Raw genomic sequence first — 57,671 nt, 5'->3', positions numbered from 1 at the left:
CGCACCGCCTTCCAGGCCCAGCAGAACGGCACCGGCCACGCCGTGCGCATGGCGCTCGAGGAGCTCGGTCAGGCCCCCGAGGGCACCGTCGTCGTCGTGTGCGGCGACACCCCCCTCCTCTCCGGCGAGACCCTCACCGCCCTCGCCGCCGCCCACGCGGCCGACGGCAACGCCGTGACCGTGCTGACCGCCGAGGTCCCGGACTCCACCGGGTACGGCCGGATCGTGCGGGACGAGACCGGCGCGGTCACCGCGATCGTCGAGCACAAGGACGCCACCGACGAGCAGCGCGCCATCCGCGAGATCAACTCCGGCGTCTTCGCCTTCGACGGGCAGCTGCTCGCCGACGCCCTCGGCAAGGTCCGCACGGACAACAGCCAGGGCGAGGAGTACCTCACCGACGTGCTGGGCATCCTGCGCGAGGCCGGGCACCGGGTCGGCGCGTCCGTCGCCGCCGACCACCGCGAGATCCTCGGCATCAACAACCGCGTACAGCTGGCCGAGGCGCGCAGGCTGCTCAACGAGCGGCTGCTGGAGCGCGCGATGCTGGCCGGCGTCTCGATCGTCGACCCCGCCTCGGTGCTCGTCGACGTGACGGTGACGTTCGAGCAGGACGCGATCGTGCACCCCGGCACCCAGCTGCTGGGCGCCTCGCACATCGCCGAGGGCGCCGAGGTCGGCCCCAACTCCCGGCTGCGCGACACCACCGTCCACGCGGGCGCCCGCGTCGACAACACCGTCGCCGAGGACGCCGAGATCGGCGCGGGGGCGAAGGTCGGCCCGTACACCTACCTCCGCCCCGGCACTCGGCTGGGCGCGAAGTCCAAGGCCGGTGCGTACGTGGAGATGAAGAACGCCTCGATCGGCGAGGGCACCAAGGTCCCGCACCTGTCCTACGTCGGCGACGCGACCATCGGCGACCACACGAACATCGGCGCCGCGAGCGTCTTCGTGAACTACGACGGCGAGGCCAAGCACCACACCACGATCGGGTCGCACTGCCGGACGGGCGCGGACAACATGCTTGTGGCTCCTGTCACGGTCGGAGACGGCGCCTACACCGCCGCCGGCTCCGTCATCACCAAGGACGTGCCGGCCGGCGCACTGGCCGTCGCCCGTGGCCAGCAGCGGAATATCGAGGGCTGGGTGGCCCGCAAGCGCCCCGGGAGCGCGGCCGCCCAGGCCGCCACCGCGGCAGCCGAGGTCGTCGCCGACGAGAACTGACCGGAAACAGGTGCGTCGAACTCGGCGTACCGTGATACGTGCACACAAATTCGGCTGGCTCGCGCCCCGTAGGCGCCTGTGCCAGAGAACACACGTCTGAGGAGACAGTGCTGTGACCGGGATCAAGACGACCGGCGAGAAGAAGCTGATGCTCTTCTCCGGCCGCGCCCACCCCGAGCTGGCCGAGGAGGTGGCACACCAGCTGGGAGTCGGCCTGGTGCCGACCAAGGCGTTCGACTTCGCCAACGGCGAGATCTACGTCCGCTTCCAGGAGTCCGCTCGCGGCGCCGACTGCTTCCTGATGCAGAGCCACACGGCTCCCATCAACAAGTGGATCATGGAACAGCTGATCATGATCGATGCGCTGAAGCGGGCCTCGGCCCGGAGCATCACCGTGATCATCCCGTCGTACGGCTACGCCCGTCAGGACAAGAAGCACCGCGGCCGCGAGCCGATCTCGGCGCGTCTGATCGCCGACCTGCTGAAGACCGCGGGCGCGCACCGCATCCTCACGGTCGATCTGCACACCGACCAGATCCAGGGCTTCTTCGACGGCCCGGTCGACCATCTGTCCGCGCTGCCGGTGCTCGCCGACTACGTGGGCGCGAAGGTGGACCGCAACAAGCTCACCGTCGTCTCCCCCGACGCCGGCCGTGTGCGCGTCGCCGACCGCTGGTGCGACCGCCTGGACGCCCCGCTGGCCATCGTGCACAAGCGCCGTGACAAGGACGTCGCCAACCAGGTGACCGTCCACGAGGTCGTCGGCGAGGTCGAGGGCCGGGTCTGCGTGCTGGTCGACGACATGATCGACACCGGCGGCACGATCTGCGCCGCCGCCGAGGCGCTCTTCGCGCACGGCGCCGAGGACGTCATCGTCACGGCGACGCACGGCATCCTGTCCGGCCCCGCGGCCGACCGTCTGAAGAACTCGAAGGTCAGCGAGTTCGTCTTCACGAACACGCTGCCCGACCCGGGCGACCTCGAGCTCGACAAGATCACCGTGCTCTCGATCGCTCCGACGATCGCCCGCGCGGTACGCGAGGTCTTCGAGGACGGCTCGGTGACGAGCCTCTTCGAGGAGCAGGGCTGATCAGCCCACCCTGACGCTGAGCGACAGCTGACCGACGGCTGTCCATCGGCTGGCCAAGGGCCGCACCCCCAGGGGTGCGGCCCTTGTCCGTGCCCGCCCACGCCCGCAACGCGTCCACCGCCATCGGCGCCCGGCCGGTCGCCACCCCCGCCCCCCACCCCCCTCACACCCTCAGCGCGTCCACCGCGATCCTCGCCGCGCGGCCGATCGCCGCGTCCGCCGGCGGGAGGGTTACCGCCGTCGACGCGGCCCGGGTGAAGACCGCGACCGCGTACCGTCCGCCGTCCGGGTACTCGACCACCCCCGCCTCGTGCCGCAGCGTCGGCAGGCTGCCCGTCTTGCCGCTGACCCGCACATCGTCGAAGGGGAAGCCCGACGCGAGCCGGTGGCTCCAGGCCTGGAGTCCGAGCAGCGCGCGCAGTTCCGCGCCGTACTCCGCCGCCCGCTCCCCCTCGCATACCTCGTCCCGCCAGATCGCGGCCAGCAGCGAGGCCGTCTCGCGGGGCGTTGAGCGGTTCGTACGGGAGGGGTCGAGGACCCTGAGCCGGGCGACGGCCCCCGGGTCGGCGAGCGCGGCGGCGCCCCCGCCCGCGTCCTCGGCCATCGTGGCGTACAGCTCGCGCATGTTCTGGACGGCGACCGTGCGGGTCAGGCCCAGCTCGGCCATCGTGCGGTTGACCGTGTCCAGGCCGAGGGCGTCCCACAGCACGTCGGCGGCGGTGTTGTCGCTGACGGCGACGGCGAGGGAGGCCAGGTCGCGCAGCGAGAGCGCGGCCGCGTCCCGCATGACGGCGAGACCGGTGGGGCCGGGGCTGCGGCCGCTCGTGGGGATCTCCACGCGGCGCGTCACGTCGACGCGGCCGAGCGAGGCCTCCCGGTAGAGCGCGGCGATCAGCGCGATCTTGTGGACGCTGGCGGTGGACTGCTCCGTGTCCGCGCCGACGCCGACCGAAGCGCCGGAGTCGACGTCGACGGCGTACAGCTGCCCGACCGTGCCCGCGTCGGTGAAGGCCGCGGTGATACGGGCGCGGACCGCGGGCGTCGCGGAGGCGGCGGAGGCGGTCACAGGGGGAACTCCGATGCGGGACGGGGAAACAGGACGCGGCCGGGCAGCGCGGTCAGCATCCCGGCGTGTTCGAGCAGCGCGGCGTAGGCGGCCTCGGCGAACAGCCGCACGGCCGGGCCGTCGCGGCCCTGCGGCCAGGCGACGGAGGTGCGCCAGGTGACGGGGGTGCCGCGCAGCGGACGCCAGACCGTGCCGGGCTCGGGCGCGGGCCGGGGCAGCAGCGCGACGGCCCCGCCGGACAGGACCAGCGCGCGGGTGAAGTCGGGACCGGCCGCCTCGTGCACGGCGGCGGGGGTGCAGCCGTGCCGGGCGCACGCGGTGAGCGTCTCGTCGTGCAGGGCGGGCGCGGCGGCGCGGGGGAAGAGGACGAGGTCGCGGCCGGTGAGGGAGGAGACGGCGATCTCGGCGTGGGCGGCGAGCGGGTCGCCGTCGGCCAGGAGCGCGCCGAGCGGCTGGTGGAGCATCGGCCCGAAGTCGAGGCCGAGGGCAGGGCAGGGGTGCCGGACGAGGCCCACGTCGAGGGTTCCGGCGGCGAGTTCGGCTCGCTGCTCGGCGGTGGAGAGCTCGCGCAGGTCCAGCTCTCCGCCGGGCGAGCGCTCGCGGAACGCGGTCAGCAGGGCGGCGACGGCGGCCCCGCCGAGCTGCGGGGGCGCGGCCGCGCGCAGCGTGCCGGCCTCGCCGCTCTGCACGCGGGCGACGGCGGCCCCCAGCCGGTCGGCCGCTTCGAGGAGCCCGTTCGCCTCGGCGAGGACGAGCCGGCCGGCGGGCGTGAGGGCGGCGCCCCTGCTGGAGCGGTCGAAGAGCCGTACGCCCAGTTCGCGCTCCAGGCGCTGGATCCGCTGCGAGAGGGAGGGCTGGGCGATGCGCAGCCGCTCGGCGGCGCGGCCGAAGTGGGCTTCGTCGGCGACCGTCCGGAAGTACCGCAGATGCAGCAGCAGGTCCATGAGCAGCAATGATAGTGAATCGGCTATGCCTGAGATCTCGATATGGGTCTTGGACTGGCCGGTGCCGGGTCTGTTCTGCTGGCGGGCATGACGACGACATACGGGGGCAGGCGGCGCGGGCGGCGCAGATGGCCGGCGGCAGTCGCGGCGGTGGCGCTGGCGGCCGGGGCGACGGGGTGGGCGGTGGTGTACGGGCCGCTGAAGAGCGAGTCCGCCGCGTCGAGGACGGCGGCGGACCCGGCGGCGGTGCGCACCGCGCAGTCGTTCCTGGCCAACTGGGCGAAGGGGGACCTGGCGGCCGCGGCGCGGCTGACGGACGCCCCGCAGGCCGCCGAGCAGACGCTGCGGAACTTCACGGCGGGCCTGGAGATCGCCCGGCCGGTGCTGGCGGCGGGCGAGGCGACGGCGGACGGCGAGGACGGGGCGACCGTCGCGTACCGGGCGAAGCTGCCGGTGGCGGAGCTCGGCGCGTGGTCGTACGACTCCAGGATCGGCCTGGACCGCGAGGACGGGCGCTGGAGGGTGCACTGGGAACTTCCGCTGGTCCACCCGGAGCTGACGGACCGGCAGAAGTTCAAGCTGGTCAAGGAGGAGTCGAAGGAGCTGTCGGCCCAGGACCGGGACGGCGATCCCCTCTCGGCCGCGGACCATCCCTCGCTCGCGGGGGTGCTGGGCCTGGGCGGCGGGAAGCCGCGCGGCGAGGTGCAGGTCGTGGACCGGGCGACGGGCGAGGTCCGCAAGACGGCGGTCCGGTTCGGGCCGGCGGCGAAGGACGGCGGGCCGCTGCGCACGACGATCGACGCCGAGGCGCAGTCGGCGGCGGAGCGGGCGCTGGCCCGGCACGCCAAGGGCCGCAACGCGGGCCTGGTGGCGCTGCGGATCGACGACGGCGAGGTGCTGGCGGTCGCCAACTCGCCCGGCGGGGGCTTCAACCGGGCCTTCCAGGGGACGTACGCGCCCGGCTCGACGTGGAAGGTGGTGACCAGCGCGGCACTGCTGGCGAAGGGGGCGGTCACTCCGCGCACGGTGGTCGACTGCCCGAAGTACCTCACGGTCGGCAAGCAGTTCCACAACGTCGAGACGTCCGAGATCAAGGGCGCCACCTTCCGCGAGGACTTCATCCACTCCTGCAACACGGCGTATGTGTCGCTGCGCGACAAGCTCGGCGACGACGAGATGACCATGTTCGCGTCGAGGTACTTCGGGGTCGGCCAGGAGTGGAAGACGGGCGTGTACTCGGTGGACGCGAAGGTCCCGGCGCCGGGCGACGAGACGGAGAAGGCGGCGGCGCTGTTCGGGCAGGGCAAGCTCCAGACGAACCCGCTGACCATGGCGTCGGTGACGGCGACGGCGGTCTCCGGGTCGTTCCGCCAGCCGCTGCTGGTGCGCGGCACGGAGCAGCCGCGGGTGCGGACCGAGGCGCTGCCGCCGGGCGTGGTCGAGCAGCTGCGCTCGCTGATGCGGGACACGGTCACGGACGGCACGGCGAAGGTGCTGGCGGGCGTGCCGGGCCCGACGGGGGCGAAGACGGGCACCGCCGAGGTGACCGAGGAGGGGCCGAACAACGGCTGGCTGGTCGCCCACAGCGGCAATGTCGCGGTGGCGTGCGTGGTCGAGGGGGCGGCGCACGGATCGGACTCGGCGGGGCCGGTGATCCGCGACCTGTTGATCGAATTGGGCGGCTCGGGGGGCTCCGAGTAGACTGTCGAAGTTGCTCGGCGAGGGAGGCCGCACCCACGGTGCGGCGGTCCGTTATCGACGCGCTCTTCGTAGCAGGCCAGTCGTGGCCGGGTGACCGACTTTCTTTTCCGTCACTGCATACGAGGAGTGCTTATGTCCGAGGTGAAGCTCGCCGCTCAGACCCGTTCCGAGTTCGGCAAGGGTGCGGCCCGCCGCATCCGCCGCGACAACCAGGTTCCCGGCGTTCTGTACGGCCACGGCGTCGACCCGATCCACGTGACCCTCCCGGGCCACGAGCTGCTGCTCGCCCTGCGCACCCCGAACGTCCTGCTCGCGCTGGACATCGAGGGCCGCAACGAGCTCGCGATCCCGAAGTCGGTCCAGCGCCACCCGCTGAAGAACCACATCGAGCACGTCGACCTGCTTCTGGTCAAGAAGGGCGAGAAGGTCACGGTCGAGATCCCCGTCCACGCCGAGGGCGAGCTGGCCCCGGGCGGCTACCTGCTCGAGCACGTGCTGAACGCGCTGCCGGTCGAGGCCGAGGCCACCCACATCCCCGAGTCCGTCTCGGTCTCCATCGAGGGCCTGGAGGCCGGCGCCTCCATCCTCGCGAAGGACATCACGCTGCCCAAGGGCACCACGCTGGCCGTCGAGGACGACACCGTCGTCCTGCAGGTCCTGTCCGCGCAGGCGGAGGAGCCGGCGGCCGAGGGCGCCGAGGGCGAGGGCGAGGAGTCCGCGGAGGCCTGAGCCGTAGGCTCTGCTTGACGTTGACGGGGCGGTGGGCCGTGCGGCCCGCCGCCCCGTCCGTCTGCTCCGTGTACGAGACGTGCGGATACGAGGAGAGGCACTTCCGATGACGACCGACGCCACCGCGACGACCGACGCCACCGCCCCCTGGCTCGTGGTGGGCCTCGGAAACCCCGGGCCCGACTACGCGGCGAACCGGCACAACGTCGGATTCATGGTCGCGGACCTGCTCGCGGAGCGGATGCGCGGCACGTTCAAGCGCGCGCAGAAGGCGCAGGCCCAGGTCGTCGAGGGGCGCATCGGCCCGCCGGGGCCGTACAGCCGGCGGGTGATCCTGGCGAAGCCGATGTCCTATATGAACCTGTCCGGCGGCCCGGTGACGGCGCTGCGGGACTTCTACAAGGTGCCGACCGGGAACATCGTGGCGATCCACGACGAGCTGGACATCGACTACGGCACGCTGCGGCTGAAGCTGGGCGGCGGGGACAACGGCCACAACGGCCTGAAGTCCATGACGAAGGCGATGGGCGCGGACTACCACCGGGTGCGGTTCGGGATCGGCCGTCCGCCGGGCCGGATGCAGGTGGCGGACTTCGTGCTGAAGGACTTCTCGTCGACGGAGCGCAAGGAGCTCGGGTACTTCGTGGACCGCGCGGCGGACGCGGCGGAGGCTCTGGTGATCGAGGGCCTCGAGCGGGCCCAAAGTACGTACAACTCCTGATATGCCAGGCGCTTAGTTGACCCGACGTGCACCCATGGCCAAGGATCGCGCGTCATGAAGCGGACTCACGTACTCCTGTACGGCCGCCGGGCAGCGGTGGCCGCCGTCGCCGCGCTGTTGCTGGTGGCCGGATTCTGGGCGTCCTGGGGCACCGCGCAGCACGTCATCCTCTCCAAGGGCCGCGAGCACGGCACGTTGAAGATCACCTCGTGCGGCGAGGACACCTGCACCGGCCCCTACGACCCCGAGGGCCCGGCGGCGCCCCGCACGGGCATGACGATCGAGAAGTCGGTGGCCGCGCCGAAGGGCAGCACGGTCGCGGTGGTGGTGAAGCCCAGCACGACCGAGGTCGTCCGCACGGGCATGGCCGGCGCGCTGCACGCCTGGCTCCCCCTGGGCGGCGCGCTCCTGCTCGCGTCCCTGCTGATCGCGGGCGGCCTGCGCCAGCCCAAGGCCGCCTGGGCGACGGCGGCGGCGGGCGGGGTACTGCTGCTGGGGGCGTTCATCGCGCTGTGAGCCCGGCGCGGACCTGAGCCTCTCGCGCCGGGCCTGGGCCGGACACGACGGCGCCCCCTGTGCCCGCGGGCACAGGGGGCGCCGTCGTATGACGGTCTCGCCGGTCAGCCCGTGTTCCGCAGGCCCGCCGCGACGCCGTTCACCGTCAGCAGCAGCGCCCTCGCCAGCAGCGGGTCCGGCTCCTCTCCCCGCTCCGCCGCCGCGCGCTGGCGCGCCAGCAGCGAGACCTGGAGGTAGGAGATCGGGTCCAGATACGCGTCACGGATGCCGAACGTCTGCTGAAGCCCCGGGTCGGAGTCGAGCAGGTGCTCCCCGCCCGTGATCCGCAGGACCTCCTGCACGGTCAGCGCGTGCTCCGCCTCGATCACGTCGAAGACGTGCTTCAGCTCGTCGGGCACCAGCGTGTCCACATAGTGGCGCGCGATCCTCAGGTCCGTCTTCGCCAGCGTCATCTCGACGTTGGACATGAAGTTCCGGAAGAAGTGCCACTGCCCGTACATCTCGTCCAGGACCGTGTCCAGCCCCGCCTCGCGCAGCGCCTTCAGGCCCGAGCCCACGCCGAACCAGCCCGGCACGATCTGGCGCGACTGGGTCCAGCCGAAGACCCACGGGATGGCCCGCAGCCCGTCGAGGGAGACGCCCGAGCCGGGGCGGCGGGAGGGCCGCGAGCCGAGGTGCAGGTCGGCGAGCTGGTCGACGGGGGTCGAGGCGAGGAAGTACGCCGGCAGGTCCGGGTCCTCCACCAGCCGCCGGTACGCCTCGTGCGCCGCGTCCGAGACCGTGTCCATCGCCGCGTCCCAGCGGGACAGCGCCTCGTCCGACTGGCGCGGCGCGGTGTGCAGGGCGGACGCCGAGAGCGTCGCCGCGACCGTCAGCTCGAGGTTCTCCCTGGCCAGGGACGGGATCAGATACTTGTCGGAGATGACCTCGCCCTGCTCGGTCACCTTGATCTCGCCCTCCAGCGTGCCCCACGGCTGCGCGAGGATCGCGTCGTGCGAGGGGCCGCCGCCGCGGCCGACCGTGCCGCCCCGGCCGTGGAAGAGCCGCAGCCGCACGCCGTGCCGGTGCGCCACGTCGCGCAGCCGGCGCTGCGCCCGGTGGATCTCCCACTGCGAGGTGGTGATGCCGCCGAACTTCGACGAGTCCGAGTAGCCCAGCATGACCTCCTGGACGTCGCCCCGCAGGGAGACCAGCCGCCGGTAGGAGGGGTCGGCCAGCATGTCGTCCAGGATGACGTCGGCGGCCTTCAGCTCCTCCGTCGTCTCCAGCAGCGGCACGATGCCGATCTTCGCCCAGCCGGCGTGCAGGTCGATCAGCCCGGCCTCCCGGGCCAGCACCGCCGCCGCGAACACGTCGTCCGCGCCCTGGCACATCGAGATGATGTACGACTCGATGACCTCGGGCCCGAACCGCTCGAAGGCCTCCTTGACGGTGTGGAAGACCCCGAGGGTCTTCTCGCCCGCCGCGTCCAGCGGCGCCGGCGTCGGCGCGAGCGGGCGCCGGGACCTGAGCTCCTTGGCCAGCAGCTTCTGGCGGTACTCCCGCGGCATGTCCGCGTACCGCCACGACTCCTCGCCCAGCCGGTCGAAGAGCTGCCCCAGCGCGTTGTGATGCGCGTCCGCGTGCTCGCGCACGTCCATCGTGGCCAGCTGGAGCCCGAAGGCCGACAGCGTGCGGATGACCCGGGCCATCCGGCCGTCCGCGAACAGCCCGCCGCGGTGCTCGCGCAGCGACGTCTGGATCAGGGTGAGGTCGTTCAGCAGCTCGGCCGTGCCCAGGTAGTCGCGGCCCTCCTCGTGCGGCGTGCCCTTGGCCAGGCGCTCACGGGTGTTGACGAGCTTCTGGCGGATGCAGGTGGCCTTGAGGCGGTACGGCTCCTCGGCGTTGAGCCGCTTGTAGCGGGGGCTGATCTCGGGCAGCCGCTCCAGGTCGCTCTGGAGGGAGGCGAGCAGCTCGTCCGTCGCGCCCGTGTAGCGGCTCGAGTTGGAGAGCAGTCCGCGCAGATAGTCGACGACCTCGATGGTGTCCGTGATGCCGTGCTCGTGCTGGAGGATCAGCACCTCCCACGTCACCGCGGGCGTCACGTTCGGGTTGCCGTCCCGGTCGCCGCCGATCCAGGTGCCGAAGGTCAGCGGACGCGTCTGCGCGGGCAGCTCGACGCCGACCCGCTCCAGCTCGGCGGCCAGGTCCTCCAGGACGTCGCCGACGGCGTTCGCGTGCAGCTCGTCGAGGTAGTAGATCGCGTTGCGCGCCTCGTCGGCCGGCTCGGGCCGCACCACGCGCAGCTCGTCGGTCTGCCAGATGAGGTCGATGTGCTCGGCGAGGCGCAGATCGTGCCGGCGGCGGTCCGCGTCGAGCGGCGGGGTCTCCAGCAGCTCGGCGATGCGGCGCAGCTTGTTCAGCACCGAGCGCCGCGCCGCCTCCGTCGGGTGCGCGGTGAACACGGGGCGTACGTTCAGATTCTTGACGGTCTCCCGCAGATGCTCCGGGTCCGCGTCCTTGAGGCGGTCGGCCGTGCGGGCCAGGAGCCCGCCCTCGGCCGCGCGGCGGCGGCGCATCTCGTGGCCGCGGTGCACCTGCTCGGTGACGTTGGCGAGGTGGAAGTAGACGGAGAAGGCGCGGACCAGCTTGGCCGCGGTCTCCAGATCGGTGTCGCCGAGCAGCTCGGCTGCGGCCTCGCCGTCGGTGCGCGTCAGCGCGCGGACCCGCTCGACGAGGTCGAGCAGCTCGGGGCCCTCCTGGCGTACGAGGGTCTCGCCCAGCAGTTCGCCCAGTCGGCGGATGTCGGCGCGCAGCTCTGCGCTGTCGGTGGAGGTCTGGTCGGCACTGCTCACAGGTGCGGCTCCTTGCAGTGTTTGTGCACGTCTGGAGGGGTACTGGAGGCTTGCGGACCGCGCTGTCCGACGACACCCAGGATAGGTGTCCATTTCCCCGACGTTATCCACAGGTCTCTTGCCGCACCGCCGCGCACTGCCATACTTACGATGCCGTAGGTTACGCATCCGTAGCCACGCCTCAGCCGTACCTCACACACCCCACAGGGGACCCCATGACCACAAGCCCGGATCTGCTCGACGACGCCCCGAAGTCAGACGACGCCCCGACGCCAGCGGGGGGCCCGCTGCCCTCCGGGACGCTGGGCGGAGACAGCAAGCGTTCGATCGAGCAGATCACCCTGCTGCTGTTCATCACGGTTCCCTTCCTCGCACTGGTCGCGGCGGTGCCGCTGGCCTGGGGCTGGGGGGTGAGCTGGCTCGATCTCGGCCTGATGACGGCGATGTACTACATCGGCTGCCACGGGATCACGATCGGCTTCCACCGCTACTTCACGCACGGCGCCTTCAAGGCGAAACGTCCGCTGCGGATCGCGCTCGCGGTCATGGGCTCGCTCGCGGTCGAGGGGCCGCTGGTGCGCTGGGTCGCGGACCACCGCAAGCACCACAAGTTCTCGGACGCCGAGGGCGACCCGCACTCGCCGTGGCGCTTCGGCGAGAGCGTGCCCGCGCTGATGAAGGGCCTGTGGTGGGCGCACATCGCCTGGATGTTCGACGAGGAGCAGACGCCGCAGGAGAAGTACGCCCCGGATCTGATCAAGGACCCGGCGATCCGCCGCATCTCCCGTGACTTCATCTGGTGGACGATCCTCTCCCTCGCCATCCCGCCGCTGGTCGGCGGCCTGGTCACGATGTCGTGGCAGGGCGCCGCGACCGCGTTCTTCTGGGGCTCGCTCGTTCGGGTGGCGCTGCTGCACCACGTCACCTGGTCGATCAACTCCATCTGCCACGCGGTCGGCAAGCGCCCCTTCAAGTCGCGCGACCGCTCGGGCAACGTGTGGTGGCTGGCGGTGCTGTCGTGCGGCGAGTCCTGGCACAACCTCCACCACGCCGACCCGACGTGTGCACGTCACGGCGTGCTGAAGGGCCAGCTCGACTCCAGCGCCCGGCTGATCCGCTGGTTCGAGAAGCTGGGCTGGGCGTACGACGTCCGCTGGCCCGATGCGTCTCGAATTCAGGCCCGACGCAAAAGCGAGTCCGTAAACCCGGCATGATTGGCGACGTGGCGATCGACGGCAGCACCAGCAGCGGGGACAAGAACCGGCCCTCCGGAAGCCGGCGTGCTCGCCGCACCCGGATGACCGGCAAGGAACGCCGAGAACAGCTGCTGGACATCGGCCGCACGCTCTTCGCCGAGAAGGGCTTCGAAGGCACGTCCGTCGAGGAGATCGCCGCGAAGGCGGGCGTCTCCAAGCCGGTGGTGTACGAGCACTTCGGCGGCAAGGAGGGGCTGTACGCGGTGGTCGTGGACCGCGAGATGCGGCGGCTGCTCGACATGGTCACCGGCGCGCTGACCGCGGGGCATCCGCGGGAGCTGCTGGAGCAGGCGGCTTTCGCGCTGCTCGACTACATCGAGTCGTACACCGACGGCTTCCGCATCCTGGTCCGCGACTCCCCCGTCGCCCAGTCCACCGGCACCTTCGCCTCGCTGATCAGCGATATCGCCACGCAGGTCGAGGACATCCTGGGCCTGGAGTTCAAGGCCCGCGGCTTCGACCCGAAGCTCGCCCCGCTGTACGCGCAGGCGCTGGTCGGCATGGTGGCGCTGACGGGCCAGTGGTGGGTGGACGCCCGCCGTCCCAAGAAGGCGGAGGTGGCCGCGCATCTGGTGAACCTCGCCTGGCACGGTCTGGGGAGCCTGGAGGCGAAGCCCCGGTTGATAGGGCATCGCAAGAACTGACGCGCTGTGGGCGCCGGGCCGGCAACCGCCCGGCGCCCCTGCCGAGTCCCCGCGATCCGCCGTCGTACCGCTCCTCCATACCTGCTCTGATCCCGGCTGAGTCTCTGCTCAATCCCTGCTGAGTCTCTACTGAATCCCTGCTGCGTCTCTGCCGATTCCCCGCCGTATCCCGGCCATATCCACGGCCGTGTCTCCAGCAACCCCCCAGTGTCAGATCCTGGTTGTACTATCCGTTTCCATTCCGGGGCGGGTTCGGCACAGCCAGGCAAATGAGCAGCGAGCACCGCCGCCCGGTCTCACTACTTTTCCCCTGGGGGGGCCTTGACTTCAGTGGTATCCGGCAGCGCTGCCGGAACGCGTTCCAGACCCGCGCGCCGCATCGCCGCGTGCACCGCGCTCGCGCTCTCGGCGGGCATGCTGCTCGCCGTCCCGGCGCAGGCGGACGACGCCCCGTCCCCGCGCGGTGCGATCGGGCAGACCGCGCCCGGCGCCGAGGAGCAGCCCACGCTGCGGCTGCCCAAGGCGGGCGCGAAGTCCTCCGGCGAGCGCCGCGCGGCGGCGCGGGCCGAGGCGGCGGACGCCCCGGTCGCCAAGCCGCGCAGCGACGTGGACGGGGACGGCTTCAGCGACCTGTTCTACCGCGCGCAGAACGGCAAGATCTTCGTCGCCCCGTCGGCGGGCACGGCCTCGCACGAGTACGACTTCGACGCCGGCGTCCACCAGTCGCCAGACGAGAGCTACAAGGACGTCTTCTCGATCGGCGGCTTCGAGGCCGCCCCCGTCCACTTCACGCTCGGGGCGAGCGGACGGCTCACGGCGTACGGCTCGAGCACCGCCCAGGGCGCCTCGGTCCTGTGGTCCGGGACCGGCTGGCAGCAGTACAACAAGGTGTTCGCGCCGGGCGACCTCACCGGCGACGGCGTCGGCGACGTGCTGGCGCGCACCCACGCGGGCGATCTGTATCTGTACCGCGCGACGCCGGGCGCGGCGACGCCGCTGGCGCCCAAGCTCCGCATCGGCGGCGGCTGGCAGCAGTACGACCAGCTCGTCGGCGTCAACGACGTCAACAGCGACGGCATCGCGGACCTGTACGCCCGCAACCCGTCCGGCACGCTGTACTTCTACTCCGGCACCGGCGAGGCGACCCGCCCGTTCAAGGACCGGGTCGCCATCGGGACGGGCTGGCAGCAGTACAACCAGTTGTTCAGCGTCGACGACCAGAACGGCGACGGCCTGTCCGAGCTGGTGGCCCGCAGCTTCTCGGGCGTGCTGTACGACTACGCCTCGCTCGGCACCGGTCGGTTCCACCCCCGCGAGCAGGGCGGCGCCGGCTGGAACGCGGTGGCGCAGTTCGCCGGCGCGGGCAACAACCCCTCCTGGGGCAAGCAGGAGCTGGTGGGCCTGGACACCAAGGGCACGCTCTACTCGTACTACGCCCTGAACAACGGCCTGCTGAGCGCCCGTGAGCGGATCAGCGACGTCGGCGGCTGGAAGGGCGCGAAGGGCGTCGCCCTGCTCTCCTCGCTCGACGACAACGGCTTCTCCGACCTGTTCGAGATCTACGACAACACGCTGTACAACTACAGCCACCCGTCGGGGAACATCCAGACGATCGGCCGCGGCTGGGGCGTCTACAACACCCTGGTCGGCCCCGGCGACCTGAGCGGCGACGGCAGGGGCGACCTCCTGGCGCGCGACGGCTCGGGCGTGCTCTATCTGTACCGGGGCGCCGGCACGGGGACCTCCTTCGCGGCCAAGCAGAGGATCGGCGGCGGCTGGCAGCAGTTCAACAAGCTGCTCGGCGCGGGCGACGTCACCGGCGACGGCCGCGCGGACCTGCTCGCCCGCGGCAAGGACGGCAAGCTCTGGCTGTACGCGGGCACGGGCGTCGCCGCCACGCCGTTCAAGGCCAAGTCGCTGATCGGCTCCGGCTGGAACGTCTACGGCAAGCTCGCCGCGGCCGGCGATCTGAACGGCGACGGCAAGGCCGACCTGCTCGGCGCGAACGCGGCCGGCGAGCTGTTCCGCTACGACGCCACCGGCGTGGGCACGGGCCCGGGCGCGTTCAAGGCCAAGTCCAAGGTCGGCAACGGCTGGAACACCTACGGCACCCTGCACTGACCCAGCACTGACCCAGCAGCACAGCGCCCCGCCGCCGGTCGCCCGGCGGCGGGGCGCCCGCGTCGATCAGCTCTTCCGCGCGACGACGAAGATCCGGCGGAAGGGGAACACCGTGCCGTGCGGACCCGCCGGATACACCTTGCGGAGCAGATCGCGGTACTGGGCGAGGAAGTCGTCCACGGCCGCGGCGTCGTCGCCGAGCTCGGTGAGCACGGGGCGCAGGGCGGTGCCCTTCACCCAGTCGAGCACCGGGTCCTCTCCGCCGAGGAGTTGGAGGTAGGTGGTCTCCCACACGTCGACTTCGCAGCCGAGGTCCGCGAGACGGGACAGATAGGCATCGGTATTCAGGATGTGCACATAGCGCCGGCCGTGGTCGCCGAGGCGGCCGCGCCACCGAGGCGTCTCGCAGAGCTCGGCGAGCAGAGCATGGCTGGGCGAGTTGAAATTCCCGGGAACCTGGAAGGCGAAGGCGCCGCCGGGGACGAGTCCCTCCACCCATACGGGGAAGGACTCGGGGTGGTTGGGCACCCATTGGAGCGCGGCGTTGGAGACGATCAAGTCGTACGGCTCGTCGGGCGTCCAGTGCGCGGCGTCGGCGGCCTGGAACTCGAGCCAGCCGCCGTCGCCGGTGGCGCCGGCGTAGTCCTTCTCCGCCAGGGCGAGCATCTCGGGCGACAGATCGAAGCCCGTGATGTGGGCGGAGGGCCATCGGTCGGCGAGGAGAGCGGTGACGTTTCCGGGCCCGCAGCCGAGGTCGGCTATGCGGGCGGGGCGCTCGCCGTTCGCCAGGTTCGGTATCCGAGCGAGCAGATCAAGGAAAGGACGTGTGCGGAGTCCGGCATGGTGGAGGTACTGATGTGGATCCCACGTTGGTTCGGAATGCATGTTCGAGCCCCCTTGCAGCAACGGTGTGCCGAAACGGAACGGTGTTCCAGCCCGACCATGCCCAAGGGTGCGCCTGAATATATCTTGATGTCAAGAGACTTCACATCGACAGACCATCTACACTGATCGACATGGAGGACGAGGTCGATCGACTGGTCGCAGCATGGCGCCGAGAGCGCCCCGACCTCGACGTGGAACCGCTCGAGGTGCTCAGCCGCGTCTCCAGACTCGCCCGCCATCTCGACCGGGCCCGGCGGCTCGCCTTCGCCGAGCACAACCTCGAGCCGTGGGAGTTCGACGTGCTCACGTCACTGCGGCGCGCCGGGGCGCCGTATCAGCTCTCGCCCGGCCAGCTGCTCACCCAGACGCTGGTCACCTCCGGCACGATGACCAATCGGATCGACCGGCTCGCCAAGAAGGACCTGGTGGAGCGGCTCCCCGACCCCAGCGACCGGCGCGGGGTCCTGGTGCGCCTCACCCCCGAGGGGCGCGACCGGGCCGATCAGGCGCTGGCCGGACTGCTCGCCCAGGAGCGGGCGATCCTCGCGCAGCTGTCGCGTTCGCAGCGAGGCGAACTGGCCGGTCTGCTACGCCAGTTGACCGCCCCGTTCGACAACATCCCCGGCTAGGTCCACCGGTCCGACGCCGGCGCGACGGGCGAGCGCGACCGCGGCGAGGGTGGAGTGGACGCCCAGCTTCCCCAAGACGTTCTGCATATGCGTCCGAACGGTGTGCGGAGACAGGAACAGGCGCTCGGCGACGGCTTTGCGCCCCAGGCCCGCGACCATGCATCGCAACACCTCGCGCTCGCGAGGCGTGAGGGACTCCACGAGCCGCTCGCTCTCGGTGCGGTGCTTGCGCGCGGCCGTCAACTCCCGCAGTACGCCGGTGAGCAGCGCGGGAGGCAGATGGGTCTCCTCGCGCAGCACCCCCCGGATCACCGCGAGCAGTCGCTGCAGCGAGCAGTCCTTGGCGACCCAGCCGGAGGCGCCCGCCTGGAGGGCGAGGGCGGCGCGGCGGGGGTCGTCCTTCTCCGCGAGCACGACGGAGCGGACGGCGGGCTGGCCGCTGCGGACCCCTGAGACCAGGGAGATGCCGTCGACGAGGCCCTCCTCGCCGTTGTCCGGCACGGCGCGGGCGACCGCGCGGGCACCGGGCAGCACCTGCGCGCCGAGGTCGGCGTCGACGAGCATCACATCGAATCTCCGCCCCTCGGCGGCGGCCCGCTCGAGGCACCGCAGCGCCGCCGGACCGCTGCCGGCCGCGGCGACGTCCACGTCCGGCTCGGCGGCGAGGGCCGCGGCGAGCGACTCGGCGAAGATGCGGTGGTCGTCCACCACCAGGACCCGGATACGAACCACAGACACCCCCAGTGTCGGAGGACGGCCGGCGCGGGTACGGCGCCCGGAAAATGGGTCGTACAGCGGTCGCTCGGCCGCCGCCGTGCTGTGACTGTCACCCCGCCCCGGGCGACGTACCCGACTGTCTCGCCCCCTGATCAACGCCGGCCCCCACCGGCGCTGAGCATCAGAGTACGGGCGGGGGCCGGAAGCGGAAGGCTATTTGCAGAACTGATTGGCCTGGGTGTTTAGGGTGTGCCAGTTGTTTCGTCTTGAGACAGAAGTCGACAAAGATCGGCTGGGTTCATGGCGTGAAAATGCCGTATTGAGCCGACGAGAACCGACGGGAGCCGTTGAAGGGCAGGCGAATACGCCGTGAAAAGGCGGCGGGGGAACGGCGAGAGGGCCCTGCCGGGCGGTCGAGTCCGCCGACGGGCCCTCTCCAGGCCGACCGCGCGCGGCACCCTGTGCCGGACGCGCCGGGGCGACCCGGCCGGGTCGCCCCGGTCGACCCGGCCGCCCCACGCGCCCCGCTACGGCACCTCCGCTACGACGCCCTCGCTACGCCACCCGCCTCGCTCCCGGCGACGGGACCGCGCTGAAGACGCGCGGCTCCTCGTACCCCTTCGCCGCGAAGGACTTGGCCACCGAACTCGTCACCGTCGCCGACAGCGACGCCTCCGTCAGCACGATCGCCGAGCCGCCGAAGCCGCCGCCGGTCATCCTCGCGCCCAGCGCGCCCGCCGCGAGGGCGGACTCGACCACCAGGTCCAGTTCGGGACAGGAGATGGCGAAGTCGTCCCGGAGCGAGGCGTGGCCCTCCGTCAGAAGCGGGCCCAGGGCGCGGACGTCGTCGGCCCGCAGCGCGGAGACCACCCGCTCCACGCGGTGGCCCTCCGTCACGATATGGCGGACCAGCGGCCGCAGCGACGGGTCCTCCAGAGCGGACAGCGCCGCCTCCAGGTCCGCGTACGCCACGTCCCGCAGCGCGCTCACGCCCAGCGCCGCGGCCGCGGACTCGCAGCCCGCCCTGCGCCGGCCGTACTCCCCCTCGCTGTGGGCGTGGTGGACGCGCGTGTCCACGACCAGCAGCTCCAGGCCGACCGCGGCCAGGTCGAAGGGGATCTGCCACTGGGAGAGGTCGCGCGTGTCCAGGAGCAGCGCATGGCCCGCGACGCAGCACGCCGAGGCCGTCTGGTCCATGATCCCGGTGGGCGCGCCGACGTAGACGTTCTCCGCCCGCTGGCAGAGCCGGGCCAGGGGCTGCCGCTCCAGGCCCAGTTCGTACAGATCGTTCAGCGCCAGGGCGGTGACCACCTCCAGAGCCGCCGACGAGGACAGGCCCGCGCCCACGGGGACGTCGGACTCGTAGACGATGTCCGCCCCGCCGACCTTCAGGCCCGCGTCCCGCAGCGCCCAGACCACGCCGGCCGGGTAGTCCGTCCAGCCGCCCGGCCCGCGGCCCGGCGCGAGGTCCGCCGTCCGCAGCTCCACCGGCGCCCCGCGCGCGCCCGCCGAGCGCAGGCGCAGCACTCCGTCGTCGCGCCGCGAGACCGTCGCACGCGTGGAGTGCGGCAGCGCGAAGGGCATCACGAAGCCGTCGTTGTAGTCGGTGTGCTCGCCGATGAGGTTCACCCGGCCGGGCGCCGCCCAGACTCCCTCGCTCACGAGGCGCTCGCCCTCAGCCGGGCGAAGTCCCAGGCGTCCGACACGATCCCCGCCAGGTCGCAGCGGCTCGGCCGCCAGCCCAGCCGCTCCTGGGCGGCGGCCGCCGACGCGACCAGCACCGCCGGGTCGCCGCCGCGGCGCCCCGCGACGACCTCGGGCACCGGGTGCCCGGTGACCTTGCGCACCGTCTCGACGACCTCGCGCACCGAGAAGCCGTTGCCGTTGCCGAGGTTGCAGATCAGATGCTCGCCGGCCGTCGCCGCGCCCAGGGCCAGCAGATGCGCCTCGGCCAGGTCGGCGACATGGATGTAGTCGCGTACGCAGGTGCCGTCGGGCGTCGGGTAGTCCTCCCCGTACACCGAGATCGACTCCCGGCGGCCGAGCGCGACCTGGAGGACGAGCGGGATGAGGTGCGACTCGGGGTCGTGGCGCTCGCCGTACTGTCCGTACGCGCCCGCGACGTTGAAGTACCGCAGCGAGACCGCGGCCAGGCCGTGCGCCGCCGCCTCTCCGGTGATCATGTGGTCCACGGCGAGCTTGGTGGCGCCGTAGGGGCTGGTCGGGGCGGTCGGGGCGGACTCGGTGATCGGGGTGGACTCCGGCTCTCCGTACGTCGCCGCCGTGGAGGAGAAGACCAGCTTCCGCACGCCCGCCGAGCGCATCGCGCCGAGCAGCGCCATCGTCCCGCCGACGTTGTTGGCCCAGTACTTCTCCGGCTTCGCGACGGACTCCCCGACCTGCGAGGACGCGGCGAAGTGCAGCACCCCGTCGTAGGAGGGGTCGAGGTGGTCTGCGGCGTCCTTGACGTCGGCCTCGACGAAGGTCGCGCCCGCCGGGACGCCGTCGCGGAATCCGGTCGAGAGGTCGTCGAGAACGGTCGCCTCGTGGCCGGCCTCCAGCAGATGAGCCGTCACGACGCTGCCCACGTATCCAGCCCCGCCGGTCACCAGGTACTTGCTCACTCGCTCGCTACCTCTCTCAGTCGCTCGGCCGCGGTCTCCGGCGGCACGTCATTGATGAACACGCTCATACCGGACTCGGAACCCGCGAGGAACTTCAGCTTGCCGGAAGTGCGGCGAATGGTGAAAAGCTCGAGATGCAGCCCGAAGTCGTCCCGGTCGGGCTCGCCGAAGGGCGCCTGGTGCCAGGCCGCGATGTACGGCGTCGGGGGCTCGGCCGCCCCGAAGACCCGGTCGAAGCGTCTCAACAGTTCCAGATAGATCTGTGGGAACTCTGTGCGCGCCGCGTCGTCGAGCGCCCGTAGATCCGGCACGCGCCGGCGCGGGTGGAGATGCACCTCGTACGGCCAGTGCGCGGCGTACGGCACGAACGCCACCCAGTGCTCGCCGGTCAGGACGGTCCGCGCCCCGTCGGCGAGCTCCCGCTCGACGAGGTCGTCGAAGAGGTTGCGACCGGTGGCGGCGCGGTGCTCGGCGGCGGAGCGCCGCATCAGGGCGGTGCGGGGGGTGACGAAGGGGTACGCGTAGATCTGGCCGTGCGGATGGCCGAGCGTCACGCCGATCTCGGCGCCTCGGTTCTCGAAGCAGAAGACCTGCTTGACCTGGGGAAGCTCGGCGAGCTCGGCGGTGCGGTCGGTCCACGCCTCCAGCACCAGGGCGACCTGCTCCTCGGTGAGGTCGGCGAAGGACGCGTCGTGGTCGGAGGTGAAGCAGACGACCTCGCACCGGCCGGCGGGGCCGGCCAGCGAGGGGAAGCGGTTCTCGAAGACGACGACGTCGTAGTCGGCGGCCGGGATCTCGCTGAGCCGCCCGTCCCGGGAGGGGCAGAGGGGGCACTCGTCGGCGGGCGGGTGGTACGTACGGCCCTGGCGGTGCGAGGCGATGGCGACGAAGTCGCCCAGCAGCGGATCACGGCGGACCTCGGACGCGGTGGCCACGGGGTCGAGCGGCCGCTGGTCGACGGCGTCGCGCACGGCGTCGTCGCGGGCGTCGTAGTAGAGCAGCTCGCGACCATCGGCCAGCCGGGTCGACGTCTTCTTCACTCTGGTAGCTCCCTCGCCCACCCACCTACCCAACAGAACCGAACACAACAAACCACAACTCAACAGTATCGTCAATGACTGAGCAGCAGAAAGGAGCTGCTGTGGGGGCGCCCGCACACGATCGACCACCTGACACGGGCGCGCGCGCGAGAGCTGGGCGATCCGAGGGGTGGGCCCATGAGCCCGGTCGATCGGCCCGCCGGCGCGGGACCGGGCGCGTGAGCGCCAGACCGTCGACGCGCAGGCCCGGGGCCAGGCGGCATGCGCCCGGGACGGCCAGCGCAGAGGCCCGGGACCGGGCCCGGCCGACGGCCAGCGCGGGACGGGGCGCATACGCTCGGGACCACCAGCACGCAGGCGCGAGACTGGCCGCATGAGCCCGGGTCGGTCGGCCCGCGAGCGCGGGACCGGCGCGTAAGCCCGGGCCCCGCGCCTGCGGGCTGGCCGTCCCGATCCCGGACCTGCGTGCCGACCGTTTCACGTTCATGCGCCCGGTCCTGCGCTTGCGGGCCGACGGTCCCGCGCTCAAGGACCGGGTTCCCCGGCCTGCGGGCCGCCCGACCGGGCTCTTGCGGCTGGTCACGTGCGTGCGCCCGGTCCTGCGCCTGCGCGCCGACGGTCCTGCGCTCACACGCCGGTCCCGGTCCTGCGTGCCGACCGGGACCGGCCGCGCAGGTACGGGACGGTCGGCGCGCCGAGGCGCGAGACTGGGCACGTGAGCCCGGGACCGCTCAGCCCGCACGCGCGCGACCAAGCGCATAAGCACCGGACCCTCCGCGTCATGCCGCGCCGAGCCGCCCACTCCAGCCGTACGAGATCCCCCGCAGGCCAGCTCCGCGTCCCGCCGGCTACTCCGCCGCCGCCTGGGGTGGCGAGACGATCGACGCTCTGTCCAGCAGGCCCGTGCGTGCGGCCAGTGCCGCCGCCTCCAGGCGGGAGCCCACTCCCAGCTTCATCAGCACCCGCTGCACATGCGTGCGCGCCGTGCTCGGTGCGATTCCCATGCCCGCCGCGATCAGGCGCGTGTCCTCGCCCTCGGCGACCCGCACCAGCACCTCGACCTCGCGCGGGGTGAGCAGCTGGAGCAGTCGCTGGCCCTCGTCGTCCGGCTGGGCGGCCGGGTTGAGCAGTTCGGCGAACGCCCCCTGGAGCAGCTGCGGCGCGACCACCGCCTCGCCCGCCCGCGCCTTGACCATGGCCCGCTCGACGCCCTCGATGCGCTCGTCATGGCGTACGTAGCCGGACGCGCCGGCCGCGAAGGCCGCGGCGATCCCCCGCGGGCTGGGCACCGGGCCGAGGACGACCACCGCCACCTGCGGGCGCTCGCGCTTGATCTTGACGATGGGGTCGAAGGCGCCTGGCTCGGCGGGCGTCGCCGTGCCCATGAGGCACACCTCGGGCGCTCTGGCCACCACCAGCTCGGCCGCCCCGGCCGCGGGCGCGGCCGCCGCGAGCACCCGGTGCCCGCGCAGCTTCAAGGCCGAGGCGAGCGCCTCGGCGAGCAGTCTGTGGTCATCGACGACCATGAGCCGCACGCCCATCGAGCAACCCCCATCCCCGCTGGTGCTGGCCCCCCGGCCCTCTGCCCCCGGCAAGCTACACGCTTGTTCGACATCGCGCGCCCCTAACTCGGCAGAAGCCCCCCAGAATGCCGAATTCTTCGCCAAACAGGGCTACTTACGACCGTGGCCCGGTACATCGGAACTCCGATGCACCGGGCCAGGGGCCGTGCGGGCGCCGCCTCGCGGCGGCGGGGCGGATCAGTCAGCCGTGGTGAAGGAGAGGGCCAGCAGCCGCACTCCGAACGCCGGCTCCAGCTCGTCCTTCGGATCGCTCAGCAGGTCGTCCGAGACGAACAGCCGGCCTGAGGCGTAGTCCCACTCGGACCCCTCGACGGTGAAGCTGTTCTCCGCGTTCTTGACGGACTTGTCGCCGGGGGTCTCCAACAGCACCGTCTGCTTGAAGTCCGCGCCGTTGATGCTCACGACCTGCGTGGGCTCGCTGTACGTCTGCTTCTTCAGCGTGATGATGTTGCCGCCGTCCATGCGCAGCGGGAGCAGCTTGAACTTGTTCCCGGAGTCCGCGCGGTCGCTGGTGCCCTTTCCGGTGGCGAGGTCGAAGGAGATGATCTCGTTGACCCGGTTGAAGCCGTCGTCCCCAGGGCCCTGGTGCTCGGCCGTCGGCAGGTAGAGCCGGTCGTTTCCGACGACGACGAACTGGCAGCCCTCGACGCCGTCGCTGGCCGGGCACCTCGCCTCGTACTTGTCGGCCGGCGCCGAGATCTTGGCCCGGAGCTTGCCCGTCTTCCCGTCGATCGAGAAGAAGTCCGAGATGCCGAAGGTGCCCGTGTCGCCGATGTCGGCCGCGACGACGAGCGGCTGGCTGGAGACGACCCGCGCGTCCTCGAGCGGGGTCGGCATGTTGAACGAGGCGAGCGGGGTGCCGTTGTCCGGGTTCAGCGTCTGGACGACGACCGACGAGTCGGAGAACGGCCCGCAGCGCCGGACCGCGACGAGCGCGGCGCCGCCGCCGTACCCGATGTCACGGCACTGGTTGCCGTCGATGGTGGGCTTCCAGCGCACGGCCCCGGTGTTGAGGTCGAAGGCCGCGCCGCCGTCGCCGTCCGCCGCGGCGACCGTGTTGCCGCTGAGGGTGATCTCGGTGTAGTCGGCCTTCTCGTCGCCGCTGTTCTCGCTGGTGATGGACTTGCTCCACAGCAGCTTGCCGGTGTTGAGGTCGATGACGCCGACCTCGGTGCACTTCTCGTAGGCCTTGGCGTCCTTGCGCTTGGCCGCCTCGAAGGCGATGGCCGTCTTGTTGTCCTTGCTGACGTGGCGGGACGCGGCGCAGACCTGGCCGGGCAGCGGGGTGGTCCACAGCGGCGTGCCCTTGGCCACGTCGTAGGCGACGACCGAGTCGACGCCGGGCTTGACGTACGCCTTGTCGGTGACCCACGAGCCGGGGACGGCGGTGAGGCCGGTGCGCTTGGGCGGCGGGGGCAGCTGGAAGCCGACCTTGGCGCCGGTGTTCGCGCCCGCCTTCTCCTTGCCGGGGCCGTCGGCGGCGGCCTTGCCGCTGTCGCCGTCGCCGCCTCCGGTGCCCTTGGAGCCGCCGTTCGCGCTGTTCTCGCTCTCGGACTTGCCGCCGCCGTCGTCCTTCGTCGAGGCGTAGAAGACGCCGGCGCCGACGATCAGCACCACGGCGACGGCCGCCGCGATGATGATCTGCATCTGCGTGCTGATCTTCTTGCGGCCGCCGCTGGAGCCGCCGTCGGGCTGGGGCGGCGGCATGTACTGCGGTTGCGCGGGCTGGGTCGGGTAGCCGTAGCCGGGCTGGCCGGGCGGCGGGCCCTGCGGCGCCGCGCCGGGCGGCGGCGTCTGGGGGTAGCCGTAGCCGGGCTCGGCGGGCGGCGGGGTCTGCGGGTAGCCGTAGCCCGGCTGGGGCTGGGCGCCGGGCTGCTGCGGGTAGCCGTACGACGGGTTCTGCGCGGGCTGCGGGGGCGGCGTGGGGCTCCCGAAGCCGCCGGGCGGCGGGTCCTGCGGCGCGCCGAACCCTCCCGGGGGCGGGCCTGGCGGCTGGTTGGGCGGCGGCGGTGGCTGCGTCATGGCGTTGATTACCTCTGAAGTACGGGAGAGTCGACGGGAGAAGGGCGAGGCCCCGGCCCTGACGGGCCGGGGAGCGCGGTCACTTGCCGAAGGCCATCATGGTCTTCGTCTTCTTCTCCTCCGCGTCGTTGCCGGCGCTCACGCGCCCGCTGAGGAGGAAGAAACGGCCGTCCGCGTACGCCGTCTTCGAAGTGAAGAAGGAGCTCTCGATCTCCGCGGTGGAGGCGGGGTGCTTGAGGATCGACTTGGGCTCGCCGCCGGTCGGCGCGATCGAGGCGACCTCGCCGCCCTTGTCGTACGAGGCGTCCTTGTAGACGAGGACCTCCTCGCCCTCCATGCCCAGCACGGTCATGCCGCGCTCGCCGCCGGAGGCCGAACGCCACTTCTCCTTGCCGGTCTTCAGGTCGAAGGCGACGACGTGGTTGGGGCTGCGGACGGTGTCGGGCTCAGTGGACATGTAGAACGTGTCCCCGCCGGCGGCGACGCCGCTGCAGCCCTCGAGGTTCTGGCCGAAGACCACGAACGCGCCGCCGCAGCGGGGGGCGAACTTGTCCTTGCCGCCGTCGATCGTCGAGCGCAGCTTGCCGCTGTCGTCGAGCGCGATGATCGTCCACTTCTTCTCGGGCTTGCGCTGCGTGAGCGAGACGACCACGGGGCTCGCCGAGAAGACCTTGTCGATCTCCCAGCCCTCGGGGGCCTTGTACGTCCACTTGGGCTTGCCGGTGGCCGGGTCGACCTCGGACAGCTGGTGCTTGGGCTTGTCGAAGTCCGAGGTGGGGCAGCTGGCCGCGGCGAGCAGCCTGGGGCCGCCGGCGAAGGCGAACGGCTTGCAGCCGCTCGTGGGGCCCTTGAAGATCTGCTTGCCGTCGGCCATCGAGAAGCCGTACGAGTTCCCGGTGCCGCCCGCCGCCAGCGTGTTGCCGCTGATCGACAGGGTGAAGTCGGACATCGAGGCGAACCCGGTGCCCTTGGGGATCGCGGACTTCCAGCCCGCCTTGCCGGACGCGAGGTCGACCATCTGGAGGTTCTGGCAGTCGGCCCGGTCGGTGAGTCCGTCCTTGAGGCCGAAGACGATCTTGCCGTCCTGAGTGGGGTTCGTCGCCGCGGAGCAGACGTCAGTGGGGAACGGCACGCTCCACTTCTTCTTGCCGTCGGTCACCGAGTACCCGGTGACCTCGCGGTACATGGCCTTGACGACAGTGTCGCCGACGACCCACGGGCCGAACTGGCTGGCGCCGCCGCGCGGCAGGTCGACGTCGTTCTGGATCAGGAAGAGCGCCTTCGACTCGCCGGGCTTGCGACCGGCGTTGAGGTCGTCGTTGCCCTCGCGGCCGGTGCCCTCGCCGTCGCCCTGGTCGATCGACTCCGAGCCGGTCGGCTTGGGGTCCTCGCTCTTGGAGACGTTCTTGTCGTCCTTCTTGTCGTCCTCGCCGCCGCTGAGCACGAAGTAGGTCCCGCCGCCGATGACGAGCAGCGCCGCGACGGCCGCGCCGATGACGACCGCGGTCTTGCCCTTGAAGAAGCCTCCGCTGCCGCCGGACGGCGGCGGGGTGGGCGCGCCGGGGTACTGCGGCTGGGTCGGGTAGCCGCTGTAGGGGCCGGGCTGCTGGGCGTACGGGCCCGGCTGCTGCGCGTACGGCCCCGGCTGGCCGGGGGCCTGCTGCGGATAGCCGTAGCCCGGCTGGGGCTGGGCGCCGGGCTGCTGCGGGTAGCCGTAGCCCGCCGGAGCGCCCTGGGCCGGCGCGGCGGGCGGCGGCGTGGGCGGCATCTGCGGCGGGGGCCCCTGCGGGGCCGGCGGCGCCTGGGGCGGCTGTGCGGGCGGCTGGGGGACTCCGTGGGGCGAGTCCTGCGGGGCGCCGAAGCCTCCCGGCGGTTGCTGGCTGGGCGGCTGAGTCATCAGCGCATCCCCCTTCGTGCGGTCCCCACGGCCCGACCGGTCTCCCCCGCTTTTCCGTGGACGGTTGCCCCCGGAAAGGAGCGAATCAGGCGTGGATTTCGCAGCGTTACGTCAGTGGAGCGGGGCTTCTTTCTATCACTCGGGCCCCAATGCAAGGGGGGCCGGTCCGCCCCTGTTCCCAAGGGAGGACCGGCCCGTGATGCCCTCGTTACCCGCTCTCCACGGCTTCTCTACCGTTGTTGGGAAGGCCGCAGAATTACGCGTCCTCGGCGAGCTCCAGCCACCGCATCTCCAACTCCTCGCGTTCCCCGCCGAGTTCGCGGAGCTGCGCGTCCAGTTTCGCCACCTTCTCGAAATCCGTGGCGTTATCGGCGATTTGGCCGTGCAGTTTGCTCTCCTTCTCGGAGAGCTTGTCGAGCTGCCGCTCGATCTTCTGGAGCTCCTTCTTCGCCGCGCGTGCGTCGGCGGAGGACTTCTCGCCCGTCGCCGCGGGAGCGGCGGCGGCCGGCGCCGGCGCCGCGGCCTCGACGACCCGCCGCCTGCGCTCCAGGTACTCGTCGATGCCGCGCGGCAGCATCCGCAGCGCCGCGTCGCCGAGCAGCGCGTACGTACGGTCCGTCGTCCGCTCGATGAAGAACCGGTCGTGGGAGATGACGACCATCGAGCCGGGCCAGCCGTCGAGGAGGTCCTCCAGCTGGGTCAGCGTCTCGATGTCGAGGTCGTTGGTGGGCTCGTCGAGGAAGAGGACGTTCGGCTCGTCCATCAGCAGCCGCAGGATCTGCAGTCGCCGGCGCTCGCCGCCGGAGAGGTCGCCGACCGGCGTCCACTGCTTGTCCTTGGAGAAGCCGAACTGCTCGCAGAGCTGACCCGCCGTCATCTCCCGGCCCTTGCCGAGGTCGACCCGGTCACGGACCCGCTGCACGGCCTCCAGCACCCGCAGGGCGGGGTCGAGTTCGCCGACCTCCTGGGAGAGGTAGGCCAGCTTCACGGTCCTGCCGACGACGATCTTCCCCGCGGCGGGCTGGGTCTCGCCCTGGGTGCGGGCCGCCTCGGCGAGCGCGCGCAGCAGCGAGGTCTTGCCCGCGCCGTTGACGCCGACCAGGCCGATCCGGTCGCCGGGGCCGAGCTGCCAGGTGAGGTGCTTGAGCAGCGTCTTGGGGCCGGCCTGGACGGTGACGTCCTCCAGGTCGAAGACGGTCTTGCCCAGGCGGGCGTTGGCGAACTTCATCAGCTCGGAGGTGTCGCGCGGCGGCGGCACGTCGGCGATCAGCTCGTTGGCGGCCTCGATGCGGTAGCGGGGCTTGGAGGTGCGGGCGGGCGCGCCGCGGCGCAGCCACGCGAGCTCCTTGCGGACCAGGTTCTGCCGCTTGGTCTCCTCCGTCGCCGCGATGCGCTCGCGCTCGGCGCGCGCGAAGACGTAGTCGCTGTAGCCGCCCTCGTACTCGTACACCGCACCGCGCTGGACGTCCCACATCCGGGTGCAGACCTGGTCCAGGAACCACCGGTCGTGGGTGACGCAGACGAGCGCGGAGCGGCGCTCCTGGAGGTGGCGGGCCAGCCAGGCGATGCCCTCGACGTCGAGGTGGTTGGTGGGCTCGTCCAGGACGATCAGGTCCTGCTCGGCGATGAGCAGCTTGGCGAGCGCGATACGGCGGCGCTCGCCGCCGGAGAGCGGGCCGATGACGGTGTCGAGGCCCTCCGGGAAGCCCGGCAGGTGCAGATCGCCGAAGAGGCCGGTGAGGATGTCGCGGATGCGGGCGTTCCCCGCCCACTCGTGGTCGGCGAGGTCGCCGATGATCTCGTGCCGGACGGTCGCGGCCGGGTCGAGGGAGTCGTGCTGGGTCAGCACGCCGAGCCGCAGCCCGCCGCTCTGGGTGACCCGGCCGGTGTCGGGGTCCTCCAGCTTGGCGAGCAGCCGGATGAGGGTGGTCTTGCCGTCGCCGTTGCGGCCGACGACGCCGATGCGGTCGCCTTCGGAGACGCCGAGGGAGACTCCGTCGAGCAGCGCACGGGTGCCGTACACCTTGCTGACTGCCTCGACATTGACCAGATTGACGGCCATTTCACTCCTGTACGGCGGGAAGGATCGACGTCCCAGCCTAGTCGCCGCGAGCGGGTCGCCCGACGGGCAGCCGTCCTGCGGGCACGGGGGCGGCTGCGGGGTCCGGTCGCGACCGGCTGGGGGAGGCCGGGGGCCGCCGCGTCGCGGGGTCGGTGGGGCCGGGCAAACCAAGCCCCGCCGGCGTTTGAGGCGCGGGGTCCGGGGCAGCGCCCCGCGGGTCGCCCGCACAGGCCGCGCGACCGGCGGCCGGGTCGTCTGCTCCGCGACCTAGAGGACCGTCGCGCCCCGCGCCGGGGAGGACGTCGGGCGGGCCGCCCGGCAGGTGCCGGAAGCCGTCAGGGACTCCGCGATCGAGGCAGCGCCGTCCGCGTCCTTCGCCAGGAACGCGGTCGTCGGGCCGGAGCCCGAGACGATGCCCGCCAGCGCCCCGGCCGACATGCCCGCCGCGAGCGTGGCGGACAGCGACGGGCGCAGGGAGAGCGCGGCCGGCTGGAGGTCGTTGGCGAGCGCGCCCGCGAGCGCCGTGGCCTCGCCCGTGCGCAGGGCCTCCAGCAGCGCCGGGGAGGCGGTCGGCGCGGGGACCGCGACGGATGCGTTGAGCCGGTCGAACTCGCCGTACACCGCGGGCGTCGACAGGCCGCCGTCCGCGACCGCGAAGACCCAGTGGAAGTCGCCGCCGACGGCCAGCTCGGTCAGCCGCTCGCCCCGGCCGGTGCCCAGAGCCGCGCCGCCGACCAGGCTGAACGGCACGTCGCTGCCCAGCTCCGCGCAGATCGACAGCAGCTCGGCGCGGGAGGAACCCAGGCCCCACAGCGCGTCGCAGGCCAGCAGGGCGCCCGCGCCGTCCGCGCTGCCGCCCGCCATGCCGCCGGCCACCGGGATGTCCTTGTCGATGTGGATATGGACGTCCGGCGACAGGCCGTGGCGGGCCGCCAGCAGCTCGGCCGCCCGCGCCGCCAGGTTCGTGCGGTCCAGCGGGACCTGCGCGGCGTCCGGCCCCGAGCAGGTGACCGTCAACGAGGGCGCCGCGCTGACCGTCACCTCGTCGTAGAGCCCGACGGCGAGGAAGACGTTCGCCAGGTCGTGGAAGCCGTCGGGCCTGGCGCCTCCCACCGCGAGCTGGACGTTGACCTTCGCCGGAACCCGTACCGTCACGCTCACGCCTTGGCCTCCGCGATCCGCGCGAACTCCTCCACCGTCAGCGCCTCTCCCCGTGCCTGCGGCGAGACGCCCGCCGCCACCAGCGCCTTCTCCGCCTCGGCCGGCGAGCCCGCCCAGCCGGCGAGCGCGGCCCGCAGCGTCTTGCGGCGCTGTGCGAACGCCGCGTCGACGACCGCGAAGACCTCCGCCTTCGTCGCCGTCGTCCGGGGAGGCTCGCGGCGCACCAGCGACACCAGGCCGGAGTCGACGTTCGGCGCGGGCCAGAAGACGTTGCGCCCGATCGAGCCGGCCCGCTTCACCTCCGCGTACCAGTTCGCCTTCACCGAGGGCACGCCGTAGACCTTGTTCCCCGGGCTCGCGGCCAGCCGGTCGGCGACCTCCGCCTGGACCATCACCAGGGTGCGCTCGATCGTCGGGAAGCGGTCCAGCATGTGCAGCAGGACCGGTACGGCGACGTTGTACGGAAGGTTGGCGACCAGCGCCGTCGGCTCCGGGCCGGGCAGCTCCCGCACATGCATGGCGTCGGAGTGCACCAGCGAGAAGCGCTCGGCGCGGCCCGGCATCCGCTGCGAGATCGTCGACGGCAGCGCGCCCGCGAGCACGTCGTCGATCTCCACCGCGACGACCCGGTCGGCGGCCTCCAGCAGGGCGAGGGTCAGCGACCCGAGCCCGGGGCCGATCTCGACGACGACGTCGTCCTCCCGCACCTGGGCCGTCCGCACGATCCTGCGGACCGTGTTGGCGTCGATGACGAAGTTCTGGCCGCGCTGCTTGGTGGGGCGTACGCCCAGCGCTGCGGCCAGTTCACGGATGTCGGCGGGGCCGAGGAGTGCGTCGGGCTCAGTGGTGCTCACCGATACAGCCTACGGCCGCAGTGCGGCCACGGACTCGCCCCCCGCTGCACGAAGAGCTTCTTCGCCCGGTACGTCTGCTCCGCCGCGGGCGCGTCCTGCGGCCGGCCCGTGCCGCCGAGCGCCCGCCAGGTCCCGGTGTCGAACTGGTACAGCCCGCCGTAGTTCCCCGACGGATCGACCGCGCGGGGCCGGCCGCCGGACTCGCAGTGCGCCAGTCCGCTCCAGTTCAGCCCGTCGGCGCCGGCGACGGAGCCCGGCAGCGGCATGGTGCCCACCCGCACCTGCTGGGTGACCGGCTCGCGCACGACCTCCTCGTCGATCTTCCGCGGCTTCTCCTGCACGCCGTTGACGGATCGCAGCGCGTAGGTGACCCGGCGCACGCCCGGCGCCCCCTGGCGCACGACGACCTCGGTGCCGGCGAACAGGGACGAGTCGCTGCTCTTCACCACGTCGTACGCGATGAGCTGCTCGCGGACCTCCCTGCTGCCGGTGATCCGCATGACCGTGATCGTCTGGCCGTCGCGCGGGAAGCTGTCGGGCGGCACGGAGGTGGTGTCCTGTCCGTGCAGGGCGATGCCCGCCTCCCCCAGTGCCTCGCCGACCGTCGCCGCGTTCGTGCGGATGGTCCGCTCGCGCCCGTCGGCCATGAACGTCACCGTCCGCTCGGTCCGCACGTCCAGGACGAGGCCCTTGCGGGAGATGGGCGCGGTGCGGGGGACGGACAGATACGCGCCCTCGGCCCGCACCCCGAGCAGGCGCAGCGCGCCGTCGACGGTGCGCGCGGTGGTCCACAGCCGGCGGGGCTGCCCGTCCAGGGTGAGGGCGAGCGGCCTGCCGTACCGCAGGACGATCTCGTCTCCGCTGGCCAGGGGCACGCCGGGAGCCGGGGCGACGACGTCGTGCGCGGTGAGGGTGAGGCCCTCGTCCTCCAGGAGCTCGTCCACGCTGTCGGCGAAGGTGTGCATGGAGCGGGGCACGCCGTCGACGGTGAGCCGGACGGCCTTGTCGCTGGCGACGAACGCCGAGGTGCCGCCGGCCAGGAAGACGACGACGAGCGCCTGCGGGAGAAGGCGGCGCAGGACGTCGGGCCGCCCGGCGGCCTTGCGGCGGCGTCCGGCCCGCCGGACCTCGGCCCGCCCGGCGGAGAGCGGCGGGGCAGCGGGCATCGCGACGGTGGTCGGTGCCACGGCAGGCATCGCGACGGTGGGCGGCGCGGCGGCGGGCATCGCGACGGTGGGCGGCTGGACGGGCGCGCTCTGGCGGGGCAACAGCGGCTCGCCGATGCCGTGGACGTCATGGAGGGTCGGCGTGTAGCCGCCGCGGGGGTCGTAGGCGTCGTGGAGGGTCAGGGTGTAGCCCTCCCGGGGGTCGTAGCCGTCGCCGCCGTAGTACTCGTGGGCGCCATAGCCCTCGCCGTCGTGCCAGCCTCCGTAGCCGTCCCAGCCCGCGGTGCTCTCGGGGGGCTCGGCGCTCTCGCGGCTGTCGTACAGGGTCGGCGTCTCGTACAGGGTCGGCGTCTCGTACGGATCCGGCTCGGCCGTGTACGCGGCGGCGGGCGTGGGCCCGCCGCGCACGGCACGGTGACTGCCCTGCGAATTGCTCACGACGCTCCGTAAGGTCCGGTCCGGTCCGCCCGATGGCGTTGCGGGCCGGGACACTAGCGGAGCTGTGGTCACTCTCCAAAGCGACTCGACTACCGAGTGTCGCGACGCTACCCTGCGCCCAGCCGGGCCGTTGAGCCGTCTGCGTGCGTCGGCGTGCGGCTGCGTGCGTCTGCGTCTGTCGGCGGGTATTGCTCAGTAACCGAATGCGGCGGCCGTATTGGCGGAGATCGCCGCGGCCAGGGTGTCCTCGTGGAGGCCCTTCACCGCCGCCATGGCGCGCAGCGTGACCGGAATGAGATACGGCGCATTAGGCCGTCCGCGGTAAGGCGCGGGCGTGAGAAAAGGCGCGTCCGTCTCGACCAGGACGAGTTCGGCCGGGGCGACGGCGAGGGCGTCGCGCAGCGGCTGCGCGTTCTTGAAGGTCACATTGCCCGCGAAGGACATGTAGTAGCCGGCGTCCGCGCAGACCCGCGCCATCTCCGCGTCGCCGGAGTAGCAGTGGAACACGGTGCGCTCGGGCGCCCCTTCCTCGGCGAGGACGCGCAGCACGTCGGCGTGGGCCTCGCGGTCGTGGATGACCAAGGCCTTGCCGTGCCGTTTGGCGATCTCGATATGGGCGCGGAAGGAGCGCTCCTGGGCGGCCATGCCCTCGGGTCCGGTGCGGAAGTAGTCCAGCCCGGTCTCGCCGACCGCCCGCACCTGCGGCAGGGCGGCCAGCCGGTCGATCTCGGCGAGGGCGTCGTCGAGCGCCGCGTCGCCGCCTCCCTCGCGCGCGCCCTGCCGGGACCACCCGTCGGGGTCGCCCAGGACGATGCGCGGCGCCTCGTTGGGGTGCAGGGCGACCGCCGCGTGCACGCTCTCGTGCGCGGCGGCCGTCTCGGCGGCCCAGCGTGAGCCCTTGATGTCGCAGCCCACCTGGACGACGGCGGTCACTCCCACCGCGGCGGCCCTGGCCAGCGCCTCCTCGACGGTGCCCTCCTGCATGTCCAGGTGGGTGTGCGAGTCGGCGACCGGCACTCCGAGCGGTTCGGGCAGCGGCGGCGGGGCGGACTTCGAACTCATGGGCGCGATCCTACGAGGCTCCTGCGGCTACGAGTCCCGCGCCCATGCCCTCACTTGCGGTGGAAGGGATGCAGCAGATCGGAGAGGTGCCAGTGGCGGGAGGGCTCCCCTTCGCTCTCGGCCTCCTCGGCGCCGACGGATGGCGCGCCCGGCGCCGCCGTGGCCTCAGCCGCCACGGCCTTCGCGGGCTTCTTCGCCGCCTTCGCCGGGAACGTGTCGGGGCCCAGCATCAGGTCGCGCACGGAGGAGACCTGACCGGACCGCATGATCCGGACGACGTGCCCGCCGCAGTTGATGCAGGTCGGACTCGACAGCGGGGAGGGCACCCGCTCACCGTCCGCCTTGTACACGACGAATTCCTGGCCCGAGGCGTCGTGGTGGTGCTCGATCTCGTAAGACTGCTCCCAGCCGTGCCCGCAGCGCATGCAGGCGAAGGCGTATGCCTCGTGGGCCTTGGCGGGGCCTGTGATCTCACTCATGCCTGCTCCTCTCCACTGACCCAGTGGACGCCTCTTCGGGCGGGAGCGCATCAGCGCCTGTCGAATATTGGATTGGTCTTTGGTCTTCCCATGCAGAAAGGCCCAGGACACGGTCTGCGCTTTGCCTTTTACGATAGTCCTTTACCGTCGGCGGGGACCGGCCGAGCCGCATTCTTTGCCGCCACGACGGCATCGAACACCTCTCTTTTGGGCACCCCCGCCTCGGCCGCGACCGCGGCGATCGCCTCCTTGCGCCGCTCCCCCGCCTCCTCGCGCACCCGCACCCTGCGCACCAGCTCGGCGGGGTCGAGATCGCCGGGCCCCGGCTCGGGCGCGCCCTCGACGACGACGGTGATCTCGCCGCGCACGCCCTCCGCGGCCCACTCGGCCAGCTGGGCCAGCGGCCCGCGCTTGACCTCCTCGTACGTCTTCGTCAGCTCGCGGCACACGGCGGCGCGGCGCTCGGGCCCGAAGACCTCGGCCATCGCGGCGAGCGTGTCGTCGAGCCGGTGCGGGGCCTCGAAGTAGACGAGGGTCCTGCGCTCCTCGGCGACCTCGCGGAGCCGGCCGAGCCGCTCGCCGGCCTTGCGGGGCAGGAAGCCCTCGAAGCAGAAGCGGTCCACGGGCAGCCCGGACAGGGCGAGCGCGGTCAGCACCGCGGAGGGGCCGGGGACGGCGGTGACCTTGATGTCCTTCTCGACGGCGGCGGCGACCAGACGGTAGCCGGGGTCGGAGACGGAGGGCATGCCGGCGTCGGTGACCAGCAGCACGCGCGCGCCGCCGGCGAGGGCCTCGACGAGCTCGGGCGTCCGGGCGGACTCGTTGCCCTCGAAGTACGACACGACACGCCCCTGGGTGTGCACCCCCAGCGCCTGGGTGAGCCGGCGCAGCCGCCGGGTGTCCTCCGCGGCCACGACGTCGGCCCGCTCCAGCTCGGCGGCGAGCCGGGGCGGCGCGTCCGCCACATCGCCGATTGGGGTCCCTGCGAGTACCAGCGTTCCAGTCACGTACGCCATCCTCGCAGCACCGGCGGCACGACTCGCACAGTCGCGTTCCCTACGATGGCGCGGTGACCAGTACCGCGCCAGAGACCGTGCAGGGCAAGGCCCCCGAGGATCAGCCGCCCGGCTGGCAGCAGCGGCTGCGCAGATTCGGGTATGCGCCCCGGCCCGTGATCGGGCTGCGGGAGCGTCTGACGCCGCCCTTCACCCGTCCCTCCGACCGGCTGTGGCCGGTGCTCGGCATCCTGCCGGTGCTGGCCGGCCGGCTGCTGAAGCTGTCCACGTGGGGCGGTCCGCTGCTGGTGGCGCTGGTCGCGGGCGTGCTGCGGTTCTGGAACCTGGACAAGCCGCATGCCGTGATATTCGACGAGACGTACTACGCCAAGGACGCCTGGGCTCTGATCAACCAGGGCTACGAGGGCAGTTGGCCCAAGGACGTCGACCAGGACATCCTCAGGGACCCGTCGTCCGTGCCGATCCCCACGGACCCGGGCTATGTGGTGCATCCGCCGGTCGGCAAGTGGGTCATCGGCCTCGGCGAGCAGCTGGCGGGCTTCACGCCCTTCGGCTGGCGGCTGATGGTCGCGGTGCTCGGCACGCTGTCGGTGCTGATGCTGTGCCGGATCGGCCGGAGGCTGTTCCGCTCGACGTTCCTGGGCTGTGTGGCGGGCGTGCTGCTCGCCTTCGACGGGCTGCACTTCGTGATGAGCCGCACGGCGCTGCTCGACCAGGTGCTGATGTTCTTCGTGCTGGCGGCGTTCGGGTGTCTGGTCGTCGACCGGGACTGGGCGCGGCGCCGGCTGGCGGCGGCGCTCCCGGTGGACGAGGGCGGGGTTCTGCGGCCGGACGCGGCGGTCGCCGAGACGCTGCGACTGGGCTGGCGGCCCTGGCGGCTGGCGGCGGGTCTGATGCTGGGCCTGGCGGCGGGCACGAAGTGGAACGGCCTGTATGTGATGGCCGCCTTCGGTCTGATGACGGTGCTGTGGGACGTCGGCGCGCGGCGCACGGCGGGCGCGGTGCGGCCGTATATGGCGGTGCTGAAGCGGGACCTCGTGCCGGCCTTCGTCTCGACGGTGCCGGTGGCCATCGGCACGTACATCGCCTCGTGGACCGGCTGGATCGTCACGAGCAAGGGGTACTTCCGCGACTGGGCGACGACGGGCCCGGGCAAGGAGAGCAGCTGGAGCTGGCTGTTCCCGGACTGGTGGCGCAGCCTGTGGCACTACGAGACCGAGGTCTACGAGTTCCACGTCAATCTGACGTCCGGGCACACCTACCAGTCCAACCCGTGGAGCTGGATCATCCTGGGCCGCCCGGTCTCGTACTTCTACGAGGACCCCAAGGCCGGCGAGAAGGGCTGCCCGGCGGACGCGGCGGGCAAGTGCGCCAAGGAGGTCCTGGCCCTGGGCACGCCGCTGCTGTGGTGGGCCGCGTGCTTCGCGATCTGCTACGTCCTGTGGCGCTGGTTCTTCCGCCGCGACTGGCGGGCGGGGGCCATCGCCTGCGCGATCGCGGCGGGCTGGGCGCCCTGGTTCCTGTACCAGGAACGGACGATCTTCCTGTTCTACGCGGTGGTGTTCGTCCCGTTCCTGTGTCTGGCGGTCGCGATGATGCTCGGGGCGATCCTGGGCCCGCCGGGCTCGGACGAGAGACGCCGGGCGATCGGCGCGATCGGCGCGGGCGTGCTGGTGTTGCTGATCATCTGGAACTTCATCTACTTCTATCCGCTGTACACGGGGACCCCGATTCCGGTGGAGGACTGGCGCAACCGGATGTGGCTCGACACCTGGGTGTAGGGCGCGGGGGCGCACGGATGCAGAGCGCGTGCGCGGAGGCGGCCGTTCCGTTGATTCCGGTCGGATAACGGCCGTCTCCGCTGTCACGCCTGTCCCGTAGAGTTCTCGAGGTCTGTTACTTGAACGTGTTCAAGTAACGCTCCTGGGGAGGGGAACTGCGCATGCGCAGCGGAGCGAGAGTCGCCGTCGTCGGCGGCGTTTTTCTGGTGGTCGCCGGCGGGGTGGGGTACGGCGGATACAACCTGTACAACGGCCTGACCGGCGGCGACGGCAAGGGCGGGGCCGACGCCAGGACCGCGTCCGCGCCCGGCAGGACCGGGCCGCCGAGCGCCGAGGAGATAACGGGCGCCGCCAAGGAGTTCCTGGCGGCCTGGGCCGAGGGCAACGGCCCGCGGGCGGCCCAGCTGACGAACAACGCCGTCGACGCCGAGCCCCTGCTGACCGGCTTCCGCGAGAAGGCCCACATCACGAAGGCCGTCATCACGCCGGGCACGCCGGTCGGCGCCAAGGTGCCGTTCACGGTGAAGGCGACCGTCTCGTACGAGGGCGCGAGCAAGCCCCTGTCGTACGCCTCCGAGCTGACCGTGGTGCGCGGGGTGACCACCGGCAAGGCGCTCGTCGACTGGAAGCGCTCCGTCGTCCACCCGAAGCTGGCCAAGAACGCGAGCCTGACGACGGCGAAGGCCTCGGCGCCGCCGATCAAGGCGGTCGACAAGGACGGCGTCGAGCTGACGGCCCAGAAGTACCCCTCGCTCGAGCCGGTGCTCAACGCCCTGCGCAAGAAGTACGGCGAGAAGGCCGGCGGCACGCCGGGCGTCGAGCTGGCGATCACCTCGACCGACAAGAACGTGCCCGACCAGACCCTGCTCACGCTCGCCAAGGGCAAGGAGGGCACGCTCCAGACCTATCTGGACGCGGGCGCGCAGGACGCCGCCGAGAAGGCGGTCAAGCAGTTCGCCAAGGCGTCGGTGGTCGCGGTCGAGCCCAGCAGCGGCCGGATCAGGGCGGTGGCCAACAACCCGGTGACCGAGTTCAACACCGCGCTCCAGGGCGCCCAGGCGCCGGGCTCCACAATGAAGATCGTGACGTCGGCGATGATGCTGGACAAGGGGCTGGCCACGGGGGCGAACGCGCCCGTCGAGTGTCCGGCGACGGTCGACTGGGAGCGCACCTTCCACAACCTCAAGGACTTCTCGCTCGGCCAGACCACGCTCCAGCGGGCGTTCGCGCGCTCCTGCAACACGACCTTCATCAAGCCGGTCAAGCCGCTGGGCGCGGACTCGGGCACGGCCCTGGGCGAGACCGCGCGGAAGTACTTCGGGATCGGTCTGGAGTGGCAGGCCGGGGTCGTGACCCGGGACGGGTCCGTGCCGGACTCGGCGGGCTCGGAGACCGCGGCCTCGTACATCGGCCAGGGCAGGATCCAGATGAACGCCCTCAACATGGCGTCCATCGCCGCGACCGTGAAGGGCGGGGCGTTCCGCCAGCCGGTGATCGTGCCCCAGGACCTGGACGGCCGCGAGCTGGCCACCGCCACCCCGCTCCCGGGGGGCATGGCAGGAGCGCTCCAGCAGTTGATGCGCGCCGGGGCGACGGGCGAGGGCACGGGTGCCCGCGCCATGGCCTCGGTCGGCGGGAGCAAGGGCGCGAAGACCGGCTCCGCCGAGGTCGACGGACAGGGCGACTCCAACAGCTGGTTCACCGGGTACGCCGACGACCTGGCAGCGGCCGCGGTGGTGCAGTCGGGCGGGCACGGCGGCGACTCGGCGGGCACGGCCGTCGCGCGGGTGCTGAACGGGCGCTGAGACCGTGCTGAGGGGCGTGGCGCGCTGAGGGGCGTGCTGAGAGCGTGGCGCGCTGAGGGGCGTCTGAGGGGCGTGGCGCGCTGAGACGCGCGCATGTCCAGGTGCCGAAATGGTTCGCATGGCCCGTACACACACCACTAGCGTGCGGGCCATGAGCACTCCACAGTCCGACGCCCACCCCCGATTCGCCGAGGCGCTGCGCGAGCTGGGCCTCGACGTCCCGGTCCGCCGTTTCCCCGACGCCACCCGCACCGCCGCCGAGGCCGCCGCCGCGATCGGCTGCGACGTCAGCGAGATCGTCAAGTCGCTGGTCTTCGAGGCCGACGGGGCGCCGGTGCTGGTACTCATGGACGGCTCCTCGCGGGTCGACGTCGAGCGGGTACGGCAGGAGCTGGGCGCCCAGTCCGTGGGGCGCGCGAACGCCGCCCTGGTGCGCGAGACGACCGGCTACGCGATCGGCGGCGTGCCGCCCTTCGGCCACCTCACCCGCACGCGGGTGCTGGCCGACCGCGGTCTGCTCGACCACGAGGTGGTGTGGGCGGCGGCCGGAACCCCGCACACCGTCTTCCCGCTCGACCCGACCTCGCTGATCGCGCACGCCGGCGGCACGGTGGCCGACGTCCGCGAGCGCACGGCGTGACCCTCCTCGTCGTCGCGGCGGTCCTGGCCGCCGCCGTCACCCACGCCGTCTGGAACGCCCTCGCCCACACCATCGAGGACCAGAAGGTCGCCTTCACCCTCATCGGCGGCGGAGGGGCGGTCATCGGCGGCGTCATAGCCTGCTTCGCCCCGCTGCCCGCGGGCGGCGCCTGGCCCGCCCTGATCGTCTCCGCGCTGGTGCACGTCGGCTACCAGGCGCTGCTGATGCGGTCGTTCACGCTGGGCGACTTCGGCCAGATGTACCCGATCGCCCGCGGCACCGCCCCGCTCGCGGTGACCGTGCTCGCGACGGTGTTCGTCGGCGAGCGGCTGAGCGGCTGGCAGCTGACCGGGGTGGTCTTCGCCTCGGCCGGTCTGGTCGGCGTCGCGCTGTGGGGCATCAGGGGCTCGGGGGCGCGCCCGCACTGGCCGGCGCTGCTGGCCGCGGTCGCGACGGGTCTGTCGATCGCCGCGTACACGGTGATCGACGGGGTCGGCGTGCGCGCCTCGGGCACGGCGCTCGGGTACATCGCGTGGCTGATGATCCTGGAGGGGCTCGCGATCCCCGCGTACGCGCTCTACGTCCACCGCGGCGACCTCCTGGCCCAGCTCCGGCCGCACGCGGCCCGCGGGCTGCTGGGCGCGCTGCTGTCGGTCTCGGCGTACGGTCTCGTGCTCTGGGCCCAGACCCGCGCGCCGCTCGCGCCGGTGGCCGCGCTGCGCGAGTCGTCGATCATCGTGGGCGCGGCGATAGGGGCGCTGTTCTTCAAGGAGCGCTTCGGGGCGCCGAGGATCGCCGCGGCGGGGCTGATGGTGGTGGGCATCGGGCTGATGCTGCGGGCGAGCTGAAGCAGAGCGGTGACCCGCGCGCCCGCAGGCCCGCCCTCGAAGCCTGCTCCAATGCCTGGCCGAAGCCCTGAACGAACCCCTGCGCGAACCGCCGGGGGCCTCTCGCGCGTCCTGACCGCCATGGGGACGATCACGTTCTGGACCAAGCAGCTGCTCCGCTTCGGCTGGCTGGAGGCCCGCTGCTGCGCCTTCGCCTTCGCGCTGGTCGGCGGGATCGCCGTGTCGGACCGGCTGCCGGAGCTGCCCATCGCCCGCTACGACCTGGTCCTGCTGTACGGGATCGCGCTCGCCGTGCTCGCCAGGAAGCTCGGCTGGGACAGCGCCCGCGACACCGCCGTGATCGCCGGCTGCCATCTGATCGGGCTGGTCTTCGAGCTGGTCAAGGTGCGGATGGGGTCGTGGAGCTACCCCGAGGAGGCCCTGACGAAGATCGGGGGCGTGCCGCTGTACGGAGGCTTTCTGTACGCCGCCGTGGGCAGCTACGTCTGCCGCGCCTGGCACCTGTTCGACCTGCGCGTGGACGGCTACCGCCCCCGCGTCATGGCCGTGCTCGCCGGCGCCGTCTATCTGAACTTCTTCACCCACCACTGGCTGCCCGACCTGCGCTGGGCGCTCGCCGCGCTGCTGCTGTGCGCGACCGCCGGGACCTGGGTGCACTACCGGGTCGGGCCGAGCCGGTACCGGATGCCGCTGGCCCTGTCCTTCGTGCTCATCGGCTTCTTCCTCTGGGTCGCCGAGAACATCGCCACCTATGTCGGGGCCTGGAGCTACCCGGACCAGCTCGACGGCTGGCAGCCGGTGTCGGCGGCGAAGTTCGGGGCGTGGGCGCTGCTGATCTCCGTCACCTTCGTGCTGGCGGCCGGAGAGCGCAGGACGGCCGCGCCGCCGCCCGCGCCGGGCTAGCCCACTCGCCGGCCCACTCGCTCGCTCACTCGCGCGCCGGAGCCGGGGCCGGAGTCGAGGCCTGCGCCCGTACCTCCCTCTCCGCCTGGCTGAACGCCGTGTTCACCGCCGTCAGCCCGCCGTCCACGCGCAGCGTCGTGCCCGTGATCCAGGCCGCGTCCGCGGAGGCGAGGAACGCCACCGCCGACGCGATGTCCTCCGGCTCGCCGACCCGGCCCAGCGGGTAGACGCGGCTGACGGCGTCGAGGCTCGCCTCCCGCCCCGACCAGGCCGAGGTGCGGACGGTGCCCGGGTTGATCTGGTTGACGCGCACGCCGCGCGCGGCCGCGTGGCCCGCCAGCGTGCGGGTCAGGGACGCCAGGCCCGCCTTGGCCGCGCTGTAGGCGTGGTTGCCGAAGGACTGCTCGGCGTTGACGGAGCCGATGTTGACGATCGCGCCGCGCCCGGAGGCGGCCAGATGCGGCAGCGCGGCGCGGGCGCAGCGGAACGCCCCGGTCAAGGTGGTGTCCAGGTTCTCCGCCCAGACCTCGTCCGACTCGTCCTCGAAGAGCGAGGCGTCCGGGTCGCAGGCGTAGGCGTTGTTGACCAGCACGTCCAGCGAGCCGAAGCGCTCGACGGCGTACGCGACGGCCGCCTCGGCCTCCGCGCGCTCGCGCACATCGCAGCGGAAGGACTCGGCGCCCTCGAGCGTCCCGGCCGTCTTCGCCGCGCTCTCGGCGTCCACGTCCGCGACCAGGACGCGCGCGCCCTCGGCCGTGAGCCGGCGGGCTGTCGCCTCGCCGATGCCGCGGGCCGCCCCGGTGATCAGTACGCCGTAGCCCTCGAAACGTCTCATAGGGCCGAACGTACCGCCCTGATCAGGGCCTGCGCCCTCGGATCGGCGGTAACGCCCTTGCGCATGCCGTTGGTCGCGTAGCCGAGCGCGATGCCCGACTCGGGGTCGGCGAAGCCGAGCGAGCCGCCGCGGCCGGGATGGCCGAAGGAGCCCGGGCCCAGCAGCGGGCAGGCGGGTCCGTGCAGCATGAAGCCCAGGCCGAAGCGGGTGTTGACCACCAGGACGCGGTCGGGTCCCGAGGACTCCTCGGTGCGGGCGAGGGTGAGGGTGGCCGGGGCGAACAGCCGGGGACCGTCGTCCACCGGGCCGATCGTCGCGGCGTAGAAGCGGGCGAGCGCGCGGGCGGTGGAGATGCCGTTGGAGGCGGGCAGCTCGGCGGCCCGGTAGGCGGGGTCGTTCTCGTCGGGCAGCGGGTCGATAGCGCCGAACGCGCGGCGGGTGAGGGAGTCGGGGTCGCTGTACGCCTCGGCGACCGAGCGCTTGGGCCGCAGCCTCAGCCCGCCGCCCGCCGCCGTCGGGGGCTCCTCGACCGGGCCGATCCGGCCGACCCGGTGGGCCTCGTCCTCGGGCAGCCCGATCCAGAAGTCCAGGCCGAGCGGGCGGGCGAGCTGGTCCGCCGTCCAGCGGCCGATGGTCCGGCCGGTGACCCGGCGGACCAGCTCGCTCAGCAGCCAGCTGTAGGTCTGGGCGTGGTAGCCGTGGTCCGTGCCCGGCTCCCAGGCGGGCGCCTGCGCGGCGAGCGCGGCCGGGCCGCTGACGCCGTCCTGCGCCTTCGCCGGGGTGAGCGGGCGGTCCAGGACCGGCAGCCCGGCGCGGTGCGAGAGCAGGTGGCGTACGAGCACGCGCTCCTTGCCGGCCGCCTTGAACTCCGGCCAGTACGTGCCGACCGGGGCGTCCAGGTCGATCTGGCCGCGCTGGTGGAGCAGGAGTACCACGGCCGCCGCGACGCCCTTGGTCGCCGAGCGGACCACCTGCGCGGTGTCCACGGCCCACGGCTCCGGGCCGTCCACGCTGCGGGCGCCGGCCCACAGGTCGACGACCTTGCGCCCGTCCCGGTAGACGGCGACGGCCGCCCCGCGCTCGCCGCGCTGCTCGAAGTTGCGTATGAAGGCGTCCATGACCGGCTCGAAGCCGTCGGCCACCGTGCCCCGGACGTCTGCCGTGCCTGTTGTTCCGCTCCCGCTCATGTCCCCATGGTGCAACGGGATCACAGCGAGACGGTCCTCGGGTCGAAGCCGAAGGGCAGCTCCAGGCGGTGGGCCCCCATCAGCTCCGGGTCGCTGAGCAGGTCCTGGGTGCGTCCGTCGGCGACGATCACGCCCTCGCTGAGGATCACCGAGCGCGGGCACAGCTCCAGCGCGTACGGCAGGTCGTGGGTGACCATCAGGACGGTGACGTCCAACGAGCGCAGGATGTCGGCGAGTTCGCGGCGGGAGGCCGGGTCGAGGTTGGAGGACGGCTCGTCCAGCACGAGGATCTCCGGCTCCATCGCCAGCACGGTGGCGACCGCGACGCGGCGGCGCTGGCCGAAGGAGAGGTGGTGCGGCGGCCGGTCCGCGTACTGGTCCATGCCGACCTGCCGCAGCGCCGCGAGCACCCGGGCGTCCAGCTCCGTGCCCCGCAGCCCGGACGCGGCCGGGCCGAAGGCCACGTCCTCCCGGACGGTGGGCATGAACAGCTGGTCGTCGGGGTCCTGGAAGACGATGCCGACGCGGCGGCGGATCTCGGCGAGGTTGGCCTTGGCGACGGGCAGGCCCGCCACCGCCACCGTGCCCACGCCGCCGCCCAGGATGCCGTTGAGGTGCAGGACGAGGGTGGTCTTGCCGGCGCCGTTGGGGCCGAGCAGGGCGACCCGCTCGCCGCGCGCGACGCTCAGGTCGACGCCGAACAGGGCCTGGTGGCCGTCGGGGTAGGCGTAGGCGAGGCCGCTGACTTCGAGGGAGAGGGGCGCGGTCATAGGGTCCAGCCAAGCAGACAGACCGCGAGCGCGGTCAGTGGGAGCGCGGCGGCCTGGGACCACTGCGCACGGTTCGCGGTCGTCTCGTCGAGGACGGGCATCGTGCCCGTGTACCCCCGGCTGACCATCGCCAGATGCACGCGCTCGCCGCGCTCGTAGGAGCGGATGAAGAGCGCGCCGGCGGACTTGGCGAGGACGCCCCAGTGGCGCACGCCGCGCGCCTCGAACCCGCGCGAGCGGCGGGCGATCGACATCCGGCGCATCTCGTCGGCGATGACGTCTCCGTAGCGGATCATGAAGGACGCGATCTGGACCAGCATCGGGGGCATCCTCAGCCGCTGGAGGCCGAGCAGCAGGGAGCGCAGCTCGGTCGTCGAGGCGAGGAGGACGGAGGCGGCCACGCCCAGGGTGCCCTTGGCGACGATGTTCCACGCGCCCCAGAGCCCGGGGACGCTCAGCGAGATCCCCAGCACGGTCGTCTGCTCGCCCGGGACGACGAAGGGCATCAGGAAGGCGAAGGCCACGAACGGGATCTCGATGAGCAGCCTGCGCAGCAGGAAGCCCGCGGGGATGCGGGCCGCCGCGGCGACGGCGGCGAGCAGCACCGCGTACAGCGCGAAGGCCCACACCGCCTGGTGCGGCGTGGAGACCACGACCAGCACGAAGCACAGGACGGCCACGATCTTGCAGTGCGCGGGCATGTCGTGGACCGGCGAGTGCCCGTGCCGGTAGAGCTTGTGGGAGTGGCCCGCGCCCATGTCAGGCGGAGTCCGTCACGCGCGCGGGCGCCGGGTCCTCGCTCGTGCGGCGGCGGCGCACCGCCCAGAAGACGCCGCTGCCGACGACGACCGTCGCGCTGACGCCGATGACGCCGGCGAGGCCGCCGGAGACGCGCGCGTCGGAGACGTCGGCGACGCCGTAGTCGGCGAGCGGGGAGTCGGCGGCGGCGTGGTCCTCGACGGTCTTGTCGATGCCGTGGTCGGCGGCGACCTTCTCCAGGCCGTCGGGGCTGGCGGAGGCGTAGAAGGAGACGAAGCCGGCGAGCAGGAGCGCGGTGGCAAGGCCGGTCAGCCAGACCTTGCGGGGCGAGCGGGCGGCGGCGGGCTGGGCCGGCTCGGCGGGCTCGGCGTCGACCAGCTCGCCGCCGACGCGCAGCTTGAGCGGCGTGGACAGGCCGCGCGCGCCGTAGACCAGGTCCGGGCGTACGGCGAGGACCGCGCCGACGGTCAGCATGGTGATCGCCGCCTCGCCGACGCCGATCAGCACATGGACGCCGACCATCGCGGAGAGCACGGTGCCGATCGGGACGTCGGTGAGGCCGCCGACCGCGTAGAGGAGCGTGAAGGCGGCGGCCGCGGCGGGCACGGAGACCAGCGCGGCGACGAAGGACGCGCCGGTGATCGAACGGCGGGTGCGGGGCAGGACCTTGACCAGGCCGCGGAAGAGTCCGTAGGCGACGAGGACGGTGACGACGCCCATGACCGTGATGTTCACGCCGAGCGCGGTGAGCCCGCCGTCCGCGAAGAGGAGGCCCTGCATCAGCAGCACGACGGCTATGCAGAGCACTCCGGTGTAGGGGCCGACCAGGATCGCGGCGAGCGCGCCGCCCAGCAGGTGTCCGCTGGTGCCCGCGGCGACGGGGAAGTTCAGCATCTGCACGGCGAAGACGAAGGCGGCGACGAGTCCGGCGAGCGGCGCGGTGCGCTCGGCGCCGGCCAGGGCGGTGGGGGATCCGCCCAGCTCACGGCGGGCGCCGCGGAGGCTGACGGCGACGGCGCCTGCTGCCGCTACTCCCGCCGCCACGGATACGGGTGCGTTGATGAAACCGTCGGGGACATGCATGGCGGACTCCGGTTTCGGACAGACGAGGCTTGAAGTAGATGATGTGGCCTGTTGCAAAGAGGTCGCAAGAGCAAGCAGGTCACAAAAAAGCCGGGTCGTCTGGTCCGAAATATGGGACATTAGATGACGAAGAGGACAAGCGTGAGGAGCCCGAGGATGTCCCTCGCCGTCGAAGAAGAAGCCCTGGCCCGGATAGTCACCGATGCTCCCCAGCCTCGATCCGTCCGCGTGGTGCTGGGCTACGACCCCACGGCGGATCCTCTCGCCGTCCGGTTCGCCTTCCCCAGCGGCATCGAGTGGGCCTTCCCGCGCGAACTCCTCGAGACGGGCCTGCGCGCCCCCACCCGCCGAGGCGACATCGGAGTCTGGCCGTGCGGACGGGTGCAGGCCGTGGTCGAGTTCCACACCCCCGACGGCGTCGCGCTGGTCCAGTTCGACGCCAAGGCGCTGATCCGCTTCCTGCGGCACACATACGAAGCGGCCGCACCCGCACCCAGTAGGTGACGGGCACGGCCGCCCGGTTCCGCGCCGGCTCCCGTCCCCACGGCGCCGCCGCGCTCCCGGGGGCGCGCGCCGCGCGGTCTGTCTGGTCGCGCTGAGCTGCGCCACCGCTTCCGGCAGGTCCCGCCCTCGTGCCTCGGGCGACCCCTACCGTCCGCTACGGCTTAGCCCAGCCGCTCGGCCGGTCCGCTACGGCTCAGCTCAGCCGCTCGGTCTGTAGCCGCTCGCACCACCCCCGGAGTCTCAGCTCCGTACGCGACCAGGGCGCACGAACCCGCGCCGGTCACACGCGCACGAGCGCGCGCTCCTCGTCCGGGTCCTCGTCCGAGGCGCCCAGCTGCTTGTGCAGCTTCTCGCCCTCGACGTCCACGTTGGGCAGCGCCCGGTCCAGCCAGCGCGGCAGCCACCAGGCCTTGTCGCCCAGCAGCGCGAGCACGGCCGGCACGACCGCCATGCGGACCACGAACGCGTCGAAGAAGACGGCGATCGCGAGACCGAAGCCGATCATCTTGACCATCTGCTCGCTGGAGCCGATGAAGCCCGAGAAGACCGCCATCATGATCACCGCGGCCGCGGTGACGACCCGGGCGCCGTGGCGGAAGCCGGTGACGATCGCCTCGCCGGGCCGCTCCCCGTGGACGAACGCCTCCCGCATCCGCGTGACCAGGAAGACCTCGTAGTCCATCGCCAGACCGAAGACGACGCCCACCATGAAGATCGGCATCATCGACATGATCGGACCGGTCTGCTCCACGCCGAACAGCGAGCCGAGCCAGCCCCACTGGAAGACGGCGACGACCGCGCCGAGGGCCGCGACCACCGAGAGCAGGAAGCCGAGGGCGGCCTTCAGCGGCACGAGCACCGAGCGGAAGACGACCATCAGCAGCAGGAAGGCGAGGCCGACGACGAGCGCCAGGTAGGGCAGCAGCGCGTCGTTCATCTTCTGCGAGAAGTCGATGTTCATCGCCGTCGCGCCGGTGACCAGCACATGGTCGTCGTTGGCGTCCCGGATCGCGTGGACGAGGTCCTCGGTCTCGACGGACGAGGGACGGTCCTTGGGGATGACCGTGACCATCGCGGTGTCGCCGGCCTTGTTGAAGGTGGCCGGGGTGACCGCGGCGACGCCGTCGAGGCCCTGGATGTCCTTGACCGTGCTGTCCGCCTTCTTCTGGTCGCCGTCGACGACGATCAGCAGCGGACCGTTGAAGCCGGGGCCGAAGCCGTCGGAGAGCAGGTCGTACGCCTTGCGCTGCGTCGTGCTCGTCGGCTGCGCGCCGTCGTCGGGCAGGCCCATCTCCAGCGAGGCGGCGGGCACGGCGATGACGCCGAGGCCGACCACGCCGGCGAGCAGCACGGTGATCGGGCGGCGGATGACGAAACGCGCCCAGCGGGTGCCCGCGTTGGGCTTGTCGCTGACCGGCTTGCCCTTGCGGACCTTGCGGCCGAGGACCTTCTTGCCGGCGAAGCCGAGCAGCGCCGGGATCAGGGTGAGCGCGATGAGGACCGCGATCACGACCGTGCCGGCCGCGGCGAAGCCCATCTTGCTGAGCATCGGGATGTTGACGACGGCGAGGCCGACGAGCGCGATGACGACGGTCAGACCGGCGAAGACGACCGCGGAGCCCGCGGTGCCGACGGCCCGGCCGGCCGCGTCCTCGTGGTCGCGTCCCTCGGCGAGCTCGGCGCGGTAGCGGGAGACGATGAAGAGGGCGTAGTCGATGCCGACGGCGAGGCCGATCATCGTGGCGAGCGTCGCGGTGGTGGACCCGAGGTCGAGCACGTTCGCGAGCGCGGTGATCGTGGAGATGCCGATGCCGACGCCGATGATGGCGGTGAGCAGCGGCAGTCCGGCGGCCACCAGCGAGCCGAAGGTGATGACCAGGACGATCGCGGCGACCACGACGCCGATGATCTCGCCGGCCCCGGACTCGGGGACGGTCTGGAGCGCGTCGCCGCCGATCTCGACGGTCAGCCCGTCGGACTTCGCCTGGCCGCCGGTCTTCTCGAGGGCCTTGCGGGTGTCGTCGGTCAGCTCCATCGAGTTGACCTTGTAGGTCACCGAGATGAAGGCCGTACGGCCGTCCTTGGAGATCGCCTTGGCGGTGTACGGGTCGGCGACGGAGGCGATCTGGTCGGAGCCGGACTTCAGCTCGTCGACGGCCTTCTCCACGGCGGCCTTGCGGGCGGGCTCGGTCATCTTCTGGCCCTCGGGGGCCTTGAAGACGACGCGGGCGGTGGCGCCGTCGGCGCTGACTCCCGGGAATCTCTCTTCCAGCAGGTCGAAGGCCTTCTGGGCCTCCGTCCCCGGTATCGAGAAGGAGGATGACGTGGCGGTGGACGCGGTGGCCGCGCCGACGCCGGCGAGCACCAGCAGCGCCACCCAGAGCAGGGCGACGATACGACGGCGCCGGAAGGCGGTGCGCCCGAGTTTGTAGAGGAACGTGGCCACGAGGGCTTACTCCCGTTGGTGAGGTGAACAGGGCATGGGGAGCCGGCCCGACGACGAGAGCGGCACGCGTCAGGAAGTGCGGGTGGAGCTGGTCGTACGAGGGTGGGGCTCGCCGTACGAGGTGGAGCTGGCCGTACGAGGTGGAACTGGCCGTACGAGAGTTCAGACGCCGAGGGCGGGGAGGACCACGGCGTCGAGGTAGTCGGTCAGAAAGGTCCGGTCGGGTGTCCGGTCCTCGATCAGCTGCCGGGCGACGAAGGCGCCGACCAGCATGTGCGGGACGAAGGCCAGCGCCGGGTTGTCCAGCCCGACCTCGCCCCTTTCCACGGCCCGCCGCAGCAGCGTGTCCAGGCCGGTGATCTCGGGCTCTATCAACAGCTCCCGCAGTGCCTGGTGGAGATCGGGGTTGCCATGGATGGCCTGGGCCAGACCCCGCATCAACGCGGAGTCCTTCTCCAGCTGGCAGTCGTCGGTGCGCTCCAGCATGGCGTGGAAGTCGCCGCGCAGACTGCCGGTGTCGATGTCGCCGACGCTGACCGGCTTGCTGTGCCGCAGCGCCTTGGCGACCAGCTCGGGCTTGCTCCTCCACTGGCGGTAGAGGGTGGCCTTGCTGGATCGCGTCCTGATGCTGACGGCGTCCATGGTCAGCGCGTCGTAGCCCACTTCGCGGAGCAGGTCGAGCACGGCTTCGTACAGTTCGCTCTCGCGTTCCGGAGTGATCCGGCTGCGTGCCATGGTCGACCTCCCAACTGAACGAAACGGTTTCGTACCGCACCAGAATAACGCAGCCAGCCAGCGAAACGAAATCGTTTCGATCGTGTTCTGCGTCACAAGTTGCCGCACCCCCCTGACGCGGAAAGCATTGGGGGGTGAGTGACGACGTCGCGTATCTCCGTTTTCCGCATCTCCACGACGACTTGCTGTGCTTCGCAGCCGAGGACGACATCTGGGTCGCGCCCCTGACCGAGCAGGACCGGCCCCCAGAACGCGCCTGGCGGCTGACCGTCGACCGGACCCGGGTCGGCCACCCGCGCTTCTCCCCCGACGGCGCCCACATCGCGTACACGACCTGGCGCAGCCTCGACCCCGAGATCCATCTCGCGCCGGTCGGCGGCGGGCCCGCGCGCCGGCTGAGCTACTGGGGCTCCACCGACACCCGGGTCTGCGGCTGGTCGCCGCCCGACCACGAGGGGCACAGCCATATCCTCGCCGTCTCCTCGCACGGCCAGCCCTTCTCGTACTTCTCCTGGGCCTACAGCGTGCCGACGGACGGCGCGCCCGGCGGGAAGCTGCCCTGGGGGCCGGTCTCCGACATCGCCGTGGCGGACGTCGACGGCGAGCGGCGCACACTGCTGCTGACCGGGAAGCCGCCGCACGAGCCGGCGGCGTGGAAGCGGTACCGGGGCGGGGCCACGGGCCGGCTCTGGCTGCACGGCGAGCGGCTGCTGCCGGATCTGGACGGCCATCTGGACTGCCCGATGTTCGTCTCGGGACGGATCGCGTTCCTCTCCGACCACGAGGGCGTCGGCAATCTCTACTCCTGCCTCCCCGACGGAAGCGATCTGCGGCGCCACACCGACCATGACGCCTTCTATGCCCGGCACGCCTCGAGCGACGGTCGCAGGATCGTCTACCAGTGCGCGGGCGAGCTGTGGATCGTCGACGAGCTGGCGTCGCGGGACGCGGCGCCGCGCAAGCTGGCGGTACGGCTCGGCGGGCCGCGGGCGGGACGGCGCGCGTACCAGGTCCCGGCCTCCAGCCACGTCGACGGGCTCTCGGTCGACACGACGGGACGGGCCAGCGCCGTCAACGTGCGCGGCAGCCTGTACTGGCTCACCCACCGCGACGGCCCCGCCCGCACGATCTCGGACACCCCGGGGGTACGGGTCCGGCTGCCGGAGATGCTCGGCAGCGGCGGCCAGGTCGCCTATGTCACCGACGCGGAGGGCGAGGACGCCATCGAGATCGCCTATCTGCCGCGGGCCAGCGGCCCCCGCGAACCGCGGCGGCTGGCGTCCGGGCAGCTGGGCCGCGTCCAGGAGATGGTCTCCGACCCGGACGGGGAGCGGATCGCGGTCGCGGCGCACGACGGGCGGCTGCTGCTCATCGACGCCTCCGAGGAGTCCGCGGCCGGCGGCGCCGGGGAGGCGGAGTCCGCGTCCGACGCGGAGGCGGTCGCCGAGCTGATCCGCTCCATCAACGGCCCGGTCCGCGACCTCGCCTTCTCCCCCGACGGGGACTGGCTGACCTGGTCGCAGCCGGGCGTCGGACGCTCGTTGCGGCAGATCAAGATGGCCCGGATCAGCGACCGCACGATCGTGGACGTCACCAACGGCCGCTTCGAGGACGAGAATCCGGTCTTCACCTCGGACGGCCGCTATCTCGCCTTCCTGTCCTGGCGCGGCTTCGACCCGGTGTACGACGTGCACACCGGCGATCTGTCCTTCCCGCTGGGCTGCCGCCCCTATCTGGTGCCGCTCTCCTCCGCCACCCTCTCGCCGTTCGCGCTGACGCCGGACGGGCGGCCCGCGGCGGGCGGGCTCGACCCGCTGGACGACGCCGCCGAGGGGACGGCGGTGTCGGTGGAGATCGAGGGGCTGGAGAGCCGGGTGACGCCGTTCCCGGTGTCGGCCTCCAAGTACTCCGCGCTCTACCCGGTCAGCGGCGGCGGCCTGGTCTGGCTGCGCTGGCCGATCTCCGGCGCGCTCGGCGAGACCTTCGCCAACCCGGCGGACACCTCGGGCCGCCCCACGCTGGAGCACTTCGACATCTCCAAGGCGCGCAAGACCGAACTGGTCGACCACCTCGACTGGTTCGCGGTCAGCCGCGACGGCAGCCGGCTGGTCGTGGTGGACGACGGCGATCTGCGGGCGGTCCCGGCGACGGAGTCCGGCGACAGCGACTCGACGGTCTATCTGGACCTGCGGCGGATCATGCACCAGGTCGACCCGGCGTCGGAGTGGCGCCAGGCGTACGCGGAGGCGGGCCGGCTCATCCGGGACTACTTCTGGGACCCGGGGATGTGCGGCATCGACTGGGACGGGATCCTGGACCAGTACCGTCCGCTGGTCGAACGGGTCGCCTCGCCGGACGAGTTCGCGGATCTGCTGCGGGAGGTGCTGGGCGAGCTGGGCACGTCCCATGCCTACGTCACCCCCGCCAGGCGCAACGAGGGGCCGCCGCACTACCAGCGGCCGATGGGGCTGCTGGGCGCGAACCTGACCTGCCGGGACGGGCTGTGGCACGTCTCGCGGATCCTGCCGGGCGAGTCGTCGGACTCCAAGGCGCGCTCGCCGCTGGCCGGCACGGGCATCCGCGAGGGCGCGGCGCTCACGCACGTCGACGGGCGGCCGGTGGACCCGGTGGCGGGCCCGTATCCGATGCTGGCGGGCGCGGGCGGCACGACGGTCGAGCTGACGTTCCAGCCGACGGAGGGCGAGGGCCCGGCGCGACGGGTGGCGGTGGTGCCGCTGGTGGACGAGCGACCGCTGCGGTACCAGGACTGGGTGGCCAAACGCCGGGAGGTCGTACGGGAGTTGAGCGGCGACAAGTGCGGCTATCTGCACATCCCCGACATGGGCGGCTCGGGGTGGGCGCAGTTCAACCGCGATCTGCGGCTGGAGGTGTCGCGCCCGGCGCTGATCGTGGACGTACGAGGAAACGCGGGCGGGCACATCAGCGAGCTGGTGGTGGAGAAGCTGACCCGCACGATCCTGGGCTGGGACCTGACGCGGAACGCGCAGCCCGTCTCGTACGCCTCGAACGCGCCGCGCGGCCCGCTGGTCGCGCTGGCGGACGAGGCGACGTCGTCGGACGGCGACATGATCACGGCGGCGATCAAACTGCTCGACCTGGGCCCGGTGGTCGGCACCCGCACCTGGGGCGGGGTGGTGGGGATGACGGGCCGTCACCGGCTGGGGGACGGCACGGTGATCACAGTCCCGATGAACGCGGCGTGGTTCGACGCGTACGGCTGGTCGATCGAGAACCGCGGAGTGGAACCGGACCTGGAGGCGCTGCGCACGCCGCTGGACTGGGCGGAGGGCAGGCACACGGGGATGGACGACGCGATCCGCGTCTGCCTGGACCTCCTGAAGACCCACCCCGCGGCCCAGCCCCCAGCCCTCGACACCATCCCCGACCGCCGCCGCCCGAGACTCCCGGGGAGGGAGTAGGGGAGGGGGGCTCGCGGGGCTCGGGGAGGGCTTGGGCTCAGGTCTGGGGCGGGGGCGCCAACCCACGAAGGCTCCCGGGACGGAGGCCGTTCACGCCCACCGCCCGATCACTCGGGGCGCAACGCCCACGGACGCGGGCTCAGGGTCTGGGGCGGGGCGCCGACCCACGAAGGCTCCCGGGGCGGAGGCGGTTCACGCCCACCCGCTCGCCCGATCACTCGAGGCGCAACGCCCACGGACGCCTCGGTCATGGGCCGCCCGCTGCTTCGCCGCGCGAGGCGGCGATGCCCGTCGGCGCCCCACAGCGGCGCGAAGCCGCCGCTCGCCCCCGCAGGGGCACGAGGCGCCCCGGGGTGCGGGGCGGAGCCCCGGTTTCGGGAAGGGGCGGGCTCGGGGAGACGTCCCCGCACACAGAAGAGGCGCAGCCGCAGCCGCGCCTCTTCCCGCCCCCCGGCCCCGGCGCCCGGCCCCGGCCCTGAGCCCTGAGCCCTGAGTTCAGACGTCGTAGTCCTGGTTGAAGCGGTCCTCCGCCTCCCGCATCGCTTCCTCGGTGGTCTTCTCGTGCTGAAGCTCGCGCTTGGCCTGCTCGCGTGCCGCCTTCGCCGACCGCTCCGCGACCTCGCTCGGCGTCCCGCCCGACGGCTTCCGCGTCCGCTGCCCGAGCTCCCCGCCCTTGTCCTCGGACTGGTCCTTGATGCCCATGAGGGTTCACTCCTAGGTGCGAGGGAGTCAGGGGGCCACGCCCCCTGGGCCCGACCAGCGTGTCACGCAGGAACAGAGCGCGCATTTCGATCTACCGGACGCCGGACGGACGCCGGACAGACGCCGGTCGCAGCACCTCGGGGCAGGCGCTACGCCGACCCCGCCCGCCCCGAGCCCGCCGTCCGCTGCGCCTCGTCCGCCGCTCCTCCCGCCCCCACGAGCCCCTGCCCGACTCCCCGCAGCCTCGGCTCGAAGCGTCGCATCTCCCGTGCGCCCGCCGTCGCGATCAGGCTCGGCAGATAGCCCCGTACCGACTGCATCCCCCGAAGCCACCACTGCGCGTACACATGCGCCGAGCGCCGTTCGATGCCGGCCACGATCCGGTCCACGGCCGGGCCCAGCGGATACGTGCGGTTCGACGGCCACGGCAGCCGCTGCCGCAGCTCCCGCATCACCTCGTCCTGGTCCGCCCCGCGCACCATGTCCGTGTCCGTCCAGGACAGATAGCCGACGCCCACCCGCACGCCCTTGTACCCGACCTCCGCCCGCAGGCTGTGCGCGAAGGCCTCGACGCCCGACTTCGACGCGCAGTACGCCGTCATCATCGGGCCCGGCGTGATCGCCGCCAGCGAGGCGATCTGGAGGAAGTACCCGCGGCTCTCCATCAGCACCGGCAGGAACGCCCGTCCCGTCACCGCGCTCCCGATCAGGTTGACCTCGATCACCCGCCGCCAGGCGACCGGGTCGGAGTCGACGAAGGGGCCGCCCGAGGCCACGCCCGCGTTCGCGACGACGATGTCGACCTTGCCGAAGCGCGCCTTGACCTCCTGCGCGACCTGCGCCATCGCCTCGTGGTCGGTGACGTCCGCGTGCCACCAGCCGCTCTCGGAGTGCAGCCGGTCCGAGACCTTCTTCAGCTCCTCCGGCTCGAGGCCCACCAGCGCGACCGTCGCCCCGCGCGCCGAGAGCTTGCGGGCGAGCAGCTCGCCCACGCCCCGCGCCGCGCCCGTGACGACCGCGACCTGTCCCTCCAGGCTCGTCCTGCTCATGCGGCCTCCTCCTTCGCGTCCACAAACGTGAGCGCCAGCTCACGGATCCTCGCGGTGATCGCCTCAGGGGCCTCCACCGGTGTCATGTGTCCCATCCCCGCCAGCTCGACCAGCTCGTGGCAGTGGGGCAGCGCCGCTGCGATCCGGCGCGCGTGCACGATCGGGGTGAGCCGGTCGGCCGTCCCGGCCACCACGACAGTCGGCACGTTCAACTCCCGTACGCCCGCGTCCAGATCGACCTCTCCGAGCACATGCGACCACGCGACCCGGGACGCCCGCGGACAGGCGTGCACGATGCGGGCGCACTCCGCGACCCGCTCCGGCGGCGAACCGGGGCCCATCGTCGCGTACTTGAGGATCCGCCTGGACAGCGGAGTCACCGGCCCCATCGGCGCCCGCGCGCCGAGGAGCATGCCCGTCAGCCGGGTCCGCACCCGCCCCGCCCGCAACGGCAGCACCAGGGACTCCTCGATCAGCCGCGCGCTGCCCGTGCTGCACAGCAGCGCCGCCGCCGCGTGCTCGCGGAACGCGGCCCGCCCCGAGGCGGCCATCAACGTCATGCCGCCCATGGAGTGGCCGCCGAGCACGGCCTTCTCGCCCGGGGCGAGCGCCGTCGTGAGCACCGCCTCCAAGTCGTCGGCGAGCAGGTGCGTGCCGACGGCGGACGCCGGCGTACGGCCGTGCCCCCGCTGGTCGTAGACGACGACGCGGTGATCGTCGGCGAGGGCCCGCACCTGGGCGGCCCAGAAGTGCGTCGAGCAGGTCCAGCCGTGGGCGAGCACGACGGCGGGCGCGCCGTCGGGGCCGTGCACCTCGACCTGGATGCGCGATCCGTCGGCTGAGACGGCTATCAGCTCGCGCTCGGCGAGGGGAGGGGAGTCCGTACGGCGCAGCAGGCGGCTCACCGTACGGCCTCCGCGCCGCCGACGGCCGCCCCGGATCCACCTACGGATCCACCCGCAGCCTCCGCGCCGCCGACGACCGCCCCGGATCCCGCAGCCTCCGCGGCTTCCACGAGCACAGCGCCCGCGGTCGCCTGAAGATCCGACTTCTCCGGCGCCTCCGCCCCCTCCGGCCCCTCCGTCCGACCCGGCCGCACGATCTCGTACTCCGCCAGGTCCACCCTCCGCGTCGCGCTGCGGAACTCGCTCGTCGTCCCCGGCCAGATCGTCGTGTTGCGCCCGCTCGCGTCCAGGTACCAGCTGGTGCAGCCGCCCGTGTTCCACACGGTCCGCGTCATCCGCTCCTGGACCCGGCGGTTCCACGCGCCGACCGCCGACGGCCGCGCGGCGAAGGCGATACGCCCGCCCAGGACGTTCAGCTGCCGCAGGTAGTCGGCCATGTAGTTCAGCTGGGACTCGATCATCAGGATCATCGAGGAGTTCCCGAGCCCGGTGTTCGGGCCGATGATCGTCATCCAGTTGGGGAAGCCGGCCACGGTCGCGCCGCGCAGCGACTCCATCCCGCCCTTCCACGACTCGGCGAGCGTGACGCCCTCGGCGCCGACCACGCGGTCGGCGATCGGCATGTCCGTCACATGGAATCCGGTGCCGAAGACGATCGCGTCGACCTCGGTCTCGGAGCCGTCCGCGGCGACGAGGGTGTTGCCGCGCACCTCGCTCAGCCCGGAGGCCACCAGGTCCACGTTGTGCTGGGCGAGCGCGGGGTAGTACTCGCTCGACAGCAGGATCCGCTTGCAGCCGATGCGGTACGAGGGCGTCAGCTTCGCCCGCAGGGCGGGGTCCTTGATGGACTTCGCCATGTTGGCCTTGGCCATGGACTCGATGAGCCCGAGCTCGTTCGGGCGCTTGGTGAACGCCTGGACCTGCAACTCCCTGATGCCCCACAGCAGTCCGCGGCGCGCGGCCCCGGTGAACGGCAGCTGGCGGTGCAGCCAGCGCTCGACTCCCGTGATCCTGCGGTCCATGCGCGGCATCACCCACGGCGGGGTCCGCTGGAAGAGGGTCAGCCTGGCGACCTTCGGCTGGATCGCCGGCACGATCTGGATCGCCGAGGCGCCCGTCCCGACCATGGCGACGCGCTTGCCGCTCAGGTCGTAGTCGTGGTCCCAGCGGGCCGAGTGGAAGACCTCGCCCTCGAAGCCCTCCAGACCGGGCACGTCCGGGATCTTCGGGTCGGACAGCGGACCGGTCGCGGAGACCACCACGTCGGCGGTGAGCGTGCCCCGCGAGGTCTCGATCTCCCAGCGCAGCCGGTCGCCGTCCCACTTCATCATCAGCACGTCATGGCCGAAGCGGATGTGCGAGCGGAGCCGGAAGGTGTCCGCGACGTGCTCCAGGTACGCGCGGATGTGCTCCTGCCCCGAGAAGGTGCGCGGCCAGTCGGGGTTGGGCGCGAACGAGAAGGAGTAGAGGTGCGAGGGCACGTCGCACGCGCACCCCGGATAGCTGTTGTCCCGCCAGGTCCCGCCGACGGAGTCCGCGCGCTCCAGGACGACGAAGTCGGTGATCCCTTCGCGGCGCAGCCGGACCGCGGCCCCCAAGCCGCCGAATCCGGATCCGATCACCGCCACTCGTACGTGCTCGTGCTGGCCCATGCCGCCGCCTCTCGCTGTGCGTCCCAACCCACGGCCTACTACATCAACGCGGTGCGACCTCGGCATCACCGCCGCGCATCACTGTGCTCACGACTGCGCTGACCTGTGCCCACGACGCGCTGACGCGTACATCCACCACTGCGCCAGTAATTACTGGCGCAATGGGGAGAGTAGAGCAGCGGCATACCGAGCGGTAGGGGTAGGAGCCGACAAGTTACCGGCGGTACAACATAGGCTTCCCCTGTGGCAGACGGACGAGCAGGACGCGAGTACCGCATGGAGGAGCTGGCCGAGGAGGCCGGCATCACGGTGCGCACGGTGCGGTTCTACCGCGAGCGCGGACTGATCCCTCCACCGCGCCGCGAGGGCCGTATCGCCTGGTACGACGAGCACCACCTGGCCCGCCTCCGTACGATCGCCGCCCTGCTGGAGCGCGGCCACACCCTCAACGGCATCGCCGACCTCGCCACCGCCTTCGAGAGCGGCAGGGACGTCGGCGAGGTGCTCGGCCTCGGCGAGCCCAGCGAGGAGACGCCGGTACGGCTCACCCCCGAGGCCCTCGCCGACTACTTCGAGGGCGAGGTCACCGCGGAGAACCTGGCCGCGGCGCTGGACCTCGGGTATCTGGCGACCGACGGCGACGAGATCGTGCACATCAGCCGCCGTCTGCTGGACGTCTCGGCGGCGCTGGTACGGGCGGGAGTGCCGCTGGCGGCGGTGCTGGGCGCGGCACGCGAGGTGCGCACACACGCGGAGGCGCTGGCCGAGCTGTTCGTCGACATGCTCAGCGAGCACGCGGCGGGGCAGGAGATCGAGAAGCTGCGGCCCCTGGCGAAGAGCGTGGTGGACGCGGAGCTCTCCATGGCCCTGGACCGCCGCCTGCGCACAACCGCCGCGGTCGGCGACTGAGCCCCTCAGCCTCACCGGCGACCGAGCCCCTCGCCGAATCCCCGCCCTCCCCGGCGATTGAGCCGCAACCCAAGCCCCGCCGCCGTTTGAGGCGACCCCAGCCCCGCCGCCGTTTGAGGCGCAACCCAAGCCCCGCCGGCGATTGAGGCGACCCCAGCCCCGCCGGCGATTGAGCCGCAACCCAAGCCCCGCCGGCGATTGAGGCGACCCCAGCCCCGCCGGCGATTGAGCCGCAAC

The 57,671-nt window shown here is 72.3% G+C and carries 47 protein-coding genes (1 of these 47 running past the window's edge); 18 read left to right on the top strand and 29 right to left on the bottom strand.

The features are described 5' to 3' along the window. Positions 1-1,224, top strand: the 3' portion of a protein-coding gene (gene glmU, locus AB0M39_RS13435) for a bifunctional UDP-N-acetylglucosamine diphosphorylase/glucosamine-1-phosphate N-acetyltransferase GlmU (RefSeq protein WP_365363494.1). Its footprint begins 222 nt before the window's first position; only the last 1,224 of its 1,446 coding nucleotides appear in the window; its start codon lies beyond the left edge, outside the window; its stop codon occupies positions 1,222-1,224. 112 nt (positions 1,225-1,336) lie between these two features. Further along, on the top strand, positions 1,337-2,314 hold the full coding sequence (locus AB0M39_RS13430; RefSeq protein ID WP_365363492.1) for a ribose-phosphate diphosphokinase: 978 nt from the start codon (positions 1,337-1,339) through the stop codon (positions 2,312-2,314). Positions 2,315-2,477: 163 nt separating this feature from the next. Here AB0M39_RS13430 and AB0M39_RS13425 read toward each other — a convergent pair whose 3' ends face one another. Then, positions 2,478-3,380: a serine hydrolase gene (locus AB0M39_RS13425; RefSeq protein WP_365363490.1), complete on the bottom strand. Its 903-nt coding sequence runs from the start codon at positions 3,378-3,380 to the stop codon at positions 2,478-2,480. Next, positions 3,377-4,324: a LysR family transcriptional regulator gene (locus AB0M39_RS13420; RefSeq protein ID WP_365363488.1), complete on the bottom strand. Its 948-nt coding sequence runs from the start codon at positions 4,322-4,324 to the stop codon at positions 3,377-3,379. The genes AB0M39_RS13425 and AB0M39_RS13420 overlap by 4 nt, the downstream gene beginning before the upstream one ends. Before the next feature lie 87 nt (positions 4,325-4,411). Between AB0M39_RS13420 and AB0M39_RS13415 the strand changes: the two genes are divergently transcribed. The 4 genes from AB0M39_RS13415 to AB0M39_RS13400 all read left to right on the top strand — a co-directional run bounded on the left by AB0M39_RS13415 (position 4,412) and on the right by AB0M39_RS13400 (position 7,991). After that, complete coding sequence (locus tag AB0M39_RS13415) at positions 4,412-6,025, top strand: penicillin-binding transpeptidase domain-containing protein (protein ID WP_365363486.1); 1,614 nt, start codon at positions 4,412-4,414, stop codon at positions 6,023-6,025. 132 nt (positions 6,026-6,157) lie between these two features. Further along, positions 6,158-6,754 carry a 50S ribosomal protein L25/general stress protein Ctc gene (locus tag AB0M39_RS13410; RefSeq protein ID WP_365363484.1) on the top strand — a complete coding sequence of 199 codons (597 nt, stop codon included), beginning with the start codon at positions 6,158-6,160 and terminating at the stop codon, positions 6,752-6,754. Between the two features lie 106 nt (positions 6,755-6,860). Next, complete coding sequence (pth, locus tag AB0M39_RS13405) at positions 6,861-7,475, top strand: aminoacyl-tRNA hydrolase (RefSeq protein ID WP_365363482.1); 615 nt, start codon at positions 6,861-6,863, stop codon at positions 7,473-7,475. 54 nt (positions 7,476-7,529) lie between these two features. Continuing rightward, positions 7,530-7,991 (top strand): hypothetical protein, encoded by a 462-nt coding sequence (locus AB0M39_RS13400; RefSeq protein WP_365363480.1) that lies wholly within the window; start codon positions 7,530-7,532, stop codon positions 7,989-7,991. Positions 7,992-8,095: 104 nt separating this feature from the next. On the opposite strand, the gene ppc is transcribed toward AB0M39_RS13400, so the two are convergent. Then, positions 8,096-10,825 carry a phosphoenolpyruvate carboxylase gene (gene ppc / locus AB0M39_RS13395; RefSeq protein ID WP_365363478.1) on the bottom strand — a complete coding sequence of 910 codons (2,730 nt, stop codon included), beginning with the start codon at positions 10,823-10,825 and terminating at the stop codon, positions 8,096-8,098. A gap of 215 nt (positions 10,826-11,040) precedes the next feature. Between ppc and AB0M39_RS13390 the strand changes: the two genes are divergently transcribed. The 3 genes from AB0M39_RS13390 to AB0M39_RS13380 all read left to right on the top strand — a co-directional run bounded on the left by AB0M39_RS13390 (position 11,041) and on the right by AB0M39_RS13380 (position 14,846). Continuing rightward, complete coding sequence (locus AB0M39_RS13390) at positions 11,041-12,039, top strand: fatty acid desaturase (RefSeq protein WP_365363476.1); 999 nt, start codon at positions 11,041-11,043, stop codon at positions 12,037-12,039. Next, a complete protein-coding gene (locus AB0M39_RS13385) occupies positions 12,036-12,725 on the top strand; it encodes a TetR/AcrR family transcriptional regulator (protein ID WP_365363474.1) in 690 nt (229 codons plus the stop codon). Before AB0M39_RS13390 ends, AB0M39_RS13385 begins: the two co-directional genes overlap by 4 nt. Positions 12,726-13,055: 330 nt before the next feature. Beyond that, on the top strand, positions 13,056-14,846 hold the full coding sequence (locus AB0M39_RS13380; RefSeq protein ID WP_365363554.1) for a VCBS repeat-containing protein: 1,791 nt from the start codon (positions 13,056-13,058) through the stop codon (positions 14,844-14,846). Between the two features lie 66 nt (positions 14,847-14,912). Here AB0M39_RS13380 and AB0M39_RS13375 read toward each other — a convergent pair whose 3' ends face one another. Continuing rightward, the gene (locus AB0M39_RS13375) at positions 14,913-15,731 is read right to left on the bottom strand and encodes a trans-aconitate 2-methyltransferase (RefSeq protein ID WP_365363472.1); all 819 of its coding nucleotides are present in this window, start codon (positions 15,729-15,731) and stop codon (positions 14,913-14,915) included. A 131-nt stretch (positions 15,732-15,862) separates the two neighbouring features. Between AB0M39_RS13375 and AB0M39_RS13370 the strand changes: the two genes are divergently transcribed. Continuing rightward, positions 15,863-16,360, top strand: a complete 498-nt coding sequence (locus tag AB0M39_RS13370) for a MarR family transcriptional regulator (RefSeq protein WP_365363470.1) — start codon at positions 15,863-15,865, stop codon at positions 16,358-16,360. On the opposite strand, the gene AB0M39_RS13365 is transcribed toward AB0M39_RS13370, so the two are convergent. The 14 genes from AB0M39_RS13365 to rsmI all read right to left on the bottom strand — a co-directional run bounded on the left by AB0M39_RS13365 (position 16,319) and on the right by rsmI (position 34,481). Beyond that, entirely contained in the window at positions 16,319-17,092 is a 774-nt protein-coding gene (locus tag AB0M39_RS13365; protein ID WP_365363552.1) for a response regulator transcription factor, read from the bottom strand. The two genes, AB0M39_RS13370 and AB0M39_RS13365, sit on opposite strands and share 42 nt — an antisense overlap. A 540-nt stretch (positions 17,093-17,632) precedes the next feature. Further along, complete coding sequence (galK, locus tag AB0M39_RS13360) at positions 17,633-18,739, bottom strand: galactokinase (protein ID WP_365363468.1); 1,107 nt, start codon at positions 18,737-18,739, stop codon at positions 17,633-17,635. Then, on the bottom strand, positions 18,736-19,701 hold the full coding sequence (gene galE / locus AB0M39_RS13355; protein WP_365363466.1) for a UDP-glucose 4-epimerase GalE: 966 nt from the start codon (positions 19,699-19,701) through the stop codon (positions 18,736-18,738). The genes galK and galE overlap by 4 nt, the downstream gene beginning before the upstream one ends. Continuing rightward, a complete protein-coding gene (gene galT, locus AB0M39_RS13350; RefSeq protein WP_365363464.1) occupies positions 19,698-20,741 on the bottom strand; it encodes a galactose-1-phosphate uridylyltransferase in 1,044 nt (347 codons plus the stop codon). Before galT ends, galE begins: the two co-directional genes overlap by 4 nt. 848 nt (positions 20,742-21,589) lie before the next feature. Beyond that, on the bottom strand, positions 21,590-22,282 hold the full coding sequence (locus tag AB0M39_RS13345) for a LuxR C-terminal-related transcriptional regulator (protein WP_365363462.1): 693 nt from the start codon (positions 22,280-22,282) through the stop codon (positions 21,590-21,592). 219 nt (positions 22,283-22,501) lie between these two features. Further along, positions 22,502-24,346 (bottom strand): PQQ-binding-like beta-propeller repeat protein, encoded by a 1,845-nt coding sequence (locus AB0M39_RS13340; RefSeq protein ID WP_365363460.1) that lies wholly within the window; start codon positions 24,344-24,346, stop codon positions 22,502-22,504. 79 nt (positions 24,347-24,425) lie between these two features. Continuing rightward, entirely contained in the window at positions 24,426-26,243 is a 1,818-nt protein-coding gene (locus AB0M39_RS13335; RefSeq protein WP_365363458.1) for a PQQ-binding-like beta-propeller repeat protein, read from the bottom strand. 256 nt (positions 26,244-26,499) lie between these two features. After that, positions 26,500-28,305 (bottom strand): ABC-F family ATP-binding cassette domain-containing protein, encoded by a 1,806-nt coding sequence (locus tag AB0M39_RS13330; protein ID WP_365363456.1) that lies wholly within the window; start codon positions 28,303-28,305, stop codon positions 26,500-26,502. 267 nt (positions 28,306-28,572) lie between these two features. Next, positions 28,573-29,466: a 4-(cytidine 5'-diphospho)-2-C-methyl-D-erythritol kinase gene (locus AB0M39_RS13325; protein WP_365363454.1), complete on the bottom strand. Its 894-nt coding sequence runs from the start codon at positions 29,464-29,466 to the stop codon at positions 28,573-28,575. Then, positions 29,463-30,320, bottom strand: coding sequence for a 16S rRNA (adenine(1518)-N(6)/adenine(1519)-N(6))-dimethyltransferase RsmA (gene rsmA / locus AB0M39_RS13320; protein ID WP_365363452.1), 858 nt, complete (start codon positions 30,318-30,320; stop codon positions 29,463-29,465). The genes AB0M39_RS13325 and rsmA overlap by 4 nt, the downstream gene beginning before the upstream one ends. Then, positions 30,317-31,924 (bottom strand): ubiquitin-like domain-containing protein, encoded by a 1,608-nt coding sequence (locus tag AB0M39_RS13315; RefSeq protein WP_365363450.1) that lies wholly within the window; start codon positions 31,922-31,924, stop codon positions 30,317-30,319. The genes rsmA and AB0M39_RS13315 overlap by 4 nt, the downstream gene beginning before the upstream one ends. Positions 31,925-32,116: 192 nt before the next feature. Continuing rightward, entirely contained in the window at positions 32,117-32,986 is an 870-nt protein-coding gene (locus AB0M39_RS13310; RefSeq protein WP_365363448.1) for a TatD family hydrolase, read from the bottom strand. Between the two features lie 50 nt (positions 32,987-33,036). Further along, positions 33,037-33,465, bottom strand: a complete 429-nt coding sequence (locus AB0M39_RS13305) for a hypothetical protein (protein WP_365363446.1) — start codon at positions 33,463-33,465, stop codon at positions 33,037-33,039. 128 nt (positions 33,466-33,593) lie between these two features. Next, entirely contained in the window at positions 33,594-34,481 is an 888-nt protein-coding gene (rsmI, locus tag AB0M39_RS13300) for a 16S rRNA (cytidine(1402)-2'-O)-methyltransferase (protein WP_365363444.1), read from the bottom strand. A 53-nt stretch (positions 34,482-34,534) separates the two neighbouring features. On the opposite strand from rsmI, the gene AB0M39_RS13295 reads away from it, so the two are divergent. The 5 genes from AB0M39_RS13295 to AB0M39_RS13275 all read left to right on the top strand — a co-directional run bounded on the left by AB0M39_RS13295 (position 34,535) and on the right by AB0M39_RS13275 (position 40,458). Continuing rightward, positions 34,535-36,262, top strand: coding sequence for a phospholipid carrier-dependent glycosyltransferase (locus AB0M39_RS13295; protein WP_365363442.1), 1,728 nt, complete (start codon positions 34,535-34,537; stop codon positions 36,260-36,262). A 161-nt stretch (positions 36,263-36,423) separates the two neighbouring features. Then, complete coding sequence (locus tag AB0M39_RS13290; RefSeq protein WP_365363440.1) at positions 36,424-38,067, top strand: penicillin-binding transpeptidase domain-containing protein; 1,644 nt, start codon at positions 36,424-36,426, stop codon at positions 38,065-38,067. Between the two features lie 151 nt (positions 38,068-38,218). Further along, positions 38,219-38,707, top strand: a complete 489-nt coding sequence (locus AB0M39_RS13285) for a YbaK/EbsC family protein (RefSeq protein ID WP_365363438.1) — start codon at positions 38,219-38,221, stop codon at positions 38,705-38,707. Then, positions 38,704-39,555 carry a DMT family transporter gene (locus AB0M39_RS13280; RefSeq protein ID WP_365363436.1) on the top strand — a complete coding sequence of 284 codons (852 nt, stop codon included), beginning with the start codon at positions 38,704-38,706 and terminating at the stop codon, positions 39,553-39,555. Before AB0M39_RS13285 ends, AB0M39_RS13280 begins: the two co-directional genes overlap by 4 nt. A 120-nt stretch (positions 39,556-39,675) precedes the next feature. Next, entirely contained in the window at positions 39,676-40,458 is a 783-nt protein-coding gene (locus AB0M39_RS13275; protein WP_365363434.1) for a DUF817 domain-containing protein, read from the top strand. 25 nt (positions 40,459-40,483) lie between these two features. Here the strand turns inward: AB0M39_RS13275 and AB0M39_RS13270 are convergent, their stop codons facing one another. Genes AB0M39_RS13270 through AB0M39_RS13250 form a run of 5 tightly spaced genes read right to left on the bottom strand, consistent with a single transcriptional unit; the run spans position 40,484 to position 45,092 of the window. Beyond that, complete coding sequence (locus AB0M39_RS13270; protein ID WP_365363432.1) at positions 40,484-41,293, bottom strand: SDR family oxidoreductase; 810 nt, start codon at positions 41,291-41,293, stop codon at positions 40,484-40,486. Beyond that, complete coding sequence (locus AB0M39_RS13265; RefSeq protein WP_365363430.1) at positions 41,290-42,480, bottom strand: serine hydrolase domain-containing protein; 1,191 nt, start codon at positions 42,478-42,480, stop codon at positions 41,290-41,292. The genes AB0M39_RS13270 and AB0M39_RS13265 overlap by 4 nt, the downstream gene beginning before the upstream one ends. A 20-nt stretch (positions 42,481-42,500) precedes the next feature. Next, complete coding sequence (locus tag AB0M39_RS13260) at positions 42,501-43,250, bottom strand: ABC transporter ATP-binding protein (protein ID WP_365363428.1); 750 nt, start codon at positions 43,248-43,250, stop codon at positions 42,501-42,503. Then, positions 43,247-44,008, bottom strand: coding sequence for a cobalt ECF transporter T component CbiQ (cbiQ, locus tag AB0M39_RS13255; protein WP_365363426.1), 762 nt, complete (start codon positions 44,006-44,008; stop codon positions 43,247-43,249). The genes AB0M39_RS13260 and cbiQ overlap by 4 nt, the downstream gene beginning before the upstream one ends. A gap of 1 nt (position 44,009) precedes the next feature. Beyond that, positions 44,010-45,092, bottom strand: a complete 1,083-nt coding sequence (locus tag AB0M39_RS13250; protein ID WP_365363424.1) for an energy-coupling factor ABC transporter permease — start codon at positions 45,090-45,092, stop codon at positions 44,010-44,012. A gap of 156 nt (positions 45,093-45,248) precedes the next feature. On the opposite strand from AB0M39_RS13250, the gene AB0M39_RS13245 reads away from it, so the two are divergent. Next, a complete protein-coding gene (locus tag AB0M39_RS13245) occupies positions 45,249-45,596 on the top strand; it encodes an SsgA family sporulation/cell division regulator (protein WP_365363422.1) in 348 nt (115 codons plus the stop codon). A gap of 280 nt (positions 45,597-45,876) precedes the next feature. Here the strand turns inward: AB0M39_RS13245 and AB0M39_RS13240 are convergent, their stop codons facing one another. After that, entirely contained in the window at positions 45,877-48,042 is a 2,166-nt protein-coding gene (locus AB0M39_RS13240) for an MMPL family transporter (RefSeq protein ID WP_365363420.1), read from the bottom strand. Between the two features lie 162 nt (positions 48,043-48,204). Beyond that, on the bottom strand, positions 48,205-48,777 hold the full coding sequence (locus AB0M39_RS13235; RefSeq protein WP_365363418.1) for a TetR/AcrR family transcriptional regulator: 573 nt from the start codon (positions 48,775-48,777) through the stop codon (positions 48,205-48,207). A 134-nt stretch (positions 48,778-48,911) separates the two neighbouring features. Between AB0M39_RS13235 and AB0M39_RS13230 the strand changes: the two genes are divergently transcribed. Further along, positions 48,912-52,217 (top strand): S41 family peptidase, encoded by a 3,306-nt coding sequence (locus tag AB0M39_RS13230; protein WP_365363416.1) that lies wholly within the window; start codon positions 48,912-48,914, stop codon positions 52,215-52,217. Positions 52,218-52,712: 495 nt separating this feature from the next. Here AB0M39_RS13230 and AB0M39_RS13225 read toward each other — a convergent pair whose 3' ends face one another. The 4 genes from AB0M39_RS13225 to AB0M39_RS13210 all read right to left on the bottom strand — a co-directional run bounded on the left by AB0M39_RS13225 (position 52,713) and on the right by AB0M39_RS13210 (position 56,525). Continuing rightward, positions 52,713-52,919, bottom strand: a complete 207-nt coding sequence (locus AB0M39_RS13225) for a hypothetical protein (protein WP_365363414.1) — start codon at positions 52,917-52,919, stop codon at positions 52,713-52,715. Between the two features lie 149 nt (positions 52,920-53,068). Beyond that, positions 53,069-53,968: an SDR family oxidoreductase gene (locus tag AB0M39_RS13220; RefSeq protein WP_365363412.1), complete on the bottom strand. Its 900-nt coding sequence runs from the start codon at positions 53,966-53,968 to the stop codon at positions 53,069-53,071. Then, a complete protein-coding gene (locus tag AB0M39_RS13215; RefSeq protein ID WP_365363410.1) occupies positions 53,965-54,873 on the bottom strand; it encodes an alpha/beta hydrolase in 909 nt (302 codons plus the stop codon). The genes AB0M39_RS13220 and AB0M39_RS13215 overlap by 4 nt, the downstream gene beginning before the upstream one ends. Next, complete coding sequence (locus AB0M39_RS13210; protein WP_365363408.1) at positions 54,870-56,525, bottom strand: NAD(P)/FAD-dependent oxidoreductase; 1,656 nt, start codon at positions 56,523-56,525, stop codon at positions 54,870-54,872. Before AB0M39_RS13210 ends, AB0M39_RS13215 begins: the two co-directional genes overlap by 4 nt. A 276-nt stretch (positions 56,526-56,801) precedes the next feature. Between AB0M39_RS13210 and AB0M39_RS13205 the strand changes: the two genes are divergently transcribed. Then, on the top strand, positions 56,802-57,434 hold the full coding sequence (locus tag AB0M39_RS13205; RefSeq protein WP_365363550.1) for a MerR family transcriptional regulator: 633 nt from the start codon (positions 56,802-56,804) through the stop codon (positions 57,432-57,434). Positions 57,435-57,671 lie beyond the last annotated feature (237 nt).

This window comes from Streptomyces sp. NPDC051907 (genome assembly GCF_040681075.1).
Classification (GTDB): domain Bacteria; phylum Actinomycetota; class Actinomycetes; order Streptomycetales; family Streptomycetaceae; genus Streptomyces.
The sequence above is the reverse complement of the archived record's forward strand: the minus strand, read 5'-3'. Positions and strand labels throughout refer to the sequence as shown.

Coding starts and splice junctions, on each gene's coding strand:
- rsmI (WP_365363444.1), bottom strand. CDS start 34,481: ATGGCGTACGTGACTGGAACGCTGGTACTCGCAGGGACCCCAATCGGC.
- pth (WP_365363482.1), top strand. CDS start 6,861: ATGACGACCGACGCCACCGCGACGACCGACGCCACCGCCCCCTGGCTC.
- AB0M39_RS13340 (WP_365363460.1), bottom strand. CDS start 24,346: ATGACGCAGCCACCGCCGCCGCCCAACCAGCCGCCAGGCCCGCCCCCG.
- AB0M39_RS13235 (WP_365363418.1), bottom strand. CDS start 48,777: ATGGCACGCAGCCGGATCACTCCGGAACGCGAGAGCGAACTGTACGAA.
- AB0M39_RS13310 (WP_365363448.1), bottom strand. CDS start 32,986: ATGAGTTCGAAGTCCGCCCCGCCGCCGCTGCCCGAACCGCTCGGAGTG.
- AB0M39_RS13270 (WP_365363432.1), bottom strand. CDS start 41,293: ATGAGACGTTTCGAGGGCTACGGCGTACTGATCACCGGGGCGGCCCGC.
- AB0M39_RS13305 (WP_365363446.1), bottom strand. CDS start 33,465: ATGAGTGAGATCACAGGCCCCGCCAAGGCCCACGAGGCATACGCCTTC.
- AB0M39_RS13290 (WP_365363440.1), top strand. CDS start 36,424: ATGCGCAGCGGAGCGAGAGTCGCCGTCGTCGGCGGCGTTTTTCTGGTG.
- AB0M39_RS13420 (WP_365363488.1), bottom strand. CDS start 4,324: ATGGACCTGCTGCTGCATCTGCGGTACTTCCGGACGGTCGCCGACGAA.
- AB0M39_RS13285 (WP_365363438.1), top strand. CDS start 38,219: ATGAGCACTCCACAGTCCGACGCCCACCCCCGATTCGCCGAGGCGCTG.
- AB0M39_RS13265 (WP_365363430.1), bottom strand. CDS start 42,480: ATGAGCGGGAGCGGAACAACAGGCACGGCAGACGTCCGGGGCACGGTG.
- AB0M39_RS13415 (WP_365363486.1), top strand. CDS start 4,412: ATGACGACGACATACGGGGGCAGGCGGCGCGGGCGGCGCAGATGGCCG.
- AB0M39_RS13330 (WP_365363456.1), bottom strand. CDS start 28,305: ATGGCCGTCAATCTGGTCAATGTCGAGGCAGTCAGCAAGGTGTACGGC.
- AB0M39_RS13210 (WP_365363408.1), bottom strand. CDS start 56,525: ATGGGCCAGCACGAGCACGTACGAGTGGCGGTGATCGGATCCGGATTC.
- AB0M39_RS13275 (WP_365363434.1), top strand. CDS start 39,676: ATGGGGACGATCACGTTCTGGACCAAGCAGCTGCTCCGCTTCGGCTGG.
- AB0M39_RS13345 (WP_365363462.1), bottom strand. CDS start 22,282: ATGGGCGTGCGGCTCATGGTCGTCGATGACCACAGACTGCTCGCCGAG.
- AB0M39_RS13375 (WP_365363472.1), bottom strand. CDS start 15,731: ATGCATTCCGAACCAACGTGGGATCCACATCAGTACCTCCACCATGCC.
- AB0M39_RS13245 (WP_365363422.1), top strand. CDS start 45,249: ATGTCCCTCGCCGTCGAAGAAGAAGCCCTGGCCCGGATAGTCACCGAT.
- AB0M39_RS13260 (WP_365363428.1), bottom strand. CDS start 43,250: ATGACCGCGCCCCTCTCCCTCGAAGTCAGCGGCCTCGCCTACGCCTAC.
- AB0M39_RS13205 (WP_365363550.1), top strand. CDS start 56,802: ATGGAGGAGCTGGCCGAGGAGGCCGGCATCACGGTGCGCACGGTGCGG.
- AB0M39_RS13385 (WP_365363474.1), top strand. CDS start 12,036: ATGATTGGCGACGTGGCGATCGACGGCAGCACCAGCAGCGGGGACAAG.
- AB0M39_RS13225 (WP_365363414.1), bottom strand. CDS start 52,919: ATGGGCATCAAGGACCAGTCCGAGGACAAGGGCGGGGAGCTCGGGCAG.
- AB0M39_RS13250 (WP_365363424.1), bottom strand. CDS start 45,092: ATGCATGTCCCCGACGGTTTCATCAACGCACCCGTATCCGTGGCGGCG.
- AB0M39_RS13335 (WP_365363458.1), bottom strand. CDS start 26,243: ATGACTCAGCCGCCCAGCCAGCAACCGCCGGGAGGCTTCGGCGCCCCG.
- AB0M39_RS13370 (WP_365363470.1), top strand. CDS start 15,863: ATGGAGGACGAGGTCGATCGACTGGTCGCAGCATGGCGCCGAGAGCGC.
- AB0M39_RS13390 (WP_365363476.1), top strand. CDS start 11,041: ATGACCACAAGCCCGGATCTGCTCGACGACGCCCCGAAGTCAGACGAC.
- AB0M39_RS13410 (WP_365363484.1), top strand. CDS start 6,158: ATGTCCGAGGTGAAGCTCGCCGCTCAGACCCGTTCCGAGTTCGGCAAG.
- cbiQ (WP_365363426.1), bottom strand. CDS start 44,008: ATGGGCGCGGGCCACTCCCACAAGCTCTACCGGCACGGGCACTCGCCG.
- AB0M39_RS13220 (WP_365363412.1), bottom strand. CDS start 53,968: ATGAGCAGGACGAGCCTGGAGGGACAGGTCGCGGTCGTCACGGGCGCG.
- AB0M39_RS13400 (WP_365363480.1), top strand. CDS start 7,530: ATGAAGCGGACTCACGTACTCCTGTACGGCCGCCGGGCAGCGGTGGCC.